This window comes from Pseudoalteromonas sp. T1lg21, assembly GCF_002964625.1.
GTDB lineage: Bacteria > Pseudomonadota > Gammaproteobacteria > Enterobacterales > Alteromonadaceae > Pseudoalteromonas > Pseudoalteromonas gelatinilytica.
Genome location: NZ_PQBX01000061.1, coordinates 346,027 through 403,697 on the forward strand (window position 1 = coordinate 346,027; position 57,671 = coordinate 403,697).

Here is a 57,671-nt window from a genome sequence, read left to right on the forward strand (position 1 = left end):
TATTGTTGCCAGCTTCGATTTCTGCCATTAAGGCTTCACCTTGTTCGGTACTAATACCAATCACGGGTACTTTTGGTGTGCCTGTGATCGCGCCTTTATATCGGCCGCCACGACCAGGGCGGTAAAAGATCACGCCACTAGCGCCATGTTTCATCGCGTTACCGACCATGTACGACGTGAGGTAATTAGGATTCGCAATAAGCGCTATTTTTCCGTCTAACTCAAATTGACTCCAATCAGTGCTGTAGCCGGCATCACCTACTGGCACGACTTCTGCAGACCCTTCACCATGAAAAGACAGTGCTAAACCTTGTTTGATGTAATCAAGTTCAACCCCGTTTTGCATAGTGACGGTTGTTTCTGGAGCCACCGCGAGGGTGGTGATAAATGAGCGAAAACGATCGTCATGACCTTGTGACCATGCATACATATCATTAACGTAATCAGGTGCCATTTCGATAGCTGCAAGCTTCGCAACTTCTTGATCGTCAATCGCGTAAGTAAAGCCAAATGAATAACCTTGTGGATCAAGAGGCTGGTCAGCTTTAAAGGTGACAGGTTGAGCGTTACGTGCATCAAAGTTAATCTCTGTTTTGCCATCAATCTTACGATTTAATACAGCCATTTGTGCCGCTGATTCAACTAAACCAGAGCTGGTTTGCTGATTATCGTAAGTCATAATGTTAGCAATCAACGTATAGTAACCTGCAGGTACATCGATATTGGCTTTACCGCCAGTGAGCCTAACAAGACTGCCCCAATCATCTTCTTCATTAATTAAGTAAAGCTTTGATGGCGAGCCTGCTTGATTACCCCAGCGGTCAGTCAGGTTAACCGTTAAATTAACGTGAGGTTGGTCAATCCAAAATGACACTGGCACTGTCACTTGCTGATCAGTATTGCCAACAGTTGTGCCTGTGATACGACCTGTAATTGCTCCATAAGCACTGTTATTAAGTGCCACACTTGGGTCAATCCACATAGGAACTTGAGCAACACCTTTGGCTGGGATTGTCACAGAGTTAACATCTAACCCTGCCAAGGTCGCTGGTAATTGTGTTTTGCCATCTTCACCAATTAAGTCTAATTTCAATTTTAATTTAATACTTTCATCAGAGGTGTTTGTTAGCGTGATCTGTGTTTCTGTAAATGCATTATTAGCATTATCAAAATAGCCAAGTTCACGGTTCGCAGGAGCCACAATAGCTTGGTTAATGGCGCGGTCGATATTCATGGCACCGGCACCTTGCTCAAGGACGTGTGAGTTACCACTAAATACGGATGATGTGAGCACATCTTTAATTTCTTTTGGCGTAAGATCTTGGCGAGCTTGCATAACAATTGCAGCACCACCGGCAACATGCGGGGCTGCCATTGATGTACCTGAATACACGCGGTAAGCCGTATCACCTAAGCCACCAGATGCTGCGGCAACCACAGAGACACCTTGCGAGGCAATATCTGGTTTTGCTGAGTGGCCATCTGGCGATGGGCCGCGTGAAGAGAACGACGCCGTATTGCCGTCACGATCAATAGCACCTACGGTTAATGCACTTGGCGCACAGCCCGGTGAACCAATTGTTTCACGGGTAAAGCTATTGCCCGCAGAGATAACAAATAAGGCCTTATTGCTCAGCGCTTCAACCATCTCAACCAATGGGCCACTACAGGTTGTTGCTGTGCCACCCAATGACATATTTACAATGTCAGCGTGCTCTGAAAGCACCGCCCATTGCATGCCATTTAAAATACCGTAGGTTGATCCTCCTCCTGTATTACCAAGTACTTTACCGATAATTAAATCGGCAGCTGGTGCCACACCGACCCATTTACCTTCTGACTCATGACCATTGCCTGCAACGGTTGAGGCTGTATGAGTACCATGACCATTTAAATCATCTACACCGTTGCTCGAATACGTAAAATCACGAGATGCAATGACGCGACCTTGTAAGTCTGGGTGCTCGGTATCATAGCCTGTATCAAGTACAGCAACTTTAATACCTGCGCCATTATAGTTAATCGCTGACTCACCATATGCGCCGGTAAGCGGGACTGTTGGAGTCAGTGTTTCTGACTGAGTGACCTTGTGAGCATGAACGACAGCATCAAGCCAAATACCTTCGACGTCAGCTTGTGCAACAAGGGTTTGCCAAGTTTGCGCTGCTTTGTCTTTGCTGATTGCAAATGCGGCGCTGTCGATTAGCTCAATTTCACCGGTTAATGACATACCAGCAAGCGTTGCTGGGACTGCAGGTCCTGCAAGGGTGCCATCGCGGTATTCAACAATGACGGGAAGGGCGTCGGTTGATGCATCATCGTAACCCGATTCATATAACTTATTAATATTGAAAAGCTCTAAATCAATCGCATTTGAATCTACTAAAGCTTGTGCATGGTTTGGAACTACATAGGTGTTGTTACCACGTTTAAAGATACTGGTGAATGTATCTGAACCATCTGCATTCACTAATCGAATGCCGCCTAGCTTGCCGTCTTTATTGACAACAGCCGACACTTTGTCCCCAGTGATCAAAGTGAATGTAAGGGCATCCGCTTTACTTTGTTGTGTAACAAATGATTCTTCTGCGGTTGCTGGTTGGGCAATCGATAAGCCGAGCATGGCTAAGTAGGTCGCCTTTAAGCGACCAAGCCTTGGAAAAGGTTTCATCTTTTCATCCTGTATTTTGATTTAATTAGTTTGGAAGAAAGGAATTATTGCTAGGTGCCAAAACAACAAACATGACAAGAGCAATAACTCAACCAGACCAATCTATCGATCAAGCAGATGAAAACCTACAAAACAAAGGTAGCAAATTGTATTAACCTATTTATAACAAAATAAACACTGTTGTAACTTTGTGCGGTTATTCAGTTGCGCTTCATTTAAAGCGCAAAATGAGCAGTTATTTTACCGATAGGTCGTATTTTGCAACGACATCATCAATATAACGATGGCGCAAGGTGTTTTTACCTTCGTTGCCCGTACCATGGCTTAACGCGCGGTTCATTAATTTGAGTGCCTTATGTAAGCTTTGGCGCTCTTCTACGCTTAAACCTGTTTTAGTACGCAATTCAGTAATGTCATCAATCAATAACTTAGCTACGTCGAGCTGTACGGCTTCTTCAACTAAGCCATTTTGTGTGAGCACACCGTATTTACTGCATAAAAACTGTTGCCAAACTTGCTGTAAGTGCTCGTCAATTTCACTGCCAAATAATTCTTCATCGATAGCAAAGCCTTGCTCAGCAAGCTTACTGAGTTGATTTGAATATTGCTGAGCAAAATAATTAAACGCTTGGCAGGATGAGGTTATGTCATGTTTGATAATTAATTGCCCCCAACTAGCGGCACCACGAGGGTAATAATCTTGATATTCTTCGCATTGATAAATGCCCGAATACGAGCTGCATTCTAATTGGCTCTGCAAACAATAACTCGGTTTTGGAAATAAACTACTTTGTTGCCATGCCGATAGCGTTTCCTCATCAATTGAGAGGGTATGGCACAGCTCTTCGGTAGTATAAAAGTAGGTTGCCAAAAATTTTGAAAGTTGCATTATCAAATACTCACAATAAACACTGTTAATTTATACAGTGTTTGATTTTGGCTTAACTTTGATTTTTTCTCAAGTATTTTTATTTATTGCATCACACTACTCGGAAAATGCCCGTGTTTATGATACAACTAGCGCAAATTTTCCAAACATTAAAAAAGTTATGCGCAACCTAGAAACAATTAAACAAGCAAGTTTGATCACCGCTATAAAAACACCTTATTTAACCAATGGTGAAATTGATCTTGCATGTTATGACGACCTTGTTGAACAGCAAATTGCAGCTGGTGTTGATGGCATCATTGTGGGTGGGACCACAGGTGAAGGCCAATTAATGAATTGGGAAGAACACTTAATGCTAATTGCTCACAGTGTTAGCAAATTCTCGGACCGTTTATTAATTGTTGGTAATACAGGTAGCAACAATACGCGTGAAGCAATTAAAGCAACCGAGTATGGTTTTGCCACCGGTATGGATGCAGCCCTGCAAATAAACCCATATTATGGGCGTACGTCGCTGGCGGGTGTGAAAGAGCACTTTAACCGTTTACTTGATATTGGTCCTGCGTTTATCTACAACGTCGCAGGTCGTACAGGCCAAGATTTAACACCAGATATCATTGAGCCACTTGCGAAGCACGAAAACTTTATCGGTGTAAAAGAGTGCGGTGGCAATGAGCGTATTGCTCATTATGAACAGCAAGGCATTGCTTGTTGGTCAGGTAACGATGATGAAGCGCATGATGCAAGGCATATTCATAATGCGCACGGTGTTATCTCGGTTACATCAAATATCATCCCTGGCTTATTCCGTCAGTTGATGGATGAACAAAATGATGCACTTAATGCAAAACTACAGCCACTTATGGGCTGGTTATTCTGCGAGCCTAATCCAATTGCAATCAATACGGCGCTGATGATGACAGGCGCGGTAAATCCTGTGTTCCGTCTTCCTTATGTGCCACTTACACGTGCACAGCAAGAGATCGGTTTAGGTTACATTAACGAACTTGATATTGCTGATATAGTTGGTGAAAAAGCACAACTTTTAACCGAAAAAGACGTTATTTTACGATAAAAATGAATGAGTGCTTAATTGCGGCTGTAATTAAGCACCATTGTTTTACTTTTTTGTAGCTAATAGGTAAAATTAGCAATCGTTTGGCGTTATAAGAATAATATTTGTGAAATTTGTTGTTGATAATTTGTGTTTATGGGTTGCACCCGAGCAACAAATAGCAGAATTAAGCCATCTCAATATTGCTGACCTTGATTTAAGCTGGGTTGCACCGATGCAGCGCCGCCGCTTAAGCCCGTTTATGAAAATGGCGCTTCATACTATGCATCAAGCGCAAGGCGAGCATCAGCAGCTAGCCGTTAATTTTTCATCTCGTCATGGCGACTTACCAAAAACAGCGCAATTGTTACATTCACTCGTCGAACAAGAACCGCTATCTCCAACCGCATTTGGTTTGAGTGTACATAATGCTGCAACCGGATTATTTTCGATTATTGCAAAAAATAAAGCCCCAATGAATGCTATCGCTGGTGGCCAAGACAGCATTATTTCAGCCATGATTGATGGTTTTGCCCGTGTTCATAGTGGTGTAGAGCAGCAAATTTTAATTGCCCATGCCGAAAGTGTATTACCTGATGAATACTTACCATTTAGCGACGAGCAACAAATTGCTCATAGTGTATCGTTCGTATTATCAACAGCGCAGGCCGGTAAGCCGTATTTTGAATTAACAAAACTTCCTGAATCAGAACATACTCAAAGTGACTCGTGTTTACCACTGAGTTTGCAATTAGCAGCTGCTTTAACAAGCAAAGGATCACAATCGCTGCTTTCACATCAACAATCAGCTTGGATGCTACAGTACCATGGCGACTAACGTTTACATTAAGTTGAATAAAATTTGGCGGGTACTGGCAACTGGGTTTTGTTTTTCTGTATTTGGCTTTGGCGGTATTGTACTCACTTTGTTGGTTTTGCCTTTACAACGTTTATTTGAACCTTGCCAAGCGAAACGTAAGCAAAAAGCCCGTTTAACGGTTCACTATAGTTTTAAATTCTTTGTTGCCTTGATGCATTACACTGGTGCTATCCATTTTTCTGTGCAAGATAAACAGAAATTTCATGATCTTAAAGGGCAGTTAGTACTTGCCAATCACCCTTCATTAATTGATGTTGTGGTGCTGATATCTGTGATTAAAAATGCTGACTGCGTGGTCAAAGCACACTTATTTAAAAATCCATTTATGCGCGGTGTAATTAAAGGCACAGGTTATATTAGTAATGAAGACCCACAAGAGTTACTGAATGATTGTGAAGCGTCACTCGCTGCTGGAAATAATCTGATAATCTTTCCTGAAGGCACCCGCACAACCCCAGGTGAACAGTTAACATTTAAGCGTGGCGCTGCGAATATTGCTGCGCGTTGTAAAGCCCCTATAACCTCAGTGCTGATTAGTATGAAACCCAGTACTTTGACCAAAGGCACACCATGGTATTGCGTTGCCGCAACAAAAGCGCATTTTGGGATGCGCTTTGCCAGTGAACCATTTACGTTTAACGACACATTTAATAATGAACAACCCGCTATGCAAGCACGACAGTTAACCCGTGATTTGCAACATTACTTTTCAGAGGAACTCAGGCACCTATGACTGAACTAAAGAACAAAATAAAACAATTAATCATTAGCAGCTTAGATCTTGAAGATATTACCGTGGATGATATTGAAAATGACCAACCTTTGTTTGTTGATGGTTTAGGCCTAGATAGTATCGATGCGCTTGAGCTTGGCTTAGCCATTAAAAAAGAGTTTAACGTTAAAATTGACGCAAACTCAGAACAAACAAAAGCCCATTTTGCATCGGTAGATGCATTGGCAGAATTTATTAACCAACACCAATCATAATACAGACTTAGAAGTAGGAATAAGCATGAAAACCGCTGCTGACATTTACAACGTTTTACAGGGCATTTTAGTAGATGAATTTGAGATCGATGCTGATGATATCAGCCTAGATGCGCACCTGTATCAAGACCTAGATCTTGATAGCATTGATGCTGTTGATTTAGTTGTAAAACTACGCGAAATTACTGGTAAGAAAATTGAGCCAGATGCATTTAAGCAAGTGCGTACTGTGCAAGATGTTGTAAACGAAGTAGAAAAACTCGTTTCATAAACATTACTATGCTCAAAGCGATAACCACAACACTGCTCTTAGTATGCTTATCTTTATACCCATTTATTGTGTATTTTGGATTACAGCATATCTCATTAAGGCAAGTGAGCTTGGTATTGATGGTATTGTTAGGATTAAGGCTTTTACTTAGCAAGAAGTTACTCACATCTATGCCATGGATAAAGCCAGCCTCTATTTTGGCTATTATCGCGTTAGCAACAACGCAGTTTTTTAACAGTGATCTGGGTTTAAAACTTTACCCCGTTATTATAAATACGGTAATGGCAGTAACCTTTGCTTATTCGCTGAAAAGTGGCCCAACAGTCATTGAAAGTTTTGCTCGAATTAAAGAGCCCGAGCTTGATGAAAAAGGGGTTAATTACACGCGCCAAGTTACTAAAATTTGGTGCGCGTTTTTTATTATTAATGGCAGTATTGCGTTATACACTAGCCTATTTACTTCGTTACAGACATGGACTCTGTATAACGGATTAATAGCCTATATTCTGATAGCTCTCTTAGGCCTTGTGGAATGGCTTGTTAGACAAAAGGTTAAAAGTAATGGTAGCGAGTAACCTGAAATTTCACCCAGACGCTGCATTTGTTGTTGCAGGGCAGCCAATAACACAAACACAGTTTTTTGCTGATATTGCGGCTTATCAAAGTAAGCTCACAGCGCTTAAAGCTGGCAGCCATGTGGTGTTATTCCATCCTGATACCTACCAATTTGCAGTGCGCTTATTTGCCTTAGCGTGTAGTGGTTATAATGTTATTTTGCCACCTAATGGTCAGCATGAAACATTAAGCTTATTGCTTGCTCAGTCTGCTTTTTTTGCCGGCGATGCGACCAATATCAATGATGATGTGCTTTTTACTAACCTTGAGCAAAGTCTTGGTCACACGCCTTTGCAAACTAACCGTTTACAATGGCCAACAAACACAGCGGTTATATTTTATACTTCAGGCTCATCAGGACAATCTAAACCGATTGTGAAACCGTGGCGGGTATTAAATCGAGAGCTTGCAGTACTTTCAATGTCATTTGACTTACCCAGCCAATTTACGTTTTTAGCAACTGTTTCGCATCAGCATATTTACGGCTTATTATTTCGTTTACTTTGGCCGTTGGCGAAAGGCCATATAATTGATAGTGAACAAATTCAGTATCCTGAACATATTGCGCAAAGACTAAAAAATATTCGTTATGCAGCGCTCGTTTCAAGCCCTGCGCAACTTGGCCGTTTATGTGCTGATAATGTGTTAATTCCTGAACGCGACAAAATTAAGTGGTTATTTTCCTCTGGCGGACCACTCAACAATGAACATGCCGAAACTTTATTTAACCAGTTAGCTCGCCCAGCTACCCAAGTATTTGGTAGTACCGAAACCGGCGGTATTGCTTATCGACAAGTTACACAGGCGGCGGTTGATGTACCATGGCAGCCGTTTAATGGTAATTTTTTATCGCTGAATCATGAAGGGCGCTTGATGCTAGATTCTGCGATTTTAGAGCAATCGAATTTCCCTTTAGATGATAGAGCGCTTATTCATAAAAATGGTCAATTTAAACTGTTGGGCCGTATAGACAGAACGATAAAAATTGAAGAAAAACGTTTAAACCTAGATGAGCTTGAGAGTTATCTGCAAAGCCATGACTGGGTAAAAGAAGTAAAAGTGGTGGTTATTCCAGCTAAGCGCGTGCAAATTGGCGCGGTGGTTGTACTCAGTGATGAGGCTAATAAGGAGCTTGAACAGCAGGGTAAACTGGCAGTTAACCGCGCTTTACAAGCGTACCTCTCAAACCGCTTTGAACGTATTTGCTTACCACGCAAATGGCGCTATATCGATGCACTTCCTTTTAACAGCCAAGCTAAATTAAGTTTAAAAACATTGGAGCAGTATTTTGCCAAGCCTGAATAACGTAACCCCAGAGGTGGCCGTTTTATCACAAACAGAAACTAGCGTGAGTTTAGCGTTAACCATTGCGGCTGATTTAGATTATTTTCGCGGCCACTTTCCTGATGCGCCAATTTTAGCAGGCGTAGTACAGCTGGATTGGGCAGTGAAATATGCTCAGCAATATTTGGGTTTTGGCAAACTAGTACAAGATTTAGAAGTGTTAAAGTTTCAGGTAGTAACAACCCCCGATATGACGGTAAACCTAACTCTTGAGCGCAATGCAAAAGGTAAATGTTTGTTTAGCTATCAATCGGACAAAGGCCAGCATGCGTCTGGTCGAATTGTATTTTGTGATTAAGCCATGAACCAGTTTTGTATTGTTATTCCTAATTACAATCACACCCATGCTATCGCTGCAGTACTCGATGAGCTAAAAGCGTTAAAGCTGCCGATAATCATGGTTGATGATGGCAGTGACGCAGATGCCAAGCAAGTATTTTCAGAGCTTGACGCGCAGTACGATTTCTTAACCTTGATTCACCATGCTCAAAATCAAGGTAAGGGTGGCGCAGTTCAAACTGGGTTGATGGCTGCCTACCAGCAAGGGTTTAGCCATGCCATTCAGGTTGATGCCGACGGCCAGCATTCGTTAGCCGATATTAGTAAGTTGATTGAACTGAGCAATGCATCACCTAACAAGGTGATCAGTGGTTGTCCTATTTATGATAGCTCCGTGCCTAAGCATCGTTATTTGAGTCGTTACATCACCCATTTTTGGGTTTGGGTAGAAACGCTCAGCTTTGATATTGTTGATTCAATGTGTGGTTTTCGGGTTTATCCCTTAGCAGCCGTTGAGCATTTAATGACAAGACAAACACTTGGCAAGCGCATGGACTTTGATATTGAAATTTTAGTCAGGCTTTATTGGCAAGGTGTTAAGGTCACGTTTTTGCCAACCCAGGTCATTTACCCTGAAAATGGTGTATCTCACTTTCGAGCTTTACATGATAACGTGGGAATTTCGTGGCTGCATACGCGTTTATTCTTTGGCATGTTGCTACGCTCACCTAAGTTACTTTGGCGTAAGGTGGCTGGCTAATGGCTGTAAAGCACTGGTCAAAAATGCAAGAACGAGGCAATCGCTTAGGCATGCAGATATTGCTTGTGTGTTATCGGGTATTTGGCCGAAAAGGCTTGTGGTTGGTGTTGTTTCCGGTGGTATTTTATTTGTTTTTAACTGGCAAAATTGCCCGCCAAGCGTCTCATGCATTCTTAACCCAAGCGCGTAAGGTGAATGGCAATAGCAAAGCTGTTACTTGGCGCGATAGCTTTCGTCATTTTCGCTGCTTTGCAGACAGCGCTTTTGACAAAATAGATGCCTGGCTTGGGCGAATTCATCAACATAATATTCTTTACACTAACGAAGCCCTTTTTAAACAACTTGATGAGCAACAGCAAGGAGCTATTTTTATCGGCTCGCACCTTGGCAACCTAGAGGTATGTAGGGCCCTTAGCCAACACAGAAACAGTAAAACGATTAATGTATTAGTGTTTACACATCATGCGGTTGAGTTTAATAAATTACTGAAAAGTATTAATCCGGATGTCGCGGTAAACCTCATTCAAGTAACCGATCTTGGCCCAGATATGGCAATTATGCTCAAAGAGAAAGTAGAGCAGGGTGAAATTGTGGTGATTGTCGGTGACAGAACCAGTACCACCACCGCAGGAAGAGTTATTGAAGCGGACTTTTTAGGTAAGCCAGCCCCTTTTTCACAAGGGCCATTTATTTTAGCTGCGCTGTTAGATTGCCCAGTGTTTCATCTGTTTTGTTTAAAAGATAAAAAACCAAATGGCGAAACATGTTACCGCGTGATTTTTGAAAAATACGCCGACAAACTCGTTTTACCCCGTAAAACGAGGCAACAAACATTACAACAAATTGTTAGCGATTATGCGCAAAGGCTCAGTTTTTATGCTGCGGCCTATCCGTATCAATGGTTTAATTTTTATGATTTTTGGCAAAATGACGAGCAAGTTTCTCGTAGTCAAAATAAGGAGAACTAAGGTGTCAGAGCACTCGACTACCGTATTTGGCCAACAGCGTTTATCAATCGAAGATATTGTTCATATTGCATTAGAGCAAGGTGCTGTAGCGTTAACATCAGACCGTCAATTTGCGAATAAAATAGACAGCGCCGTCGCGTTTTTAGATAAGCTGCTTGAAGATGATGGCGTGATATATGGCGTTACCACAGGTTATGGCGACTCGGTAACCGTAAAAGTGCCACTTGATTTAGTCAATGAGTTACCACTGCATCTTACTCGATTTCATGGTTGTGGTCTCGGCGATGTGTTTAATCAAGCCCAAGGGCGCGCTATTTTAGCGACCCGTTTAACCTCGCTTTCGCAAGGGTATTCTGGCGTTAGCTGGGAGATGTTGAATTTATTACGTGACTTTTTAAATCACAATATTGTACCGGTGATCCCACAAGAAGGGTCAGTGGGAGCCAGTGGTGATTTAACGCCGCTTTCGTATGTAGCTGGTGCTATGGTTGGCGAGCGAGATGTTTATTACAAAGGCGAAATTAAAAACAGTCTAGAGGTGATGCAAGAACTTGGCTTAAAGCCATTAAAGCTGCGCCCGAAAGAAGGGCTGGCAGTCATGAATGGCACGGCCGTTATGACAGCTTTGGCATGTCTTGCTTATGATAGAGCTGATTATCTAGCCAAACTGACCAGCCGTATAACAGCCCTTGCAAGCCTTGCATTAAAAGGTAACAGTCATCACTTTGATGATATTTTGTTTTCGGTGAAGCCACATCCAGGGCAACAGCAAGTAGCTGCATGGATCCGTGGAGATTTAAACCATGTAGAACACCCGCGTAATGCTGACCGCTTACAAGATAGGTATTCAATTCGCTGTGCTCCACATGTTATTGGTGTGCTGCAAGATAGTTTGCCGTGGTTTAGGCAAATGATTGAAAATGAACTAAATTCGGCAAATGATAATCCAATTATCGATGGCGAAGGTGAACACGTATTGCATGGTGGTCACTTCTATGGCGGTCATATTGCAATGGTTATGGATAGCATGAAAACCGCTGTTGCTAATTTAGCCGACTTAGCAGACAGACAAATCGCATCCTTAGTTGATACGCGCTATAACAATGGTTTACCTTCTAATCTATCGGCGAGTAATGATGAACGTCGTTACATTAACCATGGTTTTAAAGCGGTACAAATTGGTGCCAGTGCATACACGGCTGAAGCATTAAAACTAACCATGCCAGCAAGTGTGTTTTCTCGTTCAACCGAGTGTCACAACCAAGATAAAGTGAGCATGGGAACCATCGCTGCACGAGATTGCTTACGTATCTTACAGCTTACTGAGCAAGTGGTTGCAAGTACCTTGCTTGCAAGTATTCAAGGTTTGCGTTTACGTATTAAAAGCGGTGAGCTTGAATTTGCCAGTTTAACCAGTGATGTACAAAGTATGTATCAAGACATTAGCGAGTTTTTCCCGCTGCTTGATGAAGACCGTCCTCTAGAGGCTGTTCTTCGCTTTACGGTTGACGCTATTCAAACAAAACGTTGGAGTTTATATGCATAGTAGAGGCTCGTTGTTGAGCACTCATGTTGAGATTGAAATTCCTTTTCATGATTGCGATCCAATGAATGTGGTATGGCATGGTAATTACCCGCGCTATTTAGAAGTCGCGCGGTGCGAATTACTGCGTTTGTTTGATTATGATTATGTGCAAATGCAAGAATCTGGCTATGCGTGGCCGATTATTGACATGCATATTAAGTACGTCGGCTCTGCATTGTTTACACAAAAAATCCGCGTTGATGCCTACTTAAAAGAATATGAAACACGATTACGTATTGATTACGTAATCACTGATTGTGCTACAGGTAAAAAGTTAACCAAAGCAACGACTATCCAAGTTGCGGTTGATATAGAGAATAAAGAAATGCAGTTTGTTTCGCCGCCTGTACTACATGAAAAACTTCAAAAGGTGATTTAATGCGATTAAGCGTGTTGTTACTGAGTGTGCTAGTTCTTTTCCCTGTGTTTGCATCAAGCGCGGTGACAGAGCAAGGCACATTTAGCCAAGAAAAGCATTTTAAAGGATTCAATAAACCTTTTATTTCAACAGGTTCGTTTGAACTTGCTGAAGATGGCCTCACTTGGCAGGTTGAATCTCCGGTTAAAAGCACGCTATTAATCAAGCAAGGGCAAGTATATACCCTTAACGATCAAGATGAGCCGCAGCTACAAAAAGGCGCTGAGCCTTACGTTAATTTACTGCAAGCGATTTTAAAGCATGATGAAGTGGCACTTGCTGAGCAATTTTCGATGACAGATCATGCAGAGCCCGGTTGTCAGACTTTATTACCTAAAGATGACTTGCTAAAGCAGCTATTTAGTCAGTTCGAATTATGTGAAGCAGCAGAGCAAGTGAGCCGTGTGCGTCTGCAAGAAGCAAGTGGTAACTTTACTGTGTTACGCTTTGCTTATCCTCATAAAGAGCAAAAACAGTGAAAGCATGGGGCCTAACGCTTGCTTGGCTAAGCCTATTAGTTAGCGCCTTAGTGGTTGTTTTTATTCTAAAACAGCCGACGTTGAATAATGATATTTTGGCTTTGTTGCCAAAGTCAGAACCGCGTTTACAGCAAGTCGAAGAACACTTTTTTGCGGCTAATAAACAGCAGTTGAGCTTTTCTTTTCGTGGTGAAAATGCAGTAAAAGCTTATGATAATTTAGAACAGTGGCTGGCGAGTAAACATATTGAGCCTCGTTTTAAGTTACCAGAAATATCCCAGTTGGCAGCATTTTACGGTCAGTACGCAGGGCATTTAGTTTCCGAGGAATATAAGCAAGCGATTGGCGATGCTAATCGCTTTCAACAGTATTACTTTAGCCAATTGAGTAAAGTCGCTGATCCTTTTGTTTCAAGTACTATCAACCAAGACCCTTCACTTGCCACAGCGGGGTTCTTATCTGAGGCTATGGCACACATGCAGCAATTTGAGCTGCAAGATGGCCGAATTAACATTAACTATCAAGGTGATGAGTATTTAATGTTATTCGTGCAAAGTGCTGACAATGCCTTTTCAATAAATCAATCAATAGCTTTAAGCAATGAGATTGTTGCCTATATCGCTGAGCTTGAAAGCCGCTATCCCGATACACAAATTCGTTATGCTGGTGCTTTATTTCACACCGCAGCAAATGCGCAGCAAGCCAAATTTGAAATGACCTTGTTTGGTTCGGTGAGCTTGCTGGCGCTTATTGTGATGGTGGTGTGGGTGTTTCGCTCGATCAATGCATTGTGGCTGGCCTCTGTAACCGTGATAAGCGCCGCTATTGGCGGCACCATTGCGCTGATCTGTATTTTTAGTCAAATCCATGTATTAACCATGGTGTTTGCCGTGACACTGATTGGTATTGCCATTGATTATGCATTTCATGGCATGCTTGATTTAACTGAGCAGCCACAAGGTTTTAGCCAAGGGCTCAAACTGGCGCTTTTGTTGTCGTTACTAACCACCACACTCGGTTACGCGAGTTTGTTTTTCTCACCGGTGCAGTTACTCAGTCAAGTGGGCGTGTTTGTTGTTGCAGGGCTAGTTACAGCTTGGCTCTGCACACGTATCTTATTGCCTATTGGCAAACAGGATTAACCATTAACACTGCTGCGCATCAGTTAGCAAACATGTTAAGTGGTTATTTAAAACGCTTAACGCATTACCGCGTCGCACTCAGTATGCTGATGTTAGTGCTATTAAGTGCCTTTGCTTTACTAAAACCCCCTGTGATTAATGATGATGTAAAGCTGTTAAATGCAAGTCCTGCTGACTTAATGCAAAACGAAGCTTTGCATATGTCTTTATTAGGTAAGGATAATGGCCAAATCATGATTTTATTTGCCGATAATGCGCAGCAGTTATTAGTACAACAAGAAGCATTAAAAGCAACTATTCGCGGTCTTAATGGCCGTGTCTTGATGCTTAGTGACTTAGTGCCTAGTAAACAATTACAACAGCAAAACTATGCGCAAATGCATTCGGCCCAGCAAGCGATGAGTGTGGTTAGCCAAATGACAGGGATGCCCGTTGAGCTCTCAACACCAATGCTTGATTTAAACGCGGCACTTAATTCTCCGTTAGCGCCGTTAATCGCTAACCAAGTGATCTCAAACAATACACTAACCGCAAGCTGGTTTATGGTAACGGGTGTAAATAAAACCGAGCTGATGGATTTAACCAACGCTTACCCAGATTTAATTGTTTACGATAAAGTCGCGATGATAAGCGAAGGTTTAAGTCATTACTCAAATTCGTTACTGGTGACACTGGCCATTGCGATGACCTTTGCGTTACTACTCTTTAGCGTTAAATTTGGTTTTAAAACGGCGTGTAAGCAAACGTTAGTACTTGTACTAACTACCGCAGCTGTACTGCTACTATGCAGTGCGCTGCAATCTCAGCTATCGATTTTTAATTTGTTAGGCTGTTTATTGATATTAGCGTTGGCAATCGATTACTTGGTGTTTTATCAGGTTAATAATTTAAGCCCGAGCAATGTACTCGCAATTAGTTTGTCAGCGGCATCATCGATGTGGGTATTTGGCATGTTGGCCGTTTCGAAAACGCCAGCCATTTTCAGTTTCGGATTAACGGTATTAGTGGGGCTAGTTTGTATCTATATCTTTGCGCCGCTTAGTATTGCATTACCTAAAAATAAGGAAAAATAATAGGTGAATAATCAAGTTCAACAGGCTGATGTTGTTATTATTGGTGCGGGCCCTTCAGGTGCCGTGGCTGCCAGTTTACTGGTGAAAAAAGGTTGGCATGTGGTGGTGTTAGAGCAGCAAACCTTTCCGCGTTTTTCGATTGGTGAAAGTTTATTACCCCAGTGCATGAGCTTTTTAGCAGAAGCAGGCCTTGAGCAAGCGGTGCAAACACAGGCACAATCGCTTGGTTTTCAGTTTAAAAATGGTGCGGCGTTTCAGCGTCGGGGCGACCACACAACAATCGATTTTACTGAGAAATTTAGCGAAGGCCCTGGCACGACTTTTCAGGTAAAACGTGCTGACTTTGATAAATGCTTAGCCGATGGTGCCATGCAGCAAGGGGCTGAAATACGTTACCAACATAGCGTGTTAGCGTTCACCGATTGTGAGGATGGCGCTTTACTTGAAGTTACGGATGAAAACCAGCAAGGCTATCAAATTAAAGGGCGTTTTGTACTTGATGCCAGTGGTTTTGGAAGAGTATTACCTCGCTTACTTGATTTAGAGTCAGCATCAAATTTCCCAGTACGTTGGGCTTTTTTCAGCCATTTTAAAGATAATATTAGCGATACACAGTTTGACCGCGAAAAAATCTTAATTAACGTTCACCCAGAGCATAAAGATATTTGGTATTGGCTGATCCCATTTAGTGATGGTACGGCAAGCATTGGTGTCGTTGGTAAACCAGAGCAGCTTGAGGATAAACAACCACTCGCTGGTTTAAATGAATTTATTGAACAAGATAGCTATTTAAGTGAGTTATTAGCCAATCGTGAAGCAATTGGCGAAGCGCGTGCTATCAAAGGCTATTCGGCTAATGTGTCGAGCTTGTATGGTGAACATTTTGCACTACTTGGTAATGCCGGTGAGTTTTTAGATCCGGTATTTTCATCTGGGGTGACGATTGCATTAAAATCAGCCTCATTGGTCGCTCCTTTAGTTGATAGCTACTTACGTGGTGAGCAAGTTGATTTCAAAAACGATTACAGTGAGCCTTTGCAACAAGGGGTTAATTGCTTTAGAACCTACGTCAGTGCTTGGTATGATGGCTCTTTTCAAGACGTGATTTTTTACAGTGAGAAAAACCAACAAGTGCGCGAGATGATCAGTGCTATTCTTGCGGGTTATGCATGGGACTTACAAAACCCATTTGTAAAACAAAGCAACAAACGCTTAAATACGTTGGTTGAATTATGTCGCGACTAACACGCTCTTTGCTCTTATCTTTGAGCATATTAGTGGCAAGTTGTGCCAGTGAATTTGCAGTAAAAACGGGCGTTGATTTAGCGCCAGATGCTGGGATTTATTTGCTTGATCCACCGCCGTCATTAGTTGCCGATAATTGGCAGCAAGTGCTTGAAGTACGCCATGGCGATGAGCAGCATACATTACTAGCGCAACTGAGTTTAAACAGTGAAACGGGTATTAACTTGGCTGTTATGACGGCTCAAGGTATGCCAATTTTTCAGTTAGAAAAAGCGCCACTAGGGCCAATTAAAAGCGAAAAAATGCTTCCTATCAGTGCGGTTGATCCTCGCTATATTCTTGCTGATATCATGCTTGTACACTGGCCGGTTACTGTGCTTAACTCGCAGCTTTATGGCTTGAACTTGGTTGAACAAGGCTCAACGCGACGCTTATATCAGGGTGAGCAGTTAATTAGTGAAATTCGCTATTTAGACGGTGCAACAGAACTTGTAAACTTTCAGCGAGATTACAAAATTAAATTTCAAAGGGTTAATTGATTATGCCATTTTGGCTTAACGACTTAGGTATTGTTAGTGCATTGGGGGTTGGTCATCAACAAACAATGCAAAGTATCAGCTTGCAACCTAAACAAACACTCACAGAGGTGACGTCGCTTGCATTTGAGCAGCGCCCAACCTTTGTGGGTTTGGTTGATGAACTGCCATTAACAGCATCAATGCGATTTTATCAGCTAATCGATTTAGCGCTGGCGCAAATTGCTGACACATTAGCAAACATAGACATTCCGAGTAGCCGTATTGCTGTGGTGATTGGTACCAGTACTGCTGCAATTCAAGAAGGTGAGAGAGGCCGAAAAGCCCATGCAGCGAAGGGAAAGTGGCCAGAGGAATTTGATTATTACGACCAAGCGCTCGTTGCACCCGCCAATTATATTGCCAAAAAACTCGCTGCGAAGGGGCCAAGTTACAGCATTTCAACTGCGTGTAGTTCAAGTGCCAAGGCGCTTATTAGTGCGCGTGCCTTACTCAGTGCTGATTTAGCCGATGTGGTAATTTGTGGTGGGGTAGATAGCTTGTGCCAACTCACTATCAATGGCTTTGATTCGTTATCGTCTATCAGCGATGAAATCTGTAAGCCATTTAGCGGCGACAGGTCAGGCATCAATATTGGTGAAGCCGCAGCGTTATTTGTTATGAGTAAAGAGCAGCACACAAAACAAAGTATTGCTTTTTTAGGTGGTGGTGAAAGCTCCGATGCCCACCATATTTCAGCCCCGATTGCAGACGGTTCTGGCGCAATCGCAGCGATGACAATGGCATTGCAAGACGCGAATTTAACCCCTTCAGATATCGACTACATTAATGCCCATGGAACAGCCACACCGCAAAATGATGCGATGGAATCTCTGGCAATCAGTAAAGTATTTGGCAAAGATACTAAAGTGAGCTCTTCTAAACATTTGACCGGCCATACCCTAGGCGCTGCAGGTGCCTTAGAAGCTGGAATATGTTGGCTCTATTTGGTCTATCCAGAATTTAATCAATTAGTATGTAATCAGGTGATAAAAGACGAATCATTGGCTGAAATTGGTTTAATAACACAACCAGAAACGGCAGAAATTAACACCTGTTTATCAAATTCGTTTGCCTTTGGTGGCAATAATGTCAGTGTAGTACTAGGACACCTAAATGAATCACTATAAAATTGAGCAAGTAGTCCCTCATAGTGAACCAATGATATTGCTCAATCGCCTATCTAGTTACAGCGAAGAGTCAGGTTGCTGTGAAGTGGATATTAGTTCACACAGCCCGTTTTATGATGAGAGCTTAAATGGGGTTGCCAGTTATATTGGCTGTGAATATATGGCGCAAACTATCGCAGCTTATGCGGGTGCGCTGGCAAAAGACAAAGGAAATGAAGTACAAATCGGTTTTTTAATTGGTACGCGCAAATATAAAACCTATGCACCGGTATTTAAAAACGAGCAAACGCTTAAAGTCTCGGTGATAAAATTATATCAAGAAGAATCAGGGTTAAGTGTATTTGAGTGTCAAATACATAGCGATGAAACATGCTTAGCAGAAGCGAAAATCAATGTGTTTCAACCACAAGACCCCATGCAGTTTATAAGAGAAAATCAATGACAAAACGTATTTTAGTCACCGGCTCAAGCCGTGGGATAGGCAAAGCAATCGCACTGAGATTAGCTAACGATGGCTTTGATATTGCTGTTCATTGTCGCAGTGGTGTGGCTGAAGCAGAGCAAACTTGTGAAGAAATTAGTGCGCTTGGTCGTCATGCAAGCTTATTGCAATTTGATGTTTGCGATAGAGAACTTGCTAAACAACAAATTGAAGCTGATATTGCCGAGCACGGTGCGTATTATGGGGTGATCTGTAATGCAGGTATCACGAATGATATGGCGTTTCCTGCGATGCAAGGTGATGATTGGGATAAAGTGATCCGTACTGGCCTTGACGGATTTTACAATGTGGTGCATCCAACGGTGATGCCAATGGTGCAAGGTCGTAAAGGTGGCCGTATTGTCACTATGGCGTCAGTATCAGGGATTGCTGGTAATCGCGGGCAAGTTAACTACAGTGCCGCTAAAGCGGGCATTATTGGTGCGACCAAAGCACTTTCGCTTGAGCTTGCAAAACGTAAGATCACCGTTAACTGCGTGGCACCAGGGTTAATCGAAACCGAAATGACAGACGATTTACCGGTTGATGAAATGCTAAAAATGATCCCATTAAAACGTATGGGTTCTGTTAATGAAGTAGCTGGCACTGTGTCGTTCTTGTGTTCCGATGACGCCGCGTATATCACCCGCCAAGTTATTTCTGTGAATGGCGGTATGGTGTAATGAAGCGTGTTGTTGTTACAGGCATGTCTGCTATCACTGCATTAGGTGATACCTGGGGCGAGTTTAAAACCGCTTTGCAAAAAGGTGAAAATGCTGTTCAGTACATGACTGACTGGGATGTGGCGCCTGAATTAAACACTCGACTAGCAGCACCTGTTACTCATTTTACTAAACCAAGCCATTATAAGCGTAAACAAGTTCGCTCAATGGGGCGTGTTGCTTTGATGTCGACCCGTACTACAGAGCTTGCTTTAGAAGAAGCTGGGCTATTAGACCACCCAAGTCTAACCGACGGTTCTACAGGGATTGCTTTTGGCTCGTCAACGGGGTCAACGCCACCATTACTGGCTTTTGCAAAAATGATGGAAACCGGTGAAATGACGGGCGTAACGGCCACCAGTTACATCCAGATGATGGCACATACGGCGCCTGTGAATGTGGGTGTCTTTTTTGGTTTAAAAGGCCGCGTGATCACTACCAGCTCTGCGTGTACATCGGGGTCGCAAGGTATTGGTTATGCCTACGAAGCGATTAAGTATGGCCGCCAAAAAGCCATGGTCGCTGGTGGTGCAGAAGAGTTATGCATTACAGAAGCCGCAGTATTTGACACCTTGTACGCGACCAGCACAAAAAATGATGCTGCGAAAAGCACGCCACGACCATTTGATCAAAATCGTGATGGTCTGGTTATTGGTGAAGGTGCAGGCACACTCATTTTAGAAGAGTATGAGCATGCCCTTGCTCGTGGAGCGACCATTTATGCGGAGCTAGTCGGCTTTGGTTGTAACTCAGATGGTCAACATGTTACGCAACCTACCGCAGAAACAATGCAAGTGGCTATCGAAATGGCCCTTAATGATGCACAGCTTACAGCGGATCAAATTGGCTATGTAAATGCTCATGGTACGTCAACAGATCGCGGTGATATTGCGGAGTCTCTGGCGACTTTCAATGCCCTTGGCAAGAAACCTATTAGCTCATTAAAAAGTTATTTAGGTCATACCTTAGGAGCGTGTGGCGCCATTGAAGCATGGGCAAGTATCAATATGATGAATGATGGTTGGTTTGCACCTACTATCAATTTAACAGATGTCGATCCTGAGTGTGCTGATTTAGATTATATCAAGGGCAATGGCCGTGAAATGCAAACAGATTACATTATGAGTAATAACTTTGCGTTTGGTGGCATCAATACCTCGTTAATCTTTAAAAAGTGGCAAGCATGATCAAGCGCTGCATCATAAGTATTTTATTTATTCTAGCTTTTAATGCTTATGCTGTAGAAGATAGTGTAGAAAAGGGCACTGCAAAAATGGAGTTCGGTGCAGGCCTTTTTTATGCAGATATCCCGCATTATTTAGGTTCAGATGAAAGTGAGCAATACCTATTGCCTGTGCCTTATTTTCGTTATCAAAGCGATAAAATGGCCATCGACCGCAATAATTTCACCGGCTTTTTGTGGCAGCAAGAAAACCTCCATTTAGATTTATCTGCCAACGTAGGTCTTGCGGTTGACAGTAAAGACAACAAAGCCCGAGAAGGTATGGATGATCTAGATTGGGTGTTTGAATTAGGGCCTTCGCTTAATTACTACTTAATAGGTGAACCAAACGCTAAACAGCACTTGTATTTAAGCCTGTTTGCGCGAAAAGCGATTGCGACAGATTTCTCAGGTATTGATGATATTGGCTGGCGTTATGGGCCAAGTGTGTATTATCGAGTGCCGATCATCGAAAAAGCGGATTCACAATTTTCATTAGCGTTTCGTGGCAATATCAACTTTGCTAGCGATAAATACCTTGATTATTACTATGGAGTGAGTGACTTACATAGCAATGAAACTCGCCAAGCATACTCAAGTCGTTCAGGTTTTTCTGGCGCTGATGTATCAATTGGGGTACATTTTGACACACCAAAGTATTGGTTAGGTGGTTTTGTTAAATATCATCACCTTGCTAACAGTCAACAAGATGCAAGCCCACTCGTGAAGCAAGATTATAATGTTTCGGTTGGTTTTGGTGTTGCATGGAAATTTTATAGAAGGAATTTTTAAATGAAGTTATTGACCCTTGCCTGTGTTTTAGCAGCTTGTTTGTTTTCAACAAACAGTTTTGCACGTGATGATATACAAACGCTACCTGTACAAGCACTACTTGAAACTAGCAAAGCGAAACAAGCGCTGTTAGATATTCCACTGTATTTTGCTGATCAAAGCCATAACAGCATTAAAACCAATTATGGTGAAGTGATCACCAACAAGAAAACCAACGCATTTAATAAAACTGACCGAGAGGCGTGTGAATGGGTAATGCTGAGTGCTTTAAAAGCATTACAAGAGCGGGCTGTTCGTGAAGGCATGAATGCAGTTGTAAATATTCAGTCGTATTACAAGAAGCGTGAGTTTGTCAGCCAAACTGAATATCAATGTGGTGCGGGCACATTTGTTGCTGGCGTGGCATTAAAAGGCACTTTAGTTAAGTTATAACTAACTAAAGTCATTTTTTTTCTGTATAATTTGCGACCCTTGATATGATGGCCGCAGGTTATACAGCATGAATTTTAAATCATTTAGTTTTTCTTCTGAGCTTTTACAGGCATTAGAAGAGCTTAATTTCGAAACGCTTACTCCCGTTCAACGTAGTGCAATTCCTGCGGTAAGAAAAGGCAAAGACGTACTTGTTAGTGCGCAAACAGGCACGGGTAAAACCGCCGCATTTGCTTTACCACTTATCCAAAAATTATCAGAATCAGCGGTTAGTGAAAATAATGCACCGAGTGCATTAGTGCTTGCACCTACTCGCGAGTTAGCTGAACAAATCGCTAATAATTTTAAAGCGTTTGCAAAATACACTGAACTCAAAACAGTGTGCTTGTTTGGTGGTATCAATTTAGCGGGTCAAGCTAACGATTTGAAAGCGGGTGTTGACATCGTGGTTGCAACGCCAGGGCGCTTACTTGATCATATTCGTTTAGGTAACATCAGCTTAGCTAATGTTAAGCATTTAGTGCTTGATGAAGCTGACCGTATGCTAGACATGGGTTTTATCAGCGATATGCAAACGGTTATAAATAGCTGTGATGAAGCGCGTCAAATCTTGTTGTTCTCTGCCACTTTCCCTGCTGCAATTAGACAATTTGCGAGTAAAGTATTAAAGCAGCCTGAAATCATTCGTGTCGATCAAACAAACAGTACCGCAGAAACAGTGCAACACGTTGTTTATCCGGTTGAAGAGCGCCGTAAGCAAGAACTTTTATCTGAATTGATTGGTAAGAAAAATTGGCAGCAGGTACTTGTTTTCGTAAACATGAAAGAGACTGCTGATGAGCTTGTAAAAGAGCTTAACCTTGATGGTATTCCAGCGGTTGTTTGTCATGGTGATAAAACCCAAGGTAACCGTCGCCGCGCTTTGCGCGAGTTTAAAGAAGGTAAAGTTCGCGTACTGGTCGCAACCGAAGTGGCTGCCCGTGGTATTGATATTGAAGGGTTACCACGTGTGATCAACATCGACCTACCTTGGCTTGCAGAAGACTACGTGCACCGTATCGGCCGTACAGGTCGTGCTGGTAAGCCGGGTCAAGCTATTTCGTTTGTCAGCCGTGAAGAAGAAAACACTTTATTTGATATCGAAAAGCTAATCGGACAGCGCATCAAGCGTGTTGTTTTACCAGGTTACGAAGTAAGCAGCCGTGAAGTACTGATTGATAAAATTGGTAAAAAGCCGTCGCATTTACGCCGTAGCCGTACAAATAAGGCTTCAGGACAGGCAACGGGTGAAGCGCGTGCGAAGAATCGTTCACGTATCGCAAATGTTCGCAAATCTTTGAAAGGCAATAAATTAAGCCTTAAAAAGTAATGAATTTCGATAACAAACGATAAGAGCTTCTATAAAAAAGCCCCATTGCTGTTTGGCAATGGGGCTTTTTTTGGCTCTGTTATTAGTACAAATGGAGTATTTTGTTAAATTTTATGACGTTAAATTGAAAATAAGATTAACAAATGTACCTTGCTGAATTACAATCGCTTTGAAATCAGTCAAGTAGCGTTTCTAACGCGTCAGTATCTAAATGGATGTTTATGCAGTACTTAAAAAGAATAATAAATAAAATAATCGCCCCTATATTTTTACTCAGTGTTGCTAGTGTGCCTTTTTATGCTAATGCATTTGATAAAGCAGAGTTCTCCCTTGCCCATATTAAAGAGTCGATTAGCGTTGATGGTGTGATGGATGAATCGCACTGGCAATACGCTACAAAAGTGCCACTAAAATATCAAAATGAACCAACTGAAAAAGGTACGCCTCTCGTTCAAACCGATGCTTACATGTATGAAGATGGTAAATACTTGTATGTTGGTTTTATTGCAAAAGATAATGACCCTTCGCAAATTCGTGCCGCCCTTCGAGACCGCGATACACTCTGGCAAGACGACAATGTTGCCTTGATGATTGATACCTTCAATGATGAACGAACTGGCTATGAGTTTTATGTAAACCCACTGGGTGCGCAAGGCGATATGCGCATGACCGATATCGATGATTGGGCGGAAGACCCATCATGGGACGCCATTTGGGATAGTGCAGGGCAAATAACCGACGACGGTTATGTGGTCGAAATGCGTATTCCATTTACTGCACTTCGCTTTCCAAAGGATCAAGCCCAGTTAACGTGGAGTTTTGCAGTATGGCGTAATTACCCGCGTGATGTGTATTATCAAATGTCGAACGTTGGTTTTGACCGAGATGTGAAGTGTAGCTTTTGTCAGTTTGATAAACTCACAGGCTTTGCCAACATGACTGAAAGCCAAAATATTCAGCTTACGCCAACATTAACTGCGCTTCGCCATGATACCAAAGATACATTACCGGGTGATTGGCAAAATGGTGATATTGATACTGAAGCGGGCTTGGACTTACGTTGGGGGGTCACGCAAGATGCGGTTATTAATGCCACCATTAACCCTGACTTTTCGCAGGTTGAGGCAGATTCACTTGAACTTGATGTAAATACCACTTACTCAATTTACTATGCTGAAAAGCGCCCATTCTTTTTAGATGGCGCCTCTTACTTTAATACCAGCCAATTAGAGCTTTTATACACGCGAATGATTGCTGAACCTGATGTGGGTTTAAAATTAACGGGTAAAACTGGCGCACACAGCTATGGCTTTATGTACGCTGACGATCAGAATACCAGTGTCTTACTTCCGACGAATCAAGGGTCGGGCTTTGCCAATCTTGCAGATAAAACACAAGCAGTAGCAGGGCGTTATCAGTTTGATATTGGTGAAAAAAGTACGATTGGTGTGATGAGTACTCACCGTGAAAATGATGATTATCATAATACGGTGTTATCTCTAGATGGCAGCTACTGGTTTAATCAATCAGATAGTTTGCAGTATCAAGTAGCAACTACAGATACTACCAACCCCGATTTTTTAGTGGATTATTATGGCGTTGATAAAGACCAATCCGATCAAGCTTATGCCATTGAATTCACGAGAACTAAGCGTGATTACGAAGTCTATGCTAATTACGAAAATATCGGTAAAGAATACCGCTCAGACTTAGGTTACCAAGCTAAAGTTGATTATGAACAAGTACAATTAGGTGGTGGGCAAACCTGGTATCGTGATGCTGATGATGCAATCACAGAGTACAGTTACAATGTTGAGTGGGATAAAACATGGGCGCAAAATGGCGACCTACTCGAAGAAGAATATGATGGCTATTTTACCTTTAAAGGTAAGATGCAATCGCAAACAGAAATTGGTTTTATTCATCGAAATGAGTTTTATGCCGGCGAGTACTTTAACCAAAACATAGGCTATATCTACGGCGGTTTTAGACCCATCCGCGATGTTCGTTTCTTATTGTATGCTCAATATGGCAGTAAAATCGATTACAGTAATGCAGCTCTCGGTACTATGGTGCGCATTGAACCTGAGATGACATGGGATATTAACGACCATTGGCAGATTCAATTAGAGCACAGCTACAGCTACCTAGATAACGAGCAAAATGAGCGTGTTTATACTGCAAACTTAACGGATCTACGTGTTTATTATAAATTTAATATGCGCTCGATGCTGAAACTCGTTTTACAGTTTGAAGATGTCGATCGAAACAATGAAGCTTATCGATTTGATGTAAGCCAAACTAACCGCGATTATGGTAGTCAGCTAGTGTATTCGTACAAAATTAACTCACAGACACTGTTTTATTTAGGGTATTCTGATAAAGGGTATCAAGATGATTCGTTGAAGAGTCTTGAGCGTGATCAGCGTACCTTCTTCACTAAGCTAAGCTATGCATGGCAGCTTTAAAAATTATAAAAAAGGAAAATCATAATGAATATTGCAAAAATATCAGCTGTTGCAGTTGCAGCTACTGTACTTGCGGGTTGTGCAGCGAAACAAGATGTAAGTCGTTTTGAAGCGGAAAAACCAAAAACCGTGTGTATTGCAGAGCACCAAGCAGTTAAAGAAGGTGTTGTAGCATCACTACAATCTGGTTTTGCAAAACATAATGTGCAAACGCGTGTTATCCCTGCCAATTATGTAATGAAGCATCAAGCGTATCAAACAGACATTTCAGCTGCTAACACAGATGGTTGTGATGCGATTGCATTTTATGTTGCTAACTGGCATTGGGATTTAGCCCTATACATGGCCTATGCCAATATTTGGGTCACTAATGTTGACCAAACTAAAACAATTGCTCAGGCAAGCTATCGCACGGGTGGTGGGTTAGATAAGTTTATTGATGCAAACGATAAAATCATCGAATTAGTTGATTCAATGTTCCAGCAAGTTGAAGCCAAGAAACAACAAGAAAGCCAGAAAAAAGCAATATAAAATAATATGTTGGTCAGCTTATAGCTGACCGACTTCTTCGTTTACTTTACTTCTTACCACCCCTTCAAGGCTTTTTAAGCCCCATTGCTTACCAATTTCGACAGCTTCTTCAATAGGCTTTTTCAAGGTTACCGCATTGTATAGCGCAACGAGAGCGCCAACACGGTTGCTGCTCGCACAGTGAAGTAAGGTGGTTTGTTGTTGGTGCTCATTGAGTAAGGCCTGAAGTTTAGTGGCGTTTTCAATGGTAATATCAGCTTTAGATTGCACAGGAATATGGTAATAGTTCATGCCAAGTTCTGTGACTAACTCTTGCTCAGACCAATTCGTTTCGTTATCACCACGAAGGTTGATAATGTTCACAACACCAAGTTGTTTTAGCTTGGCAAAATCAGTTTGATTTGGCTGACCTGACGTTAATACATGCTCAGACTGCGCCTTGAGATTTAAAATATCTAGTTGCGTTACAGCTGTTTGTGCAGCTAATGCAGAAAAAGACAGCAGCGCAGCACATGCTAATTTTATGAACTTATTCATGTTACTCCTTAAAGTGTGTTTAATTTTTGCTGTAGACAGTTTTACCACGGCTAATGGTTTCTAACACTTGTAAGTTATGTAGCTCTGCAGGCTTTATTTTCAACGGATTGTTATCAAGGATAATTAAATCTGCTTGCATCTCTTGTTTTAATTGCCCTTTTGAGCTTTCTTCAAAGTGTTGATACGCAGGCCATGTCGTCATTGCTTGTAGGGCAGTATACACAGAAACGCGTTGATCTGGGCCTAATACTTGATCTGTACGGGTCGTACGGTTAACCGTTGCATCTAATACGCGCAGTGCGTTTGGCAAGGCCACGGGTGCATCATGATGGGTGCTAAACATTAATCCTTGTTCGAGAACCGCATGAGTAGGTGAAATAAAATCAGCTCGCGGGTGACCAAGCACCGAATTTACATGCCAGTCGCCCCAATAAAAGGTATGCATTGGGAAGAGCGATGGAAATATGCCTAACTCTTTAAGGCGATTTACCTGATCTTGACGAATTGTTTGACCATGAATGAGCACTGGGCGGCGGTCTTTTTTACCAAGCTTGTTATTGGCATTTTCAACGGCATTTAAGAACTGCTCAATAGCAGCATCACCATTTGCATGCGTCATCACTTGCCAGCCATTGGCAAAGGCCGTTTCTACATATTCATAAGCTTGTTCATCATTAAAAGTAGGGTAGCCTGCATAACCTTGCTCTTGGCCTTCGGGGGCTTTTAGGTAAGGATGAGATAACCAAGCAGTTTTACCTTGTGGTGAGCCATCAAAGTTAAGTTTTACACCCCCAATGCGAAAATGATTCGTGTAGTTTTTACTGTTATAGCCTGAATCCATAAAACTGCTGCTGGTGGCCATATCGGCATAGGCAACCACATCAATCACGAATTTATCCGCTTTTGATGCCCTTACCATTGAATCATAGGCTTCTTGAGTTGCTCGGCCCTCTTGCGCTGTAGTGTAGCCGTATTTTGTATAGAGCTTTTGTCCTTCTTGGAGCATTAAATCTTGTAAGTCAGGATCAAAGGACTGCATGAGTTTAAACAGTAAACCAAAGTGTGCGTTTTCTTCGAGCACGCCATTGGGTTCTTGCGAGTTCGGCATACGACGAATTAGCCCGCCTTTAGGGTTTTCTGTGTTTTCATCGATGTCAGCCATGGCTAAGGCTTTACTATTTGCAACACTCAAATGCCCTGAGGTATGAATGATAATGACCGGCTTTTCGGTGCTCACGCGGTCTAAATCCATTTTAGTTGGGTATCTATCAAGCTCAGCATCATCGTAACCAAAGCCTAAAATTGCCCCCGTTTTTTCAATAAATGTAGTGTAGTCAGGGTTATTTTGTGCGGCGGTGAGAATATTAACGATTTGCTCAACACTATTGGCATCTCCATCTGGGCTAGGTAATACATTGGCTACCATGGCTTGCAAACCAACACCATAGACATGGCTATGGCCATCAACAAAGCCTGGCATTAAGGTTTTGCCTTGCAAATCAATTAGCTTTGTTTTGCCAAACTTATGCTCAAGCGCTTTGTTTTTATCACCCACAAAGATGATTTTGTCACCTTGTGTAGCAATAGCCTGCACATATTCTGGTTCATCGCCAGCCATTGTAAGAATATCGCCACCATAATAAATGGCATCTGCAGCACTTACTTGCAAAGGTAGGGTTTTAGCTGTTTGCTCAGGGGGTTTATCGCAAGCCGTTAAGGCAAGGAATGCACAAGCGATCGCGAGATGATGTTTCATATAACTCTTCCATGAATTTTAATTATGTCTAAGAATATAGTCTGTTTTAAAATTTTGTCTTTAAAAAATGGACTTAAATTTCATTAAAGTACAAGACAATAGCAGCGCCATCGAGGCTACTGCCGTTATGAATGTTGATACCCACTCCAAAGTTGTCAAACCACGATGTCCACTTTCTACTGTCCCATAAAAAGCCAATACCGTATTCATAAAAGTGGTCGGTCCCAAACGCTACACGACTATCACCGCCTAAATCAATTCGCTGTCCTTTGATATAAAAAGCTTGCTCAAAAGGCCCGATTTTAAACATGTTAAATTTAGCTTTTATACCATTGAGAGTACGCCACGTCTCTGGTGCTGCATTATGAATACCATCTGGATGAGAGAGAGCCCAGCCATAGTAATAATTAAAATTAAGCTTGTACTCGTAATAGCCCCAATACCTAGGAAGTCGATAGATCATAGTCGCATTTGGGTTTAACACCAGTGCATTACTATTGAGGTTGGTGTAAAGGTTATCAGCTAAAGGCTGTAAGTCGCGTCTGGATTCAGAGGAATTGTAATCATAATCATTGTTGTAATGTAAGTAGTGAGTATTAAAGCCAAATTGATATGACCATTTAGAGCCAAGTGCTTTCTCAGCATTAAAACCGAGCATCCCGTTATACACAGTTTCTGAAATATAGTCGTCAGCGACATTCTCATACAAAGAGATAAAATCTGATTGATTTAAATAACTTATTCTGCCGGTCAAACTTAGTTTGTGTTGATAAATAGGCTCATCAAGCTGCCATGTGTAAGGAATACTGTAGAGCTTAAGCTCCTTTCTAAGTGCGATACTGTCTTCATCTTTGCTGGCATGTTGCGGGTCAAACAGTGTTTGCGGATCAAAATCACCAAACCCCAAAGTAATACTGTCACCATCCGTTAAAACTAACGACGTTGCAAATGCGGTTTCAAGTTGTTTGGTTGGATTAGCATATAAATTAAATACATTTAATGCGTACAGGAGAAGCCACAGCTTAAATTGCTTTTTCATAAAAAATAACAATAAAAATTAATGTCTTAATAATAGTCGCAAAGTTAGTTTTCAACAATCTCAGGTACAAAAAAGCCAAGCATTAGCTTGGCTTTTTTTAATCTCTTGAATAAGAGATTAAGGCTGATAATAAATCGGTGATTCAGGGCCAACTGGGAAGCCCAGTACAAACACCCATAAGTAGAATAACGCGACCCAACCAACAAAGAAGATAATGCTGTAAGGAAGCATGGTCGCAACCAATGTACCAATACCCATGTCTTTCTTATACTTAGTTGCCACAGCCAGTATCAAACCAAAGTAACTCATCATTGGGGTGATAAGGTTAGTAACCGAGTCACCAATGCGGTACGCCGCTTGAATGGTTTCTGGCGCATAGCCTATTAGCATTAACATTGGTACGAAGATAGGTGCCGTGACAGCCCATTGTGCTGATGAAGAGCCTAAGCTTAAGTTTACTAATGCACACATTAAGATGAATAGCACAAATACTTCTGGGCCAGTTAGGTTTAACGCTTGTAATAGAGCGGCGCCGTTAATGGCTAAAATTGTGCCTAGGTTGGTCCATTTAAAGAAAGCAACGAACTGTGCTGCAAAGAAAACCAGCACAATGTACATACCCATCGAGCTCATGCTTTTACTCATGGCATCGATGACATCTTTATCGTTTTTCATGGTGCCAACAACGCGGCCGTAAACAAAACCTGGAATACCGAAAGTCACAAAGATAAATACCACAATGCCTTTTAAAAATGGCGAGTGTGCAACAAGGCCTGTTTCTGGGTTACGCAAAATGCCGTCTTCAGGAACAATTGTCCAAGCAAGTAATAATGACACTACCAACAGTGACACACCTGCCCACTTAAGACCTGATTTTTCTTTATCGGTTAAACCAGCAATGTCATTTTTAGGTAAATCATTGCTTGCTTCATCTGGGTTGTATTTGCCAAGGCGTGGCTCAACGATTTTCTCGGTAACGAACGTGCCTAAAATGGCAATTAAAAATACTGAGATCATCATGAAATACCAGTTTGCTTCAGCGCCAACTTGGTAATTTGGATCAATCATTTGTGCTGCTGGCGTGGTGATACCTGCAAGTAGCGGGTCTATGGTACCGAGTAATAAATTGGCACTGTAACCACCTGAAACACCGGCAAATGCTGCAGCAAGACCGGCAAGCGGATGACGACCAAGACTGTGGAATATCATGGCCGCTAATGGAATAAGTACGACGTAGCCAAGTTCAGATGCCGTATTTGATAAAATCGCAGCAAACACCACCATAAAAGTAACTAGGCGTTTAGATGCGCCCATTACCATGCCACGCATAGCTGCTGAAAGTAAACCAGAGTGCTCTGCAACACTCACACCTAATAAAGCAACGAGTACCGTCCCAAGTGGTGCAAAGCTGGTGAAGTTCGTAACAAGGCCAGTAACGATACGCTGCAGGCCTTCGGCACTAAGCAGGCTGACCACTTCAATTACACCATCAGGATCGCGACCTGCTGCGCCCTCTGGGCGTGGGTCGATAGCACTTAAACCAAACCAGTCGGCAATGCCGCTAAAGACAATGATAGCAACGCAGAACATTGCAAATAAGGTGATAGGATGGGGTAGCATATTACCCAAAAATTCAACGGTGGCTAAAAATCGGTTAAATAACCCATTGTTACCACCCTCATGGGTGTTGTGAGAGTTTATTGCTTTTGACATGTCCAGTTCTCGTTATTTCAAAATGGCGCTAACCTAGCATTTTTTACCGGACAGATCATGTTTTAGCGGTAGGCGTTCTAATAGGTACGTTCCAATACACCCTTATATAGCAAGGGATAGCGGCGCAAACGTTTGCCAATGTAATCATCAGCTAGAATTTGCGCACAGATTTGCTCTACATCGTTACTTGCTTCAAATACCCAATCAAAGCGCTCGATTGCAAGCAGAAAACCACGCTTGAGGAACTGTTGTTCACGATAGTAACTAAGATTATCGCGAATGATATCTAACTTACCTGGGTTAGATTTAAGTTCATCAATTACTTGGTTGATAAACGCTTGCTGTTGCTTTGACTCAGCTTTTACCCGTCGTTTCATTACTTCTTCACAGTTCCTTTTCAGCGATATAAAGCACTTTCTTTAAAAAATCTTCTTTGTTCTTTTCATGTTGATAGTCAAGGTGATAGGTATTATGAAAGCCAAAGCGTAGTAACACACCACTGCCTTTTAGATATACCGTATAACCATCGATATCCGAAAAAGCACAAATACCTTCATAGAGCTTACCATCTTCATGATCTTCACCGTGTTGAATGATTTTTTCATACACAGAAAGAATTAATTTACCGTCTAGCTCATTTTTCATGATGACTCCTTTTTGATGTAATACGTTTCAAACCTATAAAAAGTTTAGTGTTATTTTATGCAGGTATTAACTGTTTTGAGTATTTTTAAAACCTTACTTTTGCGATATATCAGTAAAATCACATTGAGTAAGCGGATGTCGAAAATTTACAATATTTTCTCTTATCTTAAACTTAAGATAGATTTTATTTGAGGGACGCACAATGAGATATAAATTTATACCCCTGATACTACTAGCAGGCTTGGTGCTTGTAAGCAAAAGCATATCAGCAAATACAGCCCCCTTGGTGTTAGAAAATGAAGCGGGGCGAATAGTTAAACTTGACAGTTACTTAGGCAAGAAACCCGTTTACTTAAAGTTTTGGGCGACTTGGTGCAAGCCATGTATGGAGCAAATGCCACATTTTCAGCATGCATATGAGCAATATGGCGATAAAATTCAATTCGTGGCTATTAATATTGACCTTAATGATGATGCAGACGCTGTTGCTAAGGTTAAAGAGCGTTTTTCACTCACTATGCCAATATTTACTGATCACACAGGCCAGGTTGCTAAACATTATGAATTTATGGGCACCCCTTTTCATGTGTTGATTGATAGTGATAAAAAGGTGATTTTTCAAGGCCACGAAGCAGATAAACCGCTTGATAACACATTACGTTTGTTATCACACAATGGCAAAGTTGATGAAGCGCGCTTACTAAACGAAAAGCAAGGCCAAGCCACTCCTTTGGTAATTCCGAAACAAGGTAAAAAAGCCGTGCTATTCACCGCAACATGGTGCGACTGGTACTTAGCCGACACGCGCCCTGCTATGGCAAAGCAGTGTGTATTAGCGCAGCAACATGTTAATCAGTTGGCAGAGCAAGGAGTTGATGTCGAGGTTAAAGTGAGTCAGCTGTGGACTGATCAAAGCGCAGTGCAAGAATATGTTGATAAATTCGCTGCAACCATGCCGGTTTCAATCGATTATGGTAATGATTTATTTATCGAAAATGGCATTAATTCGGTACCCAGTTTACTTCTCTACAACGACGGAAAATTAGTCTCTAAAAAAGCTAAATTTTAATTAAAACAGCATGATTTTGCTTTGTAATTATGCAAATTTAGCCTATGCTCAAGGCTCATTACACAGTGAGCCTAGAGCATGATAGATAAGGCATTATTAGCAAAAACACGCGAGTTATCTGACCGATTAATCGCACTGCAAACACCCATTCGTATCCTTGATGCGATCAACTGGGATAAACAAATCAAAGAAGAGTTTTTTAAGCATAAGTGCCAAAAGAACCCAACGGTTGATCAAGCCTATTACCAACAGCGTGACCTTGGTTTTGTACCAAGTGAGTTACGTCGTGCGTTCTCTGATTTAAATCGCGATATCATCAGCCAGCTAGGGCAGTTAAACCCGATTGCGCAATACATGAGCAAAATGTGTACTGAATATAAAACCGTACTTAGTATGATTGAATATCGCGGTACCCCTGAATTTCATGATTTGTCTGTTGAGTTGTTTGGTCACCCCAAAGATTTATTCCATGCTGGAGAGCCTTCACTTTCTGAGCTTGCAACCATGCTTGAGCAGCCGCTAAAGAGTATGCTTGATGCCGATATTTTACCTGATGATCCAAAAAACATAGATGCAGAAGACGCGGTTAAAATTTTAGCATCACAAGTGGCTCAAACGATGCCGGGCATCGATGTTGAGGTTATTCTGAGCGACGGAATTGTGAGTGACGCCGCGGCAGGTGCAAATAATATTAAACTTAATCAAGATGTTAAATTCTCTCAAAGAGAGCTAGATATTCTTGAGGTGCATGAAGGCTGGATCCATGTCGGGACCACGCAAAACGGTCTTGCTCAGCCTTATTTAACCTGTTTAAGTAAAGGCACACCGAGCTCTACAGTGACCCAAGAAGGCCTTGCGGTATTGACCGAAATTATTACCTTAAAGTCGACGCCACGACGTTTAGCAAAATTAGTGAACCGTATTCAAGGTATTACCAAGGTCATTGATGGCGCGGAGTTTGTTGATATTTATCGTGATTATGTAGCGCAAGGTTTGAGTAAAGACGACAGTTATACACTTACTCAGCGGGTGTTTAGAGGCAGTACAGCAACAGGCTTACCTTTTACCAAAGATATCGCTTATATCAAAGGTTTCGTGTTGGTGTATAACCTTATACGAGTTGCCATTCAGTTAGGTCGAATTGATCAACTGCACTTGTTATTGGTTGGTAAAATCTCAATAGATGATTTTAGACTGATATCGCAATTACATGATTTAGGTGTGATTGAAGACCCTAAATTTATTCCACCACACTTTAAAGACTTACGAGGCCTAGCAACCTGGCTAAGCTTTGGTCGTTTTATTGGTAACTTGTCGTTTGAACAATTAGAAAACGACTACAAACCACTCTTTATTTAAATAAATATATAAAAAAATGCAGCTGGAATGAGCAGCTGCATTTTAAGAGTTAAAGCATGTTGCCTTACATGCTTTTAGTCGAGGAAACGATTAACCGGTGAGTGCGTCAACCTGCACTACATCATTCAGTACAATAACTTCTGCACGTTTGAAGAAGTTAAAATCTGTTGCGGTTGCTAATGTGTAAGCACCCATCATACGGCTGATGATTAAATCACCATTGTTTAATTTTGGTAGCATGATTGACTCACTTACTACGTCGATGCTATCGCAAGTCGGGCCTGCTAATACTGACTCAACACGTTCGTTTGATTGCTTGAACGAGTCGATAGGGTATGAAGCTTCATCGAACAATAAACCACTGAAAGAGCCGTAAATACCATCATCTAAATAGTACCAAGGCTTGCCATCACGCACTGCTTGACCCATTACCGATGCAACACTGGTAACAGCACTGGCTACAATAAAGCGACCTGGTTCAGCAATTACGCGAACTGTCTCTGGTAACTGTGCTAAGGCATCATTGATTGGCGCACAAAATTCCTCAATTGGCAGCACGTCTTTGTTGTAAGGCACAGGGAAACCACCGCCGATATCAAGCGTACTAAGCGCAGGTAATCCTAATGCGGCTACGTCGTTAATCACTTGATTACATGCAGCAATGGCAGTGACATATTTAGCTGGGCTTGCTGTTTGCGAGCCAACATGGAACGACAACCCTTTGATACGAATACCTAATTGTTGCGCATAGCTAATGATTTCAATAGCCATTGCTGGGCTACAACCAAATTTTTTCGATAAATCAGCGAATGCTTCCGCATTACGAAAACTTAAGCGAACAAGTAACTCAACCTGCTCTTTGTATGCAATGAACTTTTCTAATTCGTTGATGTTATCAACCACAAACACATTACAACCGTATTCAAGTGCATCACGAATATCACGATCACGTTTGATTGGGTGCGTGTGAATCGTACGATCACTGGGTACGCCTTGGCTGGCGACTAAGTCAACTTCACCGCTGGTTGCTAAATCAAAGCTGGCACCTTCTTCTAAAAGCGTACGAACAACCGCTGGATGAGGAAGTGGTTTTAATGCAAAGTGTAAAGCAACGCCAGGTAAAGCACGGCTTAATGCACGGTATTGATGGCGAACTGATTCACAATCAAGCACCATTAATGGCGCGCCATGTTGTGCAACGAGTTGCTCAATAAATTGGTTTGAAGGTTGTGCGACTGGTTCGTTTGCAGCAACCGATGCTGCAGGTACTTTGATTGTTAAGTCTTTTGTAAGTGTTGAAATAGCCATTTTACTCTCCGGCAATTAAGCAACTGCTCGGAAAAAAATGGAAGTCCGAGTCAGTTGAGTGTTATTAAGCGCACAGTATGTTCTGTGCAATCAAATACACTCTTGGATAGTTGCTCTATCGCCTTGCTACAAACAGTGTTTGTAATGTACTCGGATTGGCTATCATCAAGAAGCGGCGAGATAATAGATCTGCTTTTTTATTTGCGCAAGTATTTTTTTATAATATTTCGAGTTATTTTTGTACAGCAAATCGAGTTGGCTTAGTCACTGTTTTCAAAGTGAATTCCATAGCTTTGTGTATAAATGTTGAGCATCGCTTTCGCATCATCAGGGTGATTACTTTTGCTGTGTAATTGCTGAATATAGGCGGCCATCTCAGCACTTTTCATATAATCATTGATAAGTGCAATAGCACGATAACCCGCTGCGGTTTTACTGCAGGTAAAAAAGCCATTGATAAATTCAGGATATTCGGCAATTCGTCTTGATGTGAGTTGGTTTAACTCATGGGCAGGTATATGCGCTTCAAGTGCTTGTTTGTATGCAACAATGTAATCAATACGCTTATTAAGTAATAGCCGACTCAGTTGTAAAAATGCATTTTCTCCGTAAATAGCCGCAACGTTGTATTGTTTATTAGCAAAAACCTCATCGAGTTCGCGATAGCTGGTGGAACCAATAATGCCAAAACTACCTTTGTTTTTGAGAAGCTTAGTGACAGAAATAGGCGCCGAACCTGACTCTAAAGTGCTCTTAAGCGCATAGACTTGACGCTGTACATGCATATAGGTGGGTATGTTAGAAAACACCATGGATTCTGCTCGTTCAGGGGTTTTGATTGCGTTAAAGGTGCAACTGGCCTCATTACTTGATAAGCGCTTCATTAAGCGCGCATGATTGGTAAAGTCGACGTCTATATCGAATTCATCAGCAAGGGCTGGATTGATAACAGCAGCAAGGTGGAGGTTAATGCTGAGTTTATCTGCTTCGCTGGCAAAATATGCATGAGACAAAATTGTAAGCGTGGGTTTTTCTGTTGCCGTTGCTGTGTTTAGGGTAATAAGAATTACGATAAACGCAATTAGTCTCATACATTTCCTTGTGTACCAATTCGCTTATTGCGTTAAGCGAATTGGTCTGTGCTAATTAGCGAGCATTGGTGCTCTCAAAAATTTTGTCAGCTGATGCTGCCACAAAACCTGTGTATAGCTCGCCATCTGGTTTTGCGTAACGCAGAGCGAACTCATAAAAACAACTCGGTACGGCAACAACACCATCACTAAATTCAACTTCGCTGTCATCAGCAAGGGTTGAAGATTGCTCAAGTAATACTTCTGGTGAACCTTTGATTTCGCCGCCAGATGTATTTAGCGCAAAACCCGCATCTTTAAGTGCTTGGTTTACACTTTCGATATCATCGAATTTTGCTAATTCATTGATGCTCACGGTAAAGTGATTAGCACGGTAACCCCATGCTGACATCCATGCTGCGTATTCGCTTTCTGCAAGCAGCTTTTTGTAGGTGTCTGAGCTTACTTGCCAGTGCGTACCTGAATAGAGGAAATTATCCGCTGTTACAGCGTCTTCGTCAATCTGATCAACCATGTCATTAACGATAGCTTGTAATTCTTCTGAACATTGCTCAACAAGTAATTCAGAAATGAAAACTTTAGGTTGCTTAGGATCTGAGTGTTCGAAGTGCTTAGCGTATAGTTTTTTCGCTTCGAAGTGGTACTCGCCGCATTCTTTGTAACCAACTGCTAAAAAGTGCGCAGCTAGTTTTTCTAAACCGATTTTTTCATGGTTAAAAGTACGTAAAGCGATGTGATCGTTGATCACGTCATCTTGTTGTGTAGAGCCAAGTAACTCATGTACTTTTACCGCCGATGGCGTAACTGATAAATAGTTGTCCCATAGGTTTTCAAATAGGGCGTTTACATCTGTGTGCATGTTTAATTCCTTCAATTAAGGCGGCGAGGCCGCCAAACAATTATTCAATAATTAAGCCCGGCGCAAGGGTCTGTGGTAAGTTAACTTTATCGGCTTCAACAGAAGCAACAGGGTATGCACAGTAGTCAGCTGCGTAATAAGCGCTCGCTCTGTGGTTACCACTGGCACCAATACCACCAAACGGTGCAGCGCTTGATGCGCCTGTAATTGGTCGGTTCCAGTTAACAATACCGGCACGAATACGTTTTAAGAAATGCTGGTAGTCATCACTATCATCACTTAATAAACCAGCAGATAAACCAAAAGAGGTGTTATTTGCTTCATTAATCGCACTATCGAAATCTGTATAACGGTAAACCTTGATAAGAGGACCAAAGTGCTCTTCATCAGGCATGTCTTTAACAGCGGTTACATCAATTATACCTGGGCTTACAAAACCTGTACCCGGCTCAAGATGCTTAAGTTCAACAAGAGAAGTTGCTCCCATATCAAGTAACTGCTGCTGAGCTGCAACCATACCTAGTGCTGCTTTTTCGCTGATCATTGCCCCCATAAATGGTTGATCTTCGCTGAAGCTGTCGGCTACTTTGATGTTTTTTGTTGCAGCAATTAATTTTTCTAAAATTGCATCACCATTTGCCGAGTTCTCGATGAATAAACGACGAGAACAGGTACAACGTTGGCCAGAAGTAATGAAACCAGACTGGATAATGTCGTGAACAGCCGCACTTACATCTGCGACATCTTTTACGATCAGTGGATTATTACCACCCATTTCCAGCGCTAAGATTTTACCTGGATGACCTGCAAATTGCTTATGTAATAGGTGACCTGTATTTGAGCTACCTGTAAAGAATAAGCCATCAATATCTTGATGAGAGGCCAAAGCAATACCTGTGTCTACTTCACCTTGTACAAGGTTAATGACACCGGCTGGTAAGCCTGCTTTTAGCCAAAGTTTTAAAGTGAACTCAGCAACATGAGGCGTCAGTTCTGATGGCTTAAATACAACCGTATTACCCGCTAAAATAGCAGGCACAATATGGCCATTTGGTAAGTGACCTGGGAAGTTGTATGGGCCAAATACGGCAACAACGCCATGTGGTTTGTGACGAATAAACGCTTTTGCGCCCGGCATTGGGTTTTCTGTGGTGCCAGTACGTTCGTGATAGGCTTTAATTGAAATGGCAATCTTACCTGTCATTGCGCCTACTTCGGTACGTGTTTCCCAAAGTGGTTTACCTGTTTCACGGGCGATAATCGTTGCAAACTCTTCGCTGTGCTCTTTAAGCTCTGCTGCAAAGTTTTCAAGAATAGCAATACGCTCTTCAAGGGCCATATCAGCCCAGCCAAGCTGAGCACTGCGAGCAGCTTTGATTGCATCAGCGACTTGTTCAGCAGTGGCTGTTTTACCTTGCCAAACAACCTCGCCATTACTTGGGTTGATTGAACTAAAATCATGACCAAGGCCTGCTTGCCATTGGTTAGCAATAAGTTGAGTTGTTACACTCATTTTAAACTCCTTAAGTGGTTACAAACGGAAGAACCGTGCTGCATCCCCTTGTTTTAATTTAAGTGCATCTGCCACTTCTTGGCTGACGATTAACGTGTGCTTAGCGTGGTTATAGTGAGCATGTTTGGTGAATGTTGCTCTAAAGTCATTCATGCCTTGGTTGCAGATAGCTAATGTATCTGAGCTCTGCTCATTGATATGCGCAAGCTCACCAATGCTGATAGGGCACACTTGTGACTCACGAACACTGCGAATATTGCCAAGTTTTGCTTCAACAGTAGGCCCTGCATCGAAGAGGTCAACATAACCACGGTGCTCAAACCCTTCTTTTTCTAAGAGTTTAAGTGCAGGCTTGGTTTTTTCATGAACCTTACCAATCACAGCTTGGGCTTTTTTGCTCAGTAAGTTGGCATAAATAGGGTACTTAGGCATTAACTCGCTGATGAAGACTTTATCGCCTAAACCAACTAAATGGTCAGCCTGTGGGAACTCAATACTAAAAAAGTGCTCTTGTAACCACTGCCAGAAAGGCGAGTGACCGTCTTCATCACTTACACCACGCATTTCTGCGATGATGGTGTCAGCAAAGCGTTCACTGTGCTGAGCCATAAATAGAAAACGTGATCGTGATAAAAAGCGACCTGTTAAGCCTTTGCGATTTTGCTCCCTTAAGAACAAGGTACAAATTTCAGTGCAACCTGTGTAGTCATTACACATACTCAGAATATCAACAGTGTTATATACGTTGAGAGTAGGTGAATGGTGAACAGTTTTACCAAGGTGGTAATGGTATAAAGGAACTGACATACCCACGGCAGCTTCAATAGCGGTTGTGCCAATTACGTCACCTGTTTTACTGTCTTCTAAAACAAATAAGTAGGTTTCGTCTTGTGGTTTATTAATGTCTTTTGCAAAACTGCGTTCAGCGCGTTCAATTTTTTCTTGTAGTAAATTGTCGTCGACCGGTAACGAGGTAAAACCATGACCGGATTCCATTGCAATTTGCTTTAACGCGGCAAAATCATTTGCTGTTATAGGACGTAATACTTGCATTAATTGCACTCCAATGGCGCATACCTAAGGCATGCGCCAACTAGGATTAACCGTTTACAACGTCTGCAACCGCTTTTTCAAAGCGAGCTAAACCTTCTTTGATATCCTCTAAAGGAATAACTAAAGATGGCGTAAAGCGCACAACGTTTGTACCAGCAACAAGGCTCATTAAACCGTGTTTAGTGCTTGCTACAAGGAAGTCGCGTGCACGGCCTTCAAATTTGCTGTTAAGAACCGCACCTAATAATAGACCTTTACCACGAACTTCACTAAATACGTCGTATTTTTCGTTGATTGCAGCAAAACCGTCGCGTAAAAGTTGTTCACGCTGTTTAACACCTGCAAGTACTTCTTCGCTATTCACAGTATCAAAAGCCGCTTCTGCTACAGCACATGCAAGTGGGTTACCACCGTAAGTTGAACCATGTGTGCCTACTTTTAAATGCTCTGCAATGCTTGCAGTTGTGATCATCGCACCGATTGGGAAACCACCACCTAACGCTTTTGCTGTCGTAAGAATATCTGGTGTTACATCTAAACCTTGGTATGCGTATAAATCACCTGTACGGCCAACACCTGTTTGTACTTCATCAAAAATAAGTAAAGCATTGTGTTTGTCACATAACGCGCGAACACCTCTAATAAATTCGTTCGTTGGCGAAATGATACCGCCTTCACCTTGTAATGGCTCCATCATCACAGCACACGTGTTGTCGCTAATAAGTGCTTCAAACGCAGCTAAATCGTTATAGTCACAGTGATCGATTGCAGCAGGCTTAGGACCGAAACCATCTGAGTAAGCTGCTTGACCACCTACCGTAACAGTGAAGAATGTACGACCGTGGAAACCTTTGTTGAACGCGATGATTTGGTTCTTTTGCTCGCCGTGTACATCTAATGCCCAGCGACGCGCTAATTTTAATGCTGCTTCGTTAGCTTCTGCACCTGAGTTTGCAAAATACACTTTATCGGCAAATGTAGCGTCCGTTAATTTTTTAGCTAAGCGCAGTGCAGGCTCATTTGTCATTACGTTTGATAAGTGCCAAATTTTTTCGCCTTGCTCTTTTAATGCATTGACAAGCGCTGGGTGACAATGGCCTAAACAGTTAACAGCGATACCACCTGCAAAATCGATAAATTCTTTACCGTTTTGATCCCAAACACGTGAGCCTTCACCGCGAACAGGAATAACCTCTGATGGGTTGTAGTTTGGTACCATTACGTCGTTAAAAAGTTCTCTTGTTACTTGCATTTGTTGCACCTAAATCTGGCTTAGTATGAAAAAGTTAAATTGCAAAAAATAGGTCAGTTAAGCCGTTCCTGCCTAATTAAGCACGATGAGATTATTTTTCTTATCTATTTTTCTTATTATCTGGGTTAGGAACTTAAATTTGCAGTGCTATTTTGTGAAAAATGACTAAAATAAAATGCAAATTAACGAAAAGAGTAGTCAAAGTGATAACTTCTCAAGATGAAAAACTATTAGCTATCTTAAGAACCAATGCGCGTGCGAGTATTTCTGACCTAGCGAGAGCGCTAAATTTATCGCGCTCAACAGTTCAAAGCCGAATGTTGAAATTAGAAGAAACAGGTGTGATCAAAGGCTATAGCGTAGACTATGGTGATGCCTATTTGAGCCAAATGGTATCGGCGCATGTTTCGATTAAAGTGAAACAAAAACTAACCACCAAAACGAATCTTGAACTAAAGCAGATTGATGCTATTTCACAGCTCTACGCAATTAGCGGTGAATTTGATTTGATTGCCGTTGTGCAAGCGCAAAACCTTGAAAAGTTAAGCCACCTATTAGATGACATTGGTAACTTAGATGGCGTTGAGCGAACAACGTCGTCAGTGATTTTAGAGACAAAGTTTAAGCGTTAACCCTTTATCAGGTAAATCTGACTCTATTGTCTATAATGACTTTAGTTTGTTAGTTATTTAGGCTTATGTCGATGCTTGCTTCATTATTGCTTTCGCTCACTGTGGCTCAGCCTTTTCAGTTAGGTACTAACCTGCCAATTAACGCACCACATAATGCAATTAATCATGTTGAATGTATTTTTAAGCAAATCAATGTGCCATTTAAGTTACAGAAACTACCTTGGTTAAGGGTTAAAAGGGAAGTGCAGCTAGATCGGCTAGATGGTTACTTTACCGCAAACCTGTTATCGCAAATGCAAGAGTATGGTGAGCTTTCTGCCCCGATGTTTTTAGAAAACTGGTACTGGTTTACCCATGCAGATTCGGCTTCAATAGCTGAACACGATTTGCGTTATGGCGTCGTAAGAGGGAGTCATCAGGCCGATTGGTATCAACTATCTAATCGGAAAATCGAAGTCGAAGTTAACACCACACAAGAGCTTATCAAAGTGTTCAAAAAGCAGCGGGTAGATAGAATCTTGCTTGATTTAGAAGAGTTTGAGTTCAATGCTGTGCAGTTACAAATAAAGCCTGATGAATATACACAAACATTCTACCGATATGTTCCATTGGGTTTATTTGCAGCAAATAAAACGCTCAAGGAATTCCCTGACTTTTTAAATGCCTTTAACAGTCATATAAGTAGCTGTTCTCAAAGTCCCTTTGTATTGTCAAAGATTGAAAAACTAACCTTAGTGAATGTGCTTTTAGAGCAAATAAAGCAATTAGCGAATACAGACAATGTACAACAAGCGGTAATGAAAAGTAATCGGCAACCGCTCGCGCAGCAAGACCTCGATCAGCTTGATAATCAGTGGGCACAACAAGTTCGTGACAATACACCGATACTTGCAGAGCGCTATCTAAAACTTGAAGGTTCACAATTCTTACAAGTATGGCAAAAGCAAATGCAAGGTGTTATTACAGAGATAATCGTCACTGATAAACAAGGTAAAAATGTCATTATTAGTGAAGTCACCACTGACTATTGGCAGGGTGATGAAGCTAAATTTTTAAATATGTATCAGCAAGATGACGATTACTACATTGATACTGTGGAATTTGATGAATCTACCAAACACTTTCAGGTGCAGTTTAGCGTGCCTATCTTTGATGAGAAAAATCAGCACATGGGGGTGCTGATTTTAGGTGTAGACATCGAAAAAGCGCTCTCTAAATAATGTGTTTGGTTATTGATTCGCTTTGGGCACTTTGCGAATAACTTTCTTTTCTACTTCATCGAGCTTAATGACATAGGCATTACCACCAATACCTTTAAATTCTTCGTCTGTAAAGACAATCGTGTTGTCATCGTAAAAAGTGATGGCTTCTTTTTGCGTTACGATCCCGAGATCAATACGAGATACATCACCAGAAAAAAACTTATCACCCCGAAAGTTTTCAAATAACCAAATGCTGGTGGAATCGAGTAGAACTAACTTGGTTCTATCAGGGCTTAGAGCCGCAGAAGTGATCCAACAAAGTTTTTCCATTGTGGTGCAAGTTTGAAATGAATCTATTAATTGTGCATCAAAGTTCGCTGCATGATCGCCGACTTTATATACTTTTGTAATGCCATCAAATGGTTCAGTACGATTTTTGGTAAATAAATAGAGATGTCGGCCAAGCGCTACAAAGGCCTCCAAATCAAAGTTACGTTGATCCGGTTGAATTGGGCTGCCGTCCATTTCAGGATAAGTAAACTTGATTATCTCTGCTTCTGTTGTGTCGCCCTTAATATCGATTGGGTTTTCGATTTTATAAATAGTTAACCATTTTCTGTCGTTTTTATTATTGCCAAAGTCGCCCAAGAAAAAGTGACCAAATTTGTTTTGTGTCATGTCTTCCCAGTCAATGTTTTTAGCATTGGTAACTAAAATTTCTTTCGCTATAGAGCCATCTTCATTAAGGCGGTAAAGTTTTGGCTCGTCGCCACTGTCGTTAATAGCCCAAAGTCGATTAAATTTATCAAATTCAATCCCTGAGATTTCTCTAAGTTTAGGGTCTACAGTTAAACGTTTTTTACTATAAAGAGTATAAATAGAAGAGCCAACCAGTAATCCAATAATGGTGACTGACAAGATAAAAACCGTAAGTAAGCTTTTTTTTAACATTAACAAGGGAATGGCTTTGAATAATGTGTTCAGTATAACTTACTAAAGCGGTTGCTGTATATTCCAAACCCCTGTTCCAGTGACAGACATAAAGTTAATGTTATCTTGCAACACTTTATGCCCAACATTAACAGACGATTCAGGGTGGCTCACTAGGTAGCCTTGAACACTGTTAATGCCCATCGATTTTACAAGCTCGAATTGGGCGAGTTCTTCTACTCCTTCAGCCACCACTTTTAATCCGAGTTTACGGCCCAGCTCACTGACTGAGTGCATGATTTCATTATATTTAAGATTATCGTTAGCCTGTGCTACAAACAGTTTATCTAGTTTGATTACATCGATGGGCAAATCTGCAAGGGTGCTTAGCGAGCTAAAACCTGTGCCAAAATCATCGATTGCTATAGTGATCCCTTCACCTCGAAGCTTTTCTAATGATTGAATGATTTTATTACTTGCTTTGATTAACGTTGATTCGGTAATTTCAAGCATTAGTGCTTTTGCAGGCAGCCCCGTTTTAGCAAGCTTTTCCATGACCCACTCATAAATATCGTAATGCTTTAACTGCACGCCAGATATATTCACAGAAATAGACACTTTTTTCATCCCTGCATTATACCAAGCGGACATTTGCCGACATGATTCCAACATGATCCAATCACCAAGTTCTAATATCAGATTAGATTCTTCAGCAATGGGGATAAACTCGTCAGGCGTAATTGAGCCTTCAACAGGATGATCCCAGCGAACCAATGCTTCAAAATAATCAATGGCGCAGTCATCTACATGTACAATAGGTTGAAAAGACAAATGAAAACTGCTGCTAGCAATAGCAAGACGCATTTCTTCTAGCAAGTAATGATAGCGGCGAATTTTTTTGCCCATTTCGGGTGAATACACCTTAAAAATTCCACGACCATCTGTTTTTGCTCGATACATTGCTACATCAGCCATTTGCAGTAATGCTTGTGGAGTGGATGCGCTATCAGGGTAAACAGCAATACCTATGCTGGCGCTAATTTTTATTAACTTATTCCCTAATACAAAGTCTCGTTCAATTTCGTGTAATACATTTTGTGCGACTTCTAATGCTTTCTCTTTATCGTCTTTTAAGTTAATGAAAATAGAAAACTCATCTCCACCAAGACGTGCTAGATTTTGCTCTAATTGGCTAATGGGTGAAATGTTACTTATCTTATGGTGTCGTAAAACACTGCTCAAGCGTGTTGCTACTTGAATTAACACATCATCACCAAAACTGTGACCAAATGAGTCATTCACCTGTTTGAACCCGTCTAAATCTATAAATAGTAAAGCACAGCTGAACTTATCCATTTCAGCGAGTCTTAATTGTTTTGCTAGGTGTTCTATATAGGCATGTCGGTCAATAAGGTGGGTTAACTTATCTTGATAAATACTGACTTCAGATTCACGCGTGTAATTAGTGATATGGGTAGTAAGTGTCTGAAAGTTATTTTGTAACTGATCAAGTTGCGTATGCTTTGTTAGGTCCGAGTCTGTGGCTAAATTTAGGCTGTTGAGTAATTCAATTGCCTTAGTGTTAAGCATTTTGATTGCGTATTTCTCATGGTTGTTTTGGAATCTTAAGTTAACTAACCAACTGACTGCTAATGCTAACAAGATTAAAATGATAATGTTGACTGGTGAGAATAATGTAGTGAGTATAAGTTCTGAAGTCATCGCGGTGACGACTGACTCAGTTGTTGTGTTTATAACAATATAAGAAATGTTATTGTCGTAGATTAAATGCTGGCCACTTAATACAAGGTTATACCAAGGTGCCGCTACCACAGTAACATCAGTACCTTGGAAGGTATGTAGTTCTAAGCCTTTTGGCGCGTACATCAGATCATTGACTTGTTTAGTCAAGAAGATATTTAAGCCATATATAAAAGCTATTAAAGTTATAATACTTATTGATAAAGTTCGAAGAGCATTGGCCATACATTACTACCATTGTGGTGTTTTTGTTTTACAATAAAACCTCACCAGTTAATACACCGAGTATATTGTGTGCATCTAGATTAGACAAAACCTTTCTCATACTTTGGGCATGGATGAGTACAGAATGTGAAAATTCATAGTAATTAGTGTTAATGCTCTAAAATGTTTTTCTTATATAATTTTTATAAGACCTTACTTTTATACTGCATTGTTGCCATTCATTAAGTAATCTTTTTCTCTAGTACTGACAAAAACGCTGATAAATTTTCATACTGATAATATCTATGGTTAGTGTTCTGCTAAATAAAAATTAATTACATTGTCTACGTTTTATTCTTTCAAATTCTTGTGTGTTGAATTAATTATTTCTTCACCCATCTGTAAATTTTTAAATGTTATATGTCACTTTTCAAAAAGGATTGCGAGTTTTATTCGAATCAGATTTCTGAATAGCAAGTTACAAGGTCAGAAAAAGTGGCGATAGAAAAGCTGGAAAGCAGCACTGTCAATGCTTTTATGGATGGCTAACCTGTTTGAATTTACGCTTTTCTACTTATTGTGTTTGCATATGCGCTGGGATAGTTTTTAAAAACGTTAATTGGGTAGTGCTGAATTAACGATTAGTTTATAGAACTAAATATGCGTTGTGTTTTATAAGTTAATGTGTGATAAAAAATTAATAATTAGTCAGAACAATAAATATTTTATTTTCATAGGGTTCGTTAATCTATTTGGCAAGGCTATATGATGTAAATGCTTTAGTTTGTTTTTGTAAATTATCGATAATGTGTTTTTGACGAACGAAGTCGTGTTTCTTTTAGTGTGATTGCTCTAATTCTCCACTTCAATTTTATTCACTTTACCCAACCTAAATTGTTATCTATTTTTTTTATAAGTTGCGATGTGAGTTGATAAAAAAGGTACTGAAAATAAAGTATATTTTATTATCAACTTGGTTCAGTTATTGCTCGTAATAATATAGCAATATGATTATTGTAGTTTTTGTATGTTTTGTGCACTATGGTGGTGCGAAAAACAAACAGCTGCACTGTCATAATGCGTAAATATAGGTTTGATTTACTAACAGTGAACTTGATGTTTTAGTAAGCAAGTTTAGAGACCTGGAACGCACAGCTTCCGCTGAATGAGTCGTCAATGCGGTACTGTGGCAAGGATTAATTTACCAATTGGTTGAATTGGAGCCCACTATGCTAAGTAAACGTTTTTTTAAAACTAAAGACGAAACAGAAGTTACCTTTGAATTCCAACACCCTGACGCTGATGACGTACAATTAGTTGCAGAGTTCACAGATTGGCAACCCGTGCCAATGAAGTTCAATAAAAAAGAACAAGTATTCAAATGCAAACAGCGCTTACCGCTTGATCAAGAATTTCACTTCCGCTACTTAATCAATGGCGAAACATGGGATAACGATCACCAAGCTGATGGTTATATTCCAAACGGTTTTGGTACTGATAACAGCATTGTTAATACCCAACGCGCTTAGGTGTTTTAATGCAGTCACTTTCCCAGTTATATTACCTGCACGGCATAGGCTATGAATATACTAAGTACACTGGCGAACATGTTATTTTCGATGAAAGTACACGTAGGCAGGCACTTAGTTGTTGCGGTATCGATACCCAAAATGCAGATGCAATTAAACAACTTAATTTTGCATTAGATGCAGGTACTTGGCTGAACTTGTTGCCTCATACAAGTATTATTGAGGCACACCACCCAATTTTGAAAGTACGCGTTGATGAGCGTTTATTGTCACGTTCATGTACATTAAGCGTGCCTTCGCTTGATATTCACTTTACGCGTGAAAACTTACAGGACTTAGCTGTTCTGGGTGATTATGGTCTAAACGGCATTCGTTATCTTGAGCTTGCTTTACCAGTTCCTGACATGCCAATTGGTTATCATGATGCCCTCATTACTGTGGCAGATCAGCAATCCCACAGTCAGTTATGGATTACCCCAAAAGAGTGCTTCTCTATTGATGATAAAAAGCGTCTGGGCTTATCGATTCAGCTTTATAGCTTATGCAATGAAGAGGGGCTCGGAATTGGTGACTTTGCTGATTTAGCAAATCTAATTACAGAAGCTGCAACACATAACATGGATTATGTGTTACTAAACCCGCTGCATTTACTCTTTGAACACAGCCCTGAGCGAGCAAGTCCTTACAGCCCAAATAGCCGAGCGTTATTGAACCCGCTGTATATTGCAGTGTCATTATGTGAAGACGCCAAAAATAATAGTGCACTTGATAAATTATTGGCCGATAAGCCCCACAATAGTGCGCCTTATATTGATTACACTTCGGTCAGTGATTTCAAATATCAAGTATTTAGTCTCTTGTATCAGCATTTTTGTGAGTTTGCTTCAGCACAGCGAAAACAGCAGTTCGCTCGTTTTTGTGAAACTCATAAACACAGCTTGTCGACCATGTTGGTCGGGGACCGTGATTATGCTAGCTACTTACAATGGCAAGCTCACCTACAATTAAATATCTGCCAGCAAGCTGCCCGAGACAGTGGTATGGCAATTGGCCTTATTAATGACTTAGCCGTTGGCTGTGCTGGTGATGGTAGTGAGTTCAAAAGCCAAAATGAGCTATTTGCAGATAATGCACATGTTGGAGCTCCGCCAGATCCTTGGGCTGAACATGGTCAGAATTGGGGCTTGCCGGCACTCAATCCACAAAAGCTAAGTAAAGACCACTTTGCTTTTTATCGTTCACTTATCCGCGCCAATATGGAAGATGTGGGTGGTCTTAGGATTGACCATGTAATGGCAATTCGTCGTCTTTGGTGGTGTTTTGAAAATAACGCCCAGCAAGATGGCTGTTATGTCTATTATCCATTTGAGCAATTATTAGCGGTTCTTAAAATTGAGTCTCACCTTAATCAATGCGTAGTAATCGGTGAAGATTTAGGCGTGGTACCTAATGAAGTACGTGAAGCTTTAAAAGCGAGTGCAATCTATTCAAATGGCTTGTTCTATTTTGAAAAAGATCACCAAGGGGACTTTTTAGCCGCTGAGCATTTTGCTCCCCATAGTCTTTTAATGATAGCCAACCATGACGTGCCACCTTTCAAAGGTTGGTGGGTTGGTCATGATATTACGATTAAACAACAATATGGTTTGCTTGATGAAGCGCAAACTCAGGCTCAATTCGATGCGCGAAACATTGAAAAGCATCGCATGCTTAATTTTATCTCGCGAGAGTCAAATCAGCATTTATCGTTAGATACAGATGCCTTTATAGTTTATGAAGCGTTGGCATCCTCTTTAGCGGCAGCACCAGCAAAATTATTTACTATTCAAATAGATGATTTAGACCAGCAAATACTGCCTGTGAATATCCCCGGTACTGACAAAGAGTACCCAAATTGGCGGCGTTTATTGTCGCGCCCAGCGGCGCAAATTATTAAAACGCAACAGACATTGTTAGCCAATTTAATTTCGATAAGGAATCAATAATGCGAAGTCGTGTTCGTCAAGAGCAAAGTGCACAACCTGTTATTTATCAAAAACAAATTGATGCATTAGCCAGTGGTTGTTTTAGAGATCCTTTCAGTTTTCTTGGAGCGCACAAAAGTGGCGATTCAAGCTATGAAATTCGTTGCTTTTTGCCTGGCGCAAGCAGTGTTTCGGTTCTACTTGGCACAGAAAAAATCGTTGCGCAGCAACAAGGTGATAGTCATTTATTTATCGCTAATATCAAATCAAAATTGAAACCTGACTACCAACTAGATGTCAGTTATAGCGATGAATTTAATCATCAACAATATGATGAGTACAGCTTTGAAAGCAGCTTAGATGAACAGGCAATGTATCTGTTTAATGAAGGCAGTTTAGAGCATGCCTATCAGCATTTTGGTGCGCATTTTGTCACTCAACAAGGCGTTGATGGTGTTCGTTTTACTGTATGGGCGCCGAATGCCAGCAGTGTATCTGTTATTGGTGAATTTAACTATTGGCAGCGTAACCGTCATTTTATGCGTTTTCATCCTGCCAGTGGGGTATGGGAGTTATTTATCCCAGGGCTTAAAGAGCATCAATGCTATAAATTTGCTATCACCACTTTGAGCGGAGAAGTACTTGATAAAGCCGATCCATTTGCGTTTAAGATGCAACAAGCACCGGGTACGGCGTCCGTACTGCAAAAGCTAAAAACGGGAATTCAACTTTCTGAAAAAGCGTTAGCAAATCGTGCGAAACGAAACAGTGTTAATGCACCTGTTAGTATTTATGAAGTGCACGCGGGTTCTTGGCAAAGACGAGATAACGGTGAGCGCTATCTAACATGGCGTGAACTTGCTGATAATCTTATTCCTTACACTAAAGAGCTCGGCTTTACGCATCTGCAATTAATGCCAATTAGTGAATACCCTTTTGATGGTTCTTGGGGTTATCAACCCGTTGGATTATTTGCCCCGACCAGTCGCTATGGCAGCTTTGAAGATTTTGTTTACTTTGTAGAGCAATGTCACGAAGCCGATATTGGTCTTATTCTTGACTGGGTACCTGGTCATTTCCCAAGTGATCCACATGGTTTACATCGTTTTGATGGCACCCACTTATACGAACATGCCGATGTAAGACAAGGCTTTCACCCTGATTGGAATACCTATATCTACAATTATGACCGCGCAGAGGTTCGTAGCTTTTTAATTGCGAATGCAATGTACTGGCTACATGAATTTGGCATTGATGGCTTACGTGTGGATGCGGTTGCCTCAATGCTTTATTTAGATTACAGCCGTGAAGAAGGGCAGTGGGTTGCAAATCAGTACGGTGGCCGAGAAAACTTAGGTGCCATTGAGTGTTTAAAACAAGTCAATATGCGCTGCTATGCGAAAAACCCAGGCATTATGATGGTGGCTGAAGAGTCAACAGCATGGCCGGGTGTTACGCGCCAAGTTGACCATGATGGTTTAGGTTTTGGTTATAAGTGGAACATGGGTTGGATGAACGACAGTTTGCATTATATGCAGCGCGATTCCCTTTACCGTTCGCATCACCACCATGAAATGACGTTTTCAATGGTTTACGCCTACAGTGAGAACTACATTTTACCGCTTAGCCACGATGAAGTGGTACATGGCAAAGGCTCATTAATTGAAAAGATGCCAGGGGACGACTGGCAAAAGTTTGCAAACTTACGTGCATACTATGCCTTTATGTGGGCGCATCCAGGTAAAAAGTTATTGTTTATGGGTGCAGAAATCGCCCAGCGTAAAGAGTGGAACCACGACCAATCGCTTGATTGGCATTTACTTGAGCATATTAGCCACAGTGGCATGCAGCAAACGATTAAAGATTTAAATGCTGTTTACACCAGTACGCCAGCTTTATACGAGCAAGATACCAGCCCTGCGGGTTTTGCGTGGCTCGATAGCAATAATGCTGAACAAAGTATGTTTAGCTTTATTCGCTATGCAAAAAAAGCTGAAGACTTTGTGGTGGTGATCTGTAACTTAACGCCGCAGGTGTATCACGACTATGTGATTGGTGTGCCAAAAGCTGGCGCTTATCAAGTTATTTTGAATACAGATAAGGCGGACTATTTTGGCTCTGGCGTTGCAGCAACTAATCATGCTGAACAAATCATTGTAAGCCAAGCGAAAGAAAGCCATGGCTTTAATCAAAGCATTAGCGTGTCTTTGCCTGGTCTTGCGACAATTTACCTTAAGAAGGTGAACGATGAGTCATAGTGTCGAACTCGAAGTCGGTGTGAGCTCGCCGTTGGGTGCGTCTGTTGTGGGTAATGGCGTGAACTTTGCTGTGTACGCGCCACAAGCACAACATATGTCATTGTGCTTATTTGATAGCAGTGGTCATTCAGAAATTCTCACCTTAGCGATGCATATGAATGAAGGTGGTATCTGGACACTAAAAGTGAGCCCTCTGAAAAGTGGCGCCTTGTATGGTTTTCGCGCTGATGGTGAGTACGCACCCGAAAAAGGACTCTTTTTTAATAATCACAAACTGCTGTTAGACCCGTATGCCCGAGATTTGTATGGTGAGTTTACTTGGAGTGAACGTCACTATGGGCAAATGCCTGTAGGAAAGTTAAGTCAGGTTAACAATGCCATTGATATGCCAAAATCACGAGTCCGTGAGTTAGCACCTTACAGCGGTAAAAAACCGAATCACTGCTGGGGAAAAACGGTTATTTATGAATGTCATGTGGTTGGTGCAACCTGCCGTCACCCTGAAATTCCAAAATCGTTACAAGGTAAGTTTTTAGGTTTAAGCCACCCTAGCTTTATTGAACACCTACGCACTATTGGTGTGACTTGCTTAGAGTTATTACCAGTTCATGCTTTTATCAGCGAGCAGTTTTTAACAGCCAAAGGCTTACAAAATTACTGGGGCTACAACACGCTTAACTTCTTTACGCCGCATAAAGAGTATCTCGTTAATGATGATATTAGTGAGTTTCAAGAAATGGTCGCGGCGCTTCACAAAGCAGATATCGAAGTGATACTCGATGTGGTTTATAACCACACAGCAGAGGCGGGCACCGATGGACCTATCTTGTCGCTACGTGGCTTAGACAACTTAGGATACTACCGCACCATTGCTGATAAACCACAGCATTATATTAATGATACCGGCTGTGGTAACACGGTAAATATTGATTCGCCTCGCTCTTTACAGCTGGTACTTGATAGCTTGCGTTATTGGGTTGAAGTGATGGGTGTCGATGGCTTTCGTTTTGACTTAGCAACCATTTTAGCGCGTAACCCAAATGGCTTTAATCAGGCACATGCGTTTTTCCAAGCGATTAATCAAGACCCTGTACTCAGCCAAGTTAAACTCATTGCAGAGCCATGGGATATTGGCCCAGGTGGTTACCAATTAGGGGCTTTCCCTGCGCCTTGGCGTGAATGGAATGATAAATATCGCGATACGATTAGACGCTTTTGGAAACAAGAGCAGGGCGTAATTGGCGAGCTTGCAAAACGCTTACATGGGTCGTTCGACTTGTTTGAGCATAACCTACGTGGGCCACTTAACAGTATTAATTTCATCACCAGTCATGATGGCTTCACGCTTGCAGACTTAGTCAGCTACGAGCATAAACACAACGAAGCCAATGGTGAGCAAAATCGTGATGGCCACAGCGGTAATCATTCATTCAATTGTGGTGTCGAAGGCTTTACCAATGACCCACAAGTGAGCAAATTACGCTTACAACAACAAAAAAATATGCTGTTAACTTTGTTACTTTCTAAAGGCGTGCCTATGCTTTCATTAGGAAGCGAAATGGCACACTCACAAGGTGGTAACAACAACGCCTATTGTCAAAACAATCGCACAAGCTGGTTAGCATGGAAAGACTCACAGTTAAGCCATCCTCTAACTCGATTCATTGATGACGTACTGCGCATTCGTAAGCAGTTCAGCATTTTTAAACATCGCTTTTTTGTGCACGATAATGACCCGCGTTATGACGTGGCGTGGTTCACCGAATCAGGCAGCAATATGCAACAAGACGATTGGCATCAAGGCGATCGTCAAGTGTTGATATACAGCCTGACAGACAAGCACACAAATCAAGCTTTATTGATCATATTAAATGCAGGATCAGAGCCGGTAACTTGCCAACTTCCAAGTTTAGATAAAGGTAAGTGGCAGTTAGCACTGACTAGCATTCATCCTATGTCAACACAGTTTGTTGATAAGGAACACCAGATTGCTGCAATGAGCAGCTGGGTTTTTACCGCCAATTCAGAGGATCTAAATCATGGCTAAAAATGCCGATCAAGTATGTGTTGTTAAGGGCTGGCAGGATGCGCCTACAGTTGATGAAAGTACCTTAGACGATGATTTATCACGCCATTTTTATTACACCCTTGGGCGTGACAAAGTGGGTAAATCACAACTGTATTTATACCATGCATTAGCATTAACTATTCGTGACCGATTAGTTGCTCGTTGCCGTGTGACAAAACAGCAAATTCATGAACAAAAACGCCGTAAAACAGCTTACTTATCACTTGAGTTTTTAATGGGCCGTGCCCTTGGTAATGCGATTTTAAACTTAGACTTAGATGAGCAAGTAGCTAAAGCGTTACAAGGATACTGCACTGAACTTGAGCAAGTTGCTGAGGCTGAGCACGATGCAGGTCTGGGTAATGGTGGCTTAGGTCGTTTAGCTGCCTGTTTCTTAGATAGCTGTGCAAGTCTTGCATTACCTGTAATTGGCTATGGTATTCGTTATGAATACGGCATGTTTAATCAAGCGATTGAAAATGGTCATCAAATTGAGCAACCGGATAATTGGTTACGTGAAGGGCACCCGTGGGAGCTGAGTGCACCAGAGCAATCAAAACGCGTAAAATTCTTTGGTCATGTTGAAAGCTATACTGATAAATACGGTCGTGAGCACCGCCAATGGCTAGATTCTCAAGATGTGTTAGCTGTGCCTTATGATGTGCCAATTCCTGGCTATAAAAACGATATCGTTAATACCTTACGTTTATGGAAATCAGAAGCCACCGACGAATTTGATTTAAGCGAATTCAATGCGGGTAGTTACTCTGAAGCAGTAGCGCGTAAAAACTTAGCTGAACAAATCACTATGGTTCTTTACCCGAATGACAGTAGTGAGAACGGTAAAGAACTGCGTTTACGTCAGCAATACTTCTTATCATCAGCGAGCTTACAAGACATCATTGATACGTGGGTTAGCAAACATGGCGAAGACTTCTCTGACTTTGCCGATTACCATGTTTTTCAATTAAACGATACACACCCAAGTATTGCAGTAGCAGAGCTAATGCGTATTTTGGTTGATGAGTATGAGCTTGATTGGCAAGAAGCCTGGTCTATCACGACTAAAACGATGGCGTATACAAACCACACTTTGCTTCCTGAAGCATTAGAGAAGTGGTCAGTATCTTTATTTGCCCGATTATTACCGCGTATTTTAGAGATTATCTACGAAATCAATGCGCGTTTCTTAGCTGAAGTGGCGTTAGCTTGGCCTGGTGATGTTGAAAAGCAACGTGCGTTGTCACTTATCGAAGAAGGCCCTGAGCCACAAATCCGCATGGCGTATTTAGCGATTGTGGGTAGTTATTCGGTGAATGGTGTGGCTGCACTTCACACTGAGCTTCTTAAAGCGGGCTTATTCAATGAGTTTTATCAGCTTTGGCCTAAAAAATTCAACAACAAAACCAATGGTGTAACACCACGTCGCTGGTTAGCACACTGTAACCCTGAGTTGGCTAAACTGCTTAATCAACATATTGGCGATGAATGGGTTGCTGACTTTAGTAAAGTTAGCCAGTTACGCCGTTTATATGACGACCCTAAATTCCATAAGCAATGGCAAGCTGTAAAACACAGCAATAAGCAACGCCTTGTTGAATTAGTGAAAAACCGTTGTGGTGTAGAGTTTGATGCCGAAATGATGTTTGACGTGCAAGTTAAACGTATTCATGAATATAAGCGTCAGCTTTTAAACGTATTGCACGTTATTCACCTTTACGACCGTATTCGCCAAGGCGATACAGCAGACATTGTTCCTCGTTGTGTGCTATTGGGCGGTAAAGCTGCACCAGGTTACTACATGGCGAAGAAAATTATTAAATTAATTAATAATGTAGCAGAAGTGATCAACAAAGATCCGCTAGCTAAACCGTATTTAAGAGTTGCTTTTTTACCTAATTACAACGTGACAGCAATGGAGACTATTTGCCCAGCGACGGACTTATCTGAGCAAATATCTACAGCAGGTAAAGAGGCATCTGGCACAGGTAACATGAAGTTCATGATGAACGGCGCATTGACTATAGGTACGTTAGATGGCGCTAACATCGAAATTCGTGATGCAGTGGGTGCTGACAACTTCTTCTTATTTGGTGCACGTGCAGAGCAAATTGATGATATCAAAGCGCACTATAATCCTGAGCAGATTATTCACCAAACTGACAGCCTCTATAAAGTAATGCAATTACTTGAGAGCGGTCACTTCAACTTGTTTGAGCCTAATTTATTTGACGACATTATCGCGGCGATTAAGAGCCCGCACGATCCATGGTTAGTCGCTCATGATTTTGCCAGCTTTGTAGAAGCGCAAGAGCAAGTTGAACAAGCCTACTTAGACACTGCTCACTGGACCAAAATGAGTATTTTGAATACTGCAGCCAGTGGCATGTTTTCGAGCGATAGAACCATTGGTCAATACAGTGACGACATCTGGCATTTGGAGCCATTACTGGATACTAGTGCACAGCAAAACACACAGAAGAAAAGCAGCTAGCTTAAGACGGAGAGAGTTATGCCAAGTTATGCAAATCGATACATAAGTAGTTTAACCAGAGAAACGTATGCCCTTATCCTAGCAGGGGGGCGAGGTTCGCGTTTACATGAATTAACAGACTGGCGTGCTAAACCAGCAGTGTATTTTGGTGGTAAACACCGAATTATCGACTTTCCACTGTCGAACTGTATTAATTCAGGTATTCGTCGTGTTGGTATTGCTACTCAATATAAGTCGCACTCATTAATTCGTCACGTAAACCGTGCATGGGGCCACTTTAAGAAAGAACTTGGCGAATCAGTCGAGATCTTACCAGCATCACAGCGTTACGGTGATGAATGGTACTGCGGCACAGCCGATGCGGTATTCCAGAATATGGATATTATCCGTCATGAGCTGCCTAAGTATGTAATGATCCTCTCTGGTGACCACGTTTACTGTATGGATTACGGCGGTTTATTGGCAAAACACGTTGAAACAGGTGCAGATATGACAGTATGTTGTATTGAAGTACCTTGTGAGGAAGCTGCTGATACATTTGGTGTAATGACGGTTGATGAAAGTAATCGAGTTCGTCGTTTTGATGAAAAACCAGCTGCGCCAACCTCTGTGCCGGGTAAGCCAGGCACCTGCTTAGCATCAATGGGTAACTATATTTTCAATACTGAATTCTTATTTGAACAATTGAAAAAAGATGCTGAAACGGAAGGCTCGGGCCGAGATTTCGGTCACGATATTATCCCTGCTATCATCGAAGAGCATAACGTGTTTGCTTATCCGTTTAGAGACTCTAACACCGATGGTCAGCCCTACTGGCGCGATGTAGGTACCCTTGATTCGTTCTGGGAAGCCAACATGGAGCTGGTAATGCCACAGCCTCAGCTTGACCTTTATGATCCCAAATGGCCAATCTGGACATATCAAGAGCAATTACCACCTGCTAAGTTCATTTTTGATGATGATGATAGACGTGGTATGGCAGTTGATTCAACGGTATCGGGTGGCTGTATTATCTCAGGATCGTTAGTGAGAAAATCACTATTGTTCTCGAAT

The 57,671-nt window shown here is 41.5% G+C and carries 52 protein-coding genes (2 of these 52 only partly in view); 36 read left to right on the plus strand and 16 right to left on the minus strand.

Annotation, left to right across the window (positions count from 1 at the left end; all coding sequences use genetic code 11):
• Positions 1-2,671: the 5' portion of a S8 family serine peptidase gene (locus tag C2M25_RS18240; RefSeq protein ID WP_105181799.1), read on the minus strand. Its footprint begins 1,106 nt before the window's first position; only the first 2,671 of its 3,777 coding nucleotides appear in the window; the start codon lies at positions 2,669-2,671; the stop codon falls past the left edge of the window.
• A 235-nt stretch (positions 2,672-2,906) separates the two neighbouring features.
• On the minus strand, positions 2,907-3,560 hold the full coding sequence (locus tag C2M25_RS18245; RefSeq protein WP_105173555.1) for a DUF6058 family natural product biosynthesis protein: 654 nt from the start codon (positions 3,558-3,560) through the stop codon (positions 2,907-2,909).
• Positions 3,561-3,720: 160 nt separating this feature from the next.
• Between C2M25_RS18245 and dapA the strand changes: the two genes are divergently transcribed.
• From dapA to C2M25_RS18375, 26 genes are all read left to right on the plus strand, one after another.
• A complete protein-coding gene (gene dapA, locus C2M25_RS18250) occupies positions 3,721-4,635 on the plus strand; it encodes a 4-hydroxy-tetrahydrodipicolinate synthase (RefSeq protein ID WP_105181927.1) in 915 nt (304 codons plus the stop codon).
• A gap of 106 nt (positions 4,636-4,741) precedes the next feature.
• Positions 4,742-5,452: a beta-ketoacyl synthase chain length factor gene (locus C2M25_RS18255; RefSeq protein WP_105173554.1), complete on the plus strand. Its 711-nt coding sequence runs from the start codon at positions 4,742-4,744 to the stop codon at positions 5,450-5,452.
• Entirely contained in the window at positions 5,442-6,227 is a 786-nt protein-coding gene (locus tag C2M25_RS18260; RefSeq protein ID WP_105181800.1) for a lysophospholipid acyltransferase family protein, read from the plus strand. Before C2M25_RS18255 ends, C2M25_RS18260 begins: the two co-directional genes overlap by 11 nt.
• Positions 6,224-6,481 (plus strand): phosphopantetheine-binding protein, encoded by a 258-nt coding sequence (locus C2M25_RS18265; protein WP_054554555.1) that lies wholly within the window; start codon positions 6,224-6,226, stop codon positions 6,479-6,481. The genes C2M25_RS18260 and C2M25_RS18265 overlap by 4 nt, the downstream gene beginning before the upstream one ends.
• 25 nt (positions 6,482-6,506) lie before the next feature.
• Positions 6,507-6,752 carry an acyl carrier protein gene (locus C2M25_RS18270; RefSeq protein WP_054554554.1) on the plus strand — a complete coding sequence of 82 codons (246 nt, stop codon included), beginning with the start codon at positions 6,507-6,509 and terminating at the stop codon, positions 6,750-6,752.
• An 8-nt stretch (positions 6,753-6,760) separates the two neighbouring features.
• Positions 6,761-7,327, plus strand: coding sequence for a hypothetical protein (locus C2M25_RS18275; RefSeq protein WP_105181801.1), 567 nt, complete (start codon positions 6,761-6,763; stop codon positions 7,325-7,327).
• Positions 7,314-8,672: an AMP-binding protein gene (locus C2M25_RS18280; protein WP_105181802.1), complete on the plus strand. Its 1,359-nt coding sequence runs from the start codon at positions 7,314-7,316 to the stop codon at positions 8,670-8,672. The genes C2M25_RS18275 and C2M25_RS18280 overlap by 14 nt, the downstream gene beginning before the upstream one ends.
• The gene (locus C2M25_RS18285; protein WP_063707686.1) at positions 8,656-9,009 is read left to right on the plus strand and encodes an ApeI family dehydratase; all 354 of its coding nucleotides are present in this window, start codon (positions 8,656-8,658) and stop codon (positions 9,007-9,009) included. The genes C2M25_RS18280 and C2M25_RS18285 overlap by 17 nt, the downstream gene beginning before the upstream one ends.
• Before the next feature lie 3 nt (positions 9,010-9,012).
• Positions 9,013-9,750, plus strand: coding sequence for a glycosyltransferase family 2 protein (locus C2M25_RS18290; protein ID WP_063707684.1), 738 nt, complete (start codon positions 9,013-9,015; stop codon positions 9,748-9,750).
• Positions 9,750-10,718: an LpxL/LpxP family acyltransferase gene (locus C2M25_RS18295; RefSeq protein ID WP_063707682.1), complete on the plus strand. Its 969-nt coding sequence runs from the start codon at positions 9,750-9,752 to the stop codon at positions 10,716-10,718. Before C2M25_RS18290 ends, C2M25_RS18295 begins: the two co-directional genes overlap by 1 nt.
• A 1-nt stretch (position 10,719) precedes the next feature.
• Positions 10,720-12,264 (plus strand): HAL/PAL/TAL family ammonia-lyase, encoded by a 1,545-nt coding sequence (locus C2M25_RS18300; protein WP_171038295.1) that lies wholly within the window; start codon positions 10,720-10,722, stop codon positions 12,262-12,264.
• Positions 12,257-12,682 carry an acyl-CoA thioesterase gene (locus C2M25_RS18305; RefSeq protein WP_063707680.1) on the plus strand — a complete coding sequence of 142 codons (426 nt, stop codon included), beginning with the start codon at positions 12,257-12,259 and terminating at the stop codon, positions 12,680-12,682. Before C2M25_RS18300 ends, C2M25_RS18305 begins: the two co-directional genes overlap by 8 nt.
• Complete coding sequence (locus C2M25_RS18310; protein ID WP_105181803.1) at positions 12,682-13,200, plus strand: outer membrane lipoprotein carrier protein LolA; 519 nt, start codon at positions 12,682-12,684, stop codon at positions 13,198-13,200. The genes C2M25_RS18305 and C2M25_RS18310 overlap by 1 nt, the downstream gene beginning before the upstream one ends.
• Positions 13,197-14,342: a hypothetical protein gene (locus C2M25_RS18315; protein WP_105181804.1), complete on the plus strand. Its 1,146-nt coding sequence runs from the start codon at positions 13,197-13,199 to the stop codon at positions 14,340-14,342. The genes C2M25_RS18310 and C2M25_RS18315 overlap by 4 nt, the downstream gene beginning before the upstream one ends.
• Complete coding sequence (locus tag C2M25_RS18320; protein WP_105181805.1) at positions 14,297-15,415, plus strand: hypothetical protein; 1,119 nt, start codon at positions 14,297-14,299, stop codon at positions 15,413-15,415. Before C2M25_RS18315 ends, C2M25_RS18320 begins: the two co-directional genes overlap by 46 nt.
• A gap of 3 nt (positions 15,416-15,418) precedes the next feature.
• The gene (locus C2M25_RS18325; RefSeq protein WP_063707674.1) at positions 15,419-16,660 is read left to right on the plus strand and encodes an NAD(P)/FAD-dependent oxidoreductase; all 1,242 of its coding nucleotides are present in this window, start codon (positions 15,419-15,421) and stop codon (positions 16,658-16,660) included.
• Entirely contained in the window at positions 16,648-17,199 is a 552-nt protein-coding gene (locus tag C2M25_RS18330; RefSeq protein ID WP_105181806.1) for a DUF3261 domain-containing protein, read from the plus strand. The genes C2M25_RS18325 and C2M25_RS18330 overlap by 13 nt, the downstream gene beginning before the upstream one ends.
• A gap of 2 nt (positions 17,200-17,201) precedes the next feature.
• Positions 17,202-18,365, plus strand: a complete 1,164-nt coding sequence (locus tag C2M25_RS18335) for a beta-ketoacyl-ACP synthase (protein WP_105181807.1) — start codon at positions 17,202-17,204, stop codon at positions 18,363-18,365.
• A complete protein-coding gene (locus tag C2M25_RS18340; protein WP_105181808.1) occupies positions 18,352-18,807 on the plus strand; it encodes an ApeP family dehydratase in 456 nt (151 codons plus the stop codon). Before C2M25_RS18335 ends, C2M25_RS18340 begins: the two co-directional genes overlap by 14 nt.
• Complete coding sequence (fabG, locus tag C2M25_RS18345; RefSeq protein WP_063707666.1) at positions 18,804-19,529, plus strand: 3-oxoacyl-ACP reductase FabG; 726 nt, start codon at positions 18,804-18,806, stop codon at positions 19,527-19,529. The genes C2M25_RS18340 and fabG overlap by 4 nt, the downstream gene beginning before the upstream one ends.
• Positions 19,529-20,755 carry a beta-ketoacyl-ACP synthase gene (locus C2M25_RS18350; protein ID WP_063707664.1) on the plus strand — a complete coding sequence of 409 codons (1,227 nt, stop codon included), beginning with the start codon at positions 19,529-19,531 and terminating at the stop codon, positions 20,753-20,755. The genes fabG and C2M25_RS18350 overlap by 1 nt, the downstream gene beginning before the upstream one ends.
• On the plus strand, positions 20,752-21,582 hold the full coding sequence (locus tag C2M25_RS18355) for a MipA/OmpV family protein (protein ID WP_105181809.1): 831 nt from the start codon (positions 20,752-20,754) through the stop codon (positions 21,580-21,582). The genes C2M25_RS18350 and C2M25_RS18355 overlap by 4 nt, the downstream gene beginning before the upstream one ends.
• Positions 21,583-22,014: an excinuclease ABC subunit A gene (locus C2M25_RS18360; RefSeq protein ID WP_105181810.1), complete on the plus strand. Its 432-nt coding sequence runs from the start codon at positions 21,583-21,585 to the stop codon at positions 22,012-22,014.
• Between the two features lie 67 nt (positions 22,015-22,081).
• Positions 22,082-23,383 carry a DEAD/DEAH box helicase gene (locus tag C2M25_RS18365; RefSeq protein ID WP_105181811.1) on the plus strand — a complete coding sequence of 434 codons (1,302 nt, stop codon included), beginning with the start codon at positions 22,082-22,084 and terminating at the stop codon, positions 23,381-23,383.
• 221 nt (positions 23,384-23,604) lie between these two features.
• On the plus strand, positions 23,605-25,851 hold the full coding sequence (locus C2M25_RS18370) for a DUF5916 domain-containing protein (RefSeq protein WP_442793035.1): 2,247 nt from the start codon (positions 23,605-23,607) through the stop codon (positions 25,849-25,851).
• Positions 25,852-25,875: 24 nt separating this feature from the next.
• The gene (locus C2M25_RS18375) at positions 25,876-26,382 is read left to right on the plus strand and encodes an Sbal_3080 family lipoprotein (protein WP_063707652.1); all 507 of its coding nucleotides are present in this window, start codon (positions 25,876-25,878) and stop codon (positions 26,380-26,382) included.
• Between the two features lie 18 nt (positions 26,383-26,400).
• On the opposite strand, the gene C2M25_RS18380 is transcribed toward C2M25_RS18375, so the two are convergent.
• From C2M25_RS18380 to C2M25_RS18405, 6 genes are all read right to left on the minus strand, one after another.
• Entirely contained in the window at positions 26,401-26,919 is a 519-nt protein-coding gene (locus tag C2M25_RS18380) for a protein tyrosine phosphatase family protein (RefSeq protein ID WP_105181813.1), read from the minus strand.
• Between the two features lie 19 nt (positions 26,920-26,938).
• Complete coding sequence (locus tag C2M25_RS18385) at positions 26,939-28,675, minus strand: amidohydrolase (protein ID WP_105181814.1); 1,737 nt, start codon at positions 28,673-28,675, stop codon at positions 26,939-26,941.
• A gap of 73 nt (positions 28,676-28,748) precedes the next feature.
• Positions 28,749-29,714, minus strand: coding sequence for a Solitary outer membrane autotransporter beta-barrel domain (locus C2M25_RS18390; RefSeq protein ID WP_105181815.1), 966 nt, complete (start codon positions 29,712-29,714; stop codon positions 28,749-28,751).
• A 117-nt stretch (positions 29,715-29,831) separates the two neighbouring features.
• A complete protein-coding gene (locus tag C2M25_RS18395; RefSeq protein WP_105173548.1) occupies positions 29,832-31,427 on the minus strand; it encodes an AbgT family transporter in 1,596 nt (531 codons plus the stop codon).
• Between the two features lie 77 nt (positions 31,428-31,504).
• On the minus strand, positions 31,505-31,804 hold the full coding sequence (locus C2M25_RS18400) for a hypothetical protein (protein WP_063707636.1): 300 nt from the start codon (positions 31,802-31,804) through the stop codon (positions 31,505-31,507).
• A 7-nt stretch (positions 31,805-31,811) separates the two neighbouring features.
• Positions 31,812-32,072, minus strand: a complete 261-nt coding sequence (locus tag C2M25_RS18405; RefSeq protein WP_062567116.1) for a DUF3081 domain-containing protein — start codon at positions 32,070-32,072, stop codon at positions 31,812-31,814.
• A gap of 202 nt (positions 32,073-32,274) precedes the next feature.
• Here C2M25_RS18405 and C2M25_RS18410 point away from each other — a divergent pair, with 202 nt between their 5' ends.
• Positions 32,275-33,141 carry a TlpA family protein disulfide reductase gene (locus tag C2M25_RS18410; protein WP_105181816.1) on the plus strand — a complete coding sequence of 289 codons (867 nt, stop codon included), beginning with the start codon at positions 32,275-32,277 and terminating at the stop codon, positions 33,139-33,141.
• A 78-nt stretch (positions 33,142-33,219) separates the two neighbouring features.
• Positions 33,220-34,500: a flavohemoglobin expression-modulating QEGLA motif protein gene (locus tag C2M25_RS18415; protein ID WP_063707629.1), complete on the plus strand. Its 1,281-nt coding sequence runs from the start codon at positions 33,220-33,222 to the stop codon at positions 34,498-34,500.
• Positions 34,501-34,590: 90 nt separating this feature from the next.
• Here C2M25_RS18415 and C2M25_RS18420 read toward each other — a convergent pair whose 3' ends face one another.
• From C2M25_RS18420 to C2M25_RS18445, 6 genes are all read right to left on the minus strand, one after another.
• Positions 34,591-35,808, minus strand: coding sequence for a type III PLP-dependent enzyme (locus tag C2M25_RS18420; RefSeq protein WP_105173545.1), 1,218 nt, complete (start codon positions 35,806-35,808; stop codon positions 34,591-34,593).
• A gap of 260 nt (positions 35,809-36,068) precedes the next feature.
• Positions 36,069-36,899 carry a hypothetical protein gene (locus tag C2M25_RS18425; RefSeq protein ID WP_105181817.1) on the minus strand — a complete coding sequence of 277 codons (831 nt, stop codon included), beginning with the start codon at positions 36,897-36,899 and terminating at the stop codon, positions 36,069-36,071.
• A 55-nt stretch (positions 36,900-36,954) separates the two neighbouring features.
• Positions 36,955-37,758, minus strand: a complete 804-nt coding sequence (locus tag C2M25_RS18430; protein ID WP_063707620.1) for a DUF1338 domain-containing protein — start codon at positions 37,756-37,758, stop codon at positions 36,955-36,957.
• Between the two features lie 40 nt (positions 37,759-37,798).
• Positions 37,799-39,271, minus strand: a complete 1,473-nt coding sequence (gene astD, locus C2M25_RS18435; protein ID WP_105173543.1) for a succinylglutamate-semialdehyde dehydrogenase — start codon at positions 39,269-39,271, stop codon at positions 37,799-37,801.
• An 18-nt stretch (positions 39,272-39,289) separates the two neighbouring features.
• Positions 39,290-40,324: an arginine N-succinyltransferase gene (gene astA, locus C2M25_RS18440; RefSeq protein WP_105181818.1), complete on the minus strand. Its 1,035-nt coding sequence runs from the start codon at positions 40,322-40,324 to the stop codon at positions 39,290-39,292.
• A gap of 46 nt (positions 40,325-40,370) precedes the next feature.
• Complete coding sequence (locus tag C2M25_RS18445; RefSeq protein ID WP_105181819.1) at positions 40,371-41,576, minus strand: aspartate aminotransferase family protein; 1,206 nt, start codon at positions 41,574-41,576, stop codon at positions 40,371-40,373.
• A 203-nt stretch (positions 41,577-41,779) separates the two neighbouring features.
• Here C2M25_RS18445 and C2M25_RS18450 point away from each other — a divergent pair, with 203 nt between their 5' ends.
• Both C2M25_RS18450 and C2M25_RS18455 read left to right on the plus strand, forming a co-directional pair.
• Complete coding sequence (locus C2M25_RS18450; protein WP_054554593.1) at positions 41,780-42,208, plus strand: Lrp/AsnC family transcriptional regulator; 429 nt, start codon at positions 41,780-41,782, stop codon at positions 42,206-42,208.
• A gap of 71 nt (positions 42,209-42,279) precedes the next feature.
• On the plus strand, positions 42,280-43,428 hold the full coding sequence (locus tag C2M25_RS18455) for a transporter substrate-binding domain-containing protein (protein WP_105181820.1): 1,149 nt from the start codon (positions 42,280-42,282) through the stop codon (positions 43,426-43,428).
• A gap of 9 nt (positions 43,429-43,437) precedes the next feature.
• Here C2M25_RS18455 and C2M25_RS18460 read toward each other — a convergent pair whose 3' ends face one another.
• Positions 43,438-44,361 carry a hypothetical protein gene (locus C2M25_RS18460; RefSeq protein ID WP_105181821.1) on the minus strand — a complete coding sequence of 308 codons (924 nt, stop codon included), beginning with the start codon at positions 44,359-44,361 and terminating at the stop codon, positions 43,438-43,440.
• Positions 44,362-44,403: 42 nt separating this feature from the next.
• A complete protein-coding gene (locus C2M25_RS18465; RefSeq protein ID WP_105181822.1) occupies positions 44,404-46,326 on the minus strand; it encodes a putative bifunctional diguanylate cyclase/phosphodiesterase in 1,923 nt (640 codons plus the stop codon).
• Positions 46,327-47,534: 1,208 nt separating this feature from the next.
• On the opposite strand from C2M25_RS18465, the gene C2M25_RS18470 reads away from it, so the two are divergent.
• The 6 genes in view from C2M25_RS18470 to glgC are tightly spaced (at most 18 nt apart) and all read left to right on the plus strand, a layout consistent with a single transcriptional unit that may run on beyond the window.
• The gene (locus C2M25_RS18470) at positions 47,535-47,834 is read left to right on the plus strand and encodes an isoamylase early set domain-containing protein (protein WP_054562386.1); all 300 of its coding nucleotides are present in this window, start codon (positions 47,535-47,537) and stop codon (positions 47,832-47,834) included.
• Between the two features lie 8 nt (positions 47,835-47,842).
• Complete coding sequence (gene malQ, locus C2M25_RS18475) at positions 47,843-49,819, plus strand: 4-alpha-glucanotransferase (protein WP_105181823.1); 1,977 nt, start codon at positions 47,843-47,845, stop codon at positions 49,817-49,819.
• Positions 49,819-52,056, plus strand: a complete 2,238-nt coding sequence (gene glgB / locus C2M25_RS18480; RefSeq protein ID WP_105173540.1) for a 1,4-alpha-glucan branching protein GlgB — start codon at positions 49,819-49,821, stop codon at positions 52,054-52,056. The genes malQ and glgB overlap by 1 nt, the downstream gene beginning before the upstream one ends.
• A complete protein-coding gene (glgX, locus tag C2M25_RS18485; protein WP_105181824.1) occupies positions 52,046-54,103 on the plus strand; it encodes a glycogen debranching protein GlgX in 2,058 nt (685 codons plus the stop codon). Before glgB ends, glgX begins: the two co-directional genes overlap by 11 nt.
• Positions 54,096-56,618 (plus strand): glycogen/starch/alpha-glucan phosphorylase, encoded by a 2,523-nt coding sequence (locus C2M25_RS18490; RefSeq protein ID WP_105181825.1) that lies wholly within the window; start codon positions 54,096-54,098, stop codon positions 56,616-56,618. Before glgX ends, C2M25_RS18490 begins: the two co-directional genes overlap by 8 nt.
• A gap of 18 nt (positions 56,619-56,636) precedes the next feature.
• Positions 56,637-57,671, plus strand: the 5' portion of a protein-coding gene (gene glgC / locus C2M25_RS18495; RefSeq protein ID WP_105181826.1) for a glucose-1-phosphate adenylyltransferase. Its footprint extends 267 nt past the window's final position; only the first 1,035 of its 1,302 coding nucleotides appear in the window; the start codon lies at positions 56,637-56,639; its stop codon lies off the right edge, out of view.

What these genes read in the sequence shown, in the direction of transcription:
- C2M25_RS18245 (WP_105173555.1), bottom strand. Translation starts at nt 3,560, where the DNA reads ATGCAACTTTCAAAATTTTTGGCAACCTACTTTTATACTACCGAAGAG.
- dapA (WP_105181927.1), top strand. Translation starts at nt 3,721, where the DNA reads ATGCGCAACCTAGAAACAATTAAACAAGCAAGTTTGATCACCGCTATA.
- C2M25_RS18260 (WP_105181800.1), top strand. Translation starts at nt 5,442, where the DNA reads ATGGCGACTAACGTTTACATTAAGTTGAATAAAATTTGGCGGGTACTG.
- C2M25_RS18265 (WP_054554555.1), top strand. Translation starts at nt 6,224, where the DNA reads ATGACTGAACTAAAGAACAAAATAAAACAATTAATCATTAGCAGCTTA.
- C2M25_RS18270 (WP_054554554.1), top strand. Translation starts at nt 6,507, where the DNA reads ATGAAAACCGCTGCTGACATTTACAACGTTTTACAGGGCATTTTAGTA.
- C2M25_RS18275 (WP_105181801.1), top strand. Translation starts at nt 6,761, where the DNA reads ATGCTCAAAGCGATAACCACAACACTGCTCTTAGTATGCTTATCTTTA.
- C2M25_RS18280 (WP_105181802.1), top strand. Translation starts at nt 7,314, where the DNA reads ATGGTAGCGAGTAACCTGAAATTTCACCCAGACGCTGCATTTGTTGTT.
- C2M25_RS18290 (WP_063707684.1), top strand. Translation starts at nt 9,013, where the DNA reads ATGAACCAGTTTTGTATTGTTATTCCTAATTACAATCACACCCATGCT.
- C2M25_RS18295 (WP_063707682.1), top strand. Translation starts at nt 9,750, where the DNA reads ATGGCTGTAAAGCACTGGTCAAAAATGCAAGAACGAGGCAATCGCTTA.
- C2M25_RS18305 (WP_063707680.1), top strand. Translation starts at nt 12,257, where the DNA reads ATGCATAGTAGAGGCTCGTTGTTGAGCACTCATGTTGAGATTGAAATT.
- C2M25_RS18310 (WP_105181803.1), top strand. Translation starts at nt 12,682, where the DNA reads ATGCGATTAAGCGTGTTGTTACTGAGTGTGCTAGTTCTTTTCCCTGTG.
- C2M25_RS18330 (WP_105181806.1), top strand. Translation starts at nt 16,648, where the DNA reads ATGTCGCGACTAACACGCTCTTTGCTCTTATCTTTGAGCATATTAGTG.
- C2M25_RS18335 (WP_105181807.1), top strand. Translation starts at nt 17,202, where the DNA reads ATGCCATTTTGGCTTAACGACTTAGGTATTGTTAGTGCATTGGGGGTT.
- C2M25_RS18340 (WP_105181808.1), top strand. Translation starts at nt 18,352, where the DNA reads ATGAATCACTATAAAATTGAGCAAGTAGTCCCTCATAGTGAACCAATG.
- fabG (WP_063707666.1), top strand. Translation starts at nt 18,804, where the DNA reads ATGACAAAACGTATTTTAGTCACCGGCTCAAGCCGTGGGATAGGCAAA.
- C2M25_RS18350 (WP_063707664.1), top strand. Translation starts at nt 19,529, where the DNA reads ATGAAGCGTGTTGTTGTTACAGGCATGTCTGCTATCACTGCATTAGGT.
- C2M25_RS18355 (WP_105181809.1), top strand. Translation starts at nt 20,752, where the DNA reads ATGATCAAGCGCTGCATCATAAGTATTTTATTTATTCTAGCTTTTAAT.
- C2M25_RS18360 (WP_105181810.1), top strand. Translation starts at nt 21,583, where the DNA reads ATGAAGTTATTGACCCTTGCCTGTGTTTTAGCAGCTTGTTTGTTTTCA.
- C2M25_RS18365 (WP_105181811.1), top strand. Translation starts at nt 22,082, where the DNA reads ATGAATTTTAAATCATTTAGTTTTTCTTCTGAGCTTTTACAGGCATTA.
- C2M25_RS18370 (WP_442793035.1), top strand. Translation starts at nt 23,605, where the DNA reads ATGCAGTACTTAAAAAGAATAATAAATAAAATAATCGCCCCTATATTT.
- C2M25_RS18375 (WP_063707652.1), top strand. Translation starts at nt 25,876, where the DNA reads ATGAATATTGCAAAAATATCAGCTGTTGCAGTTGCAGCTACTGTACTT.
- C2M25_RS18380 (WP_105181813.1), bottom strand. Translation starts at nt 26,919, where the DNA reads ATGAATAAGTTCATAAAATTAGCATGTGCTGCGCTGCTGTCTTTTTCT.
- C2M25_RS18385 (WP_105181814.1), bottom strand. Translation starts at nt 28,675, where the DNA reads ATGAAACATCATCTCGCGATCGCTTGTGCATTCCTTGCCTTAACGGCT.
- C2M25_RS18390 (WP_105181815.1), bottom strand. Translation starts at nt 29,714, where the DNA reads ATGAAAAAGCAATTTAAGCTGTGGCTTCTCCTGTACGCATTAAATGTA.
- C2M25_RS18395 (WP_105173548.1), bottom strand. Translation starts at nt 31,427, where the DNA reads ATGTCAAAAGCAATAAACTCTCACAACACCCATGAGGGTGGTAACAAT.
- C2M25_RS18400 (WP_063707636.1), bottom strand. Translation starts at nt 31,804, where the DNA reads ATGAAACGACGGGTAAAAGCTGAGTCAAAGCAACAGCAAGCGTTTATC.
- C2M25_RS18405 (WP_062567116.1), bottom strand. Translation starts at nt 32,072, where the DNA reads ATGAAAAATGAGCTAGACGGTAAATTAATTCTTTCTGTGTATGAAAAA.
- C2M25_RS18410 (WP_105181816.1), top strand. Translation starts at nt 32,275, where the DNA reads ATGAGATATAAATTTATACCCCTGATACTACTAGCAGGCTTGGTGCTT.
- C2M25_RS18415 (WP_063707629.1), top strand. Translation starts at nt 33,220, where the DNA reads ATGATAGATAAGGCATTATTAGCAAAAACACGCGAGTTATCTGACCGA.
- C2M25_RS18420 (WP_105173545.1), bottom strand. Translation starts at nt 35,808, where the DNA reads ATGGCTATTTCAACACTTACAAAAGACTTAACAATCAAAGTACCTGCA.
- C2M25_RS18425 (WP_105181817.1), bottom strand. Translation starts at nt 36,899, where the DNA reads ATGAGACTAATTGCGTTTATCGTAATTCTTATTACCCTAAACACAGCA.
- C2M25_RS18430 (WP_063707620.1), bottom strand. Translation starts at nt 37,758, where the DNA reads ATGCACACAGATGTAAACGCCCTATTTGAAAACCTATGGGACAACTAT.
- astD (WP_105173543.1), bottom strand. Translation starts at nt 39,271, where the DNA reads ATGAGTGTAACAACTCAACTTATTGCTAACCAATGGCAAGCAGGCCTT.
- astA (WP_105181818.1), bottom strand. Translation starts at nt 40,324, where the DNA reads ATGCAAGTATTACGTCCTATAACAGCAAATGATTTTGCCGCGTTAAAG.
- C2M25_RS18445 (WP_105181819.1), bottom strand. Translation starts at nt 41,576, where the DNA reads ATGCAAGTAACAAGAGAACTTTTTAACGACGTAATGGTACCAAACTAC.
- C2M25_RS18455 (WP_105181820.1), top strand. Translation starts at nt 42,280, where the DNA reads ATGCTTGCTTCATTATTGCTTTCGCTCACTGTGGCTCAGCCTTTTCAG.
- C2M25_RS18460 (WP_105181821.1), bottom strand. Translation starts at nt 44,361, where the DNA reads ATGTTAAAAAAAAGCTTACTTACGGTTTTTATCTTGTCAGTCACCATT.
- C2M25_RS18465 (WP_105181822.1), bottom strand. Translation starts at nt 46,326, where the DNA reads ATGGCCAATGCTCTTCGAACTTTATCAATAAGTATTATAACTTTAATA.
- C2M25_RS18470 (WP_054562386.1), top strand. Translation starts at nt 47,535, where the DNA reads ATGCTAAGTAAACGTTTTTTTAAAACTAAAGACGAAACAGAAGTTACC.
- malQ (WP_105181823.1), top strand. Translation starts at nt 47,843, where the DNA reads ATGCAGTCACTTTCCCAGTTATATTACCTGCACGGCATAGGCTATGAA.
- glgB (WP_105173540.1), top strand. Translation starts at nt 49,819, where the DNA reads ATGCGAAGTCGTGTTCGTCAAGAGCAAAGTGCACAACCTGTTATTTAT.
- glgX (WP_105181824.1), top strand. Translation starts at nt 52,046, where the DNA reads ATGAGTCATAGTGTCGAACTCGAAGTCGGTGTGAGCTCGCCGTTGGGT.
- C2M25_RS18490 (WP_105181825.1), top strand. Translation starts at nt 54,096, where the DNA reads ATGGCTAAAAATGCCGATCAAGTATGTGTTGTTAAGGGCTGGCAGGAT.